Origin of the sequence: Xenorhabdus mauleonii (assembly GCF_900113945.1) — a bacterium.
Taxonomy (GTDB): Bacteria; Pseudomonadota; Gammaproteobacteria; order Enterobacterales; family Enterobacteriaceae; genus Xenorhabdus; species Xenorhabdus mauleonii.
On record NZ_FORG01000022.1, the window covers coordinates 1 to 57,671 of the forward strand.

Annotated in this window: 51 protein-coding genes and 2 pseudogenes (1 of these 53 running past the window's edge); 37 read left to right on the forward strand and 16 right to left on the reverse strand. The window is 42.8% G+C overall.

What is annotated here, in order from left to right; genetic code table 11:
• A partial coding sequence (locus BM100_RS17080; protein WP_092513142.1) for a primase-like DNA-binding domain-containing protein occupies window positions 1-1,960 on the forward strand: 1,960 nt, incomplete at its 5' end.
• Between the two features lie 350 nt (window positions 1,961-2,310).
• Here the strand turns inward: BM100_RS17080 and BM100_RS17085 are convergent.
• Together BM100_RS17085 and BM100_RS17090 are read right to left on the reverse strand one after the other, a co-directional pair.
• Window positions 2,311-3,023 (reverse strand): IS1 family transposase gene (locus BM100_RS17085; protein ID WP_211284515.1). Its coding sequence is split into 2 segments (ribosomal slippage): window positions 2,311-2,771 and window positions 2,771-3,023, totalling 714 coding nucleotides; the frame shifts between segments, so codons are not numbered across the junction.
• Window positions 3,024-3,092: 69 nt separating this feature from the next.
• On the reverse strand, window positions 3,093-3,992 hold the full coding sequence (locus BM100_RS17090; RefSeq protein ID WP_092513144.1) for a YopJ family acetyltransferase: 900 nt from the start codon (window positions 3,990-3,992) through the stop codon (window positions 3,093-3,095).
• Window positions 3,993-4,258: 266 nt separating this feature from the next.
• Here BM100_RS17090 and BM100_RS17095 point away from each other — a divergent pair, with 266 nt between their 5' ends.
• The 17 genes and pseudogenes from BM100_RS17095 to BM100_RS17180 all read left to right on the forward strand — a co-directional run bounded on the left by BM100_RS17095 (window position 4,259) and on the right by BM100_RS17180 (window position 20,110).
• Window positions 4,259-5,410 (forward strand): phage major capsid protein, encoded by a 1,152-nt coding sequence (locus BM100_RS17095; protein WP_092513146.1) that lies wholly within the window; start codon window positions 4,259-4,261, stop codon window positions 5,408-5,410.
• 44 nt (window positions 5,411-5,454) lie between these two features.
• Window positions 5,455-6,003 (forward strand): HK97 family phage prohead protease, encoded by a 549-nt coding sequence (locus tag BM100_RS17100; protein ID WP_092513148.1) that lies wholly within the window; start codon window positions 5,455-5,457, stop codon window positions 6,001-6,003.
• A gap of 2 nt (window positions 6,004-6,005) precedes the next feature.
• Window positions 6,006-7,223, forward strand: a pseudogene (locus BM100_RS17105) (phage portal protein).
• Window positions 7,220-7,558 carry a phage head closure protein gene (locus BM100_RS17110; protein ID WP_092513150.1) on the forward strand — a complete coding sequence of 113 codons (339 nt, stop codon included), beginning with the start codon at window positions 7,220-7,222 and terminating at the stop codon, window positions 7,556-7,558. Before BM100_RS17105 ends, BM100_RS17110 begins: the two are co-directional and overlap by 4 nt.
• Complete coding sequence (locus BM100_RS17115) at window positions 7,551-7,844, forward strand: head-tail connector protein (protein ID WP_092513152.1); 294 nt, start codon at window positions 7,551-7,553, stop codon at window positions 7,842-7,844. The genes BM100_RS17110 and BM100_RS17115 overlap by 8 nt, the downstream gene beginning before the upstream one ends.
• An 8-nt stretch (window positions 7,845-7,852) precedes the next feature.
• Window positions 7,853-8,287 (forward strand): HNH endonuclease, encoded by a 435-nt coding sequence (locus BM100_RS17120; protein ID WP_092513154.1) that lies wholly within the window; start codon window positions 7,853-7,855, stop codon window positions 8,285-8,287.
• A gap of 126 nt (window positions 8,288-8,413) precedes the next feature.
• Window positions 8,414-8,767 carry a phage terminase small subunit P27 family gene (locus BM100_RS17125; RefSeq protein ID WP_092513156.1) on the forward strand — a complete coding sequence of 118 codons (354 nt, stop codon included), beginning with the start codon at window positions 8,414-8,416 and terminating at the stop codon, window positions 8,765-8,767.
• Window positions 8,764-8,943, forward strand: a pseudogene (locus BM100_RS17130) (terminase large subunit); the annotation flags it as partial. The gene BM100_RS17125 and the pseudogene BM100_RS17130, both read left to right, overlap by 4 nt.
• A 405-nt stretch (window positions 8,944-9,348) precedes the next feature.
• The gene (locus tag BM100_RS17135) at window positions 9,349-10,188 is read left to right on the forward strand and encodes a phage tail protein (RefSeq protein WP_092513158.1); all 840 of its coding nucleotides are present in this window, start codon (window positions 9,349-9,351) and stop codon (window positions 10,186-10,188) included.
• Window positions 10,189-10,289: 101 nt separating this feature from the next.
• Entirely contained in the window at window positions 10,290-11,579 is a 1,290-nt protein-coding gene (locus tag BM100_RS22675; protein WP_139216985.1) for a phage tail fiber protein, read from the forward strand.
• Window positions 11,580-12,038: 459 nt separating this feature from the next.
• On the forward strand, window positions 12,039-12,302 hold the full coding sequence (locus BM100_RS17150) for a helix-turn-helix domain-containing protein (protein ID WP_092513232.1): 264 nt from the start codon (window positions 12,039-12,041) through the stop codon (window positions 12,300-12,302).
• 503 nt (window positions 12,303-12,805) lie between these two features.
• Window positions 12,806-14,215, forward strand: coding sequence for a replicative DNA helicase (gene dnaB, locus BM100_RS17155; RefSeq protein ID WP_092513160.1), 1,410 nt, complete (start codon window positions 12,806-12,808; stop codon window positions 14,213-14,215).
• A 109-nt stretch (window positions 14,216-14,324) separates the two neighbouring features.
• Window positions 14,325-15,404 (forward strand): alanine racemase, encoded by a 1,080-nt coding sequence (gene alr, locus BM100_RS17160; protein ID WP_092513162.1) that lies wholly within the window; start codon window positions 14,325-14,327, stop codon window positions 15,402-15,404.
• Window positions 15,405-15,605: 201 nt separating this feature from the next.
• On the forward strand, window positions 15,606-16,802 hold the full coding sequence (locus BM100_RS17165) for an amino acid aminotransferase (protein ID WP_092513164.1): 1,197 nt from the start codon (window positions 15,606-15,608) through the stop codon (window positions 16,800-16,802).
• Between the two features lie 333 nt (window positions 16,803-17,135).
• The gene (locus BM100_RS17170; protein ID WP_092513166.1) at window positions 17,136-17,885 is read left to right on the forward strand and encodes an RNA ligase family protein; all 750 of its coding nucleotides are present in this window, start codon (window positions 17,136-17,138) and stop codon (window positions 17,883-17,885) included.
• Complete coding sequence (locus BM100_RS17175) at window positions 17,882-19,009, forward strand: AAA family ATPase (protein WP_092513168.1); 1,128 nt, start codon at window positions 17,882-17,884, stop codon at window positions 19,007-19,009. The genes BM100_RS17170 and BM100_RS17175 overlap by 4 nt, the downstream gene beginning before the upstream one ends.
• Before the next feature lie 273 nt (window positions 19,010-19,282).
• The gene (locus tag BM100_RS17180) at window positions 19,283-20,110 is read left to right on the forward strand and encodes an aminoglycoside phosphotransferase family protein (protein WP_092513234.1); all 828 of its coding nucleotides are present in this window, start codon (window positions 19,283-19,285) and stop codon (window positions 20,108-20,110) included.
• 199 nt (window positions 20,111-20,309) lie between these two features.
• Here BM100_RS17180 and BM100_RS17185 read toward each other — a convergent pair whose 3' ends face one another.
• The 4 genes from BM100_RS17185 to uvrA form a co-directional block, all read right to left on the reverse strand.
• A complete protein-coding gene (locus BM100_RS17185; RefSeq protein ID WP_092513170.1) occupies window positions 20,310-20,999 on the reverse strand; it encodes a hypothetical protein in 690 nt (229 codons plus the stop codon).
• 930 nt (window positions 21,000-21,929) lie between these two features.
• Window positions 21,930-22,496 carry a disulfide bond formation protein B gene (locus tag BM100_RS17190; RefSeq protein WP_092513172.1) on the reverse strand — a complete coding sequence of 189 codons (567 nt, stop codon included), beginning with the start codon at window positions 22,494-22,496 and terminating at the stop codon, window positions 21,930-21,932.
• Between the two features lie 12 nt (window positions 22,497-22,508).
• Window positions 22,509-22,667, reverse strand: coding sequence for a DUF5993 family protein (locus BM100_RS23655; RefSeq protein ID WP_244590685.1), 159 nt, complete (start codon window positions 22,665-22,667; stop codon window positions 22,509-22,511).
• Window positions 22,668-22,984: 317 nt separating this feature from the next.
• Window positions 22,985-25,816, reverse strand: coding sequence for an excinuclease ABC subunit UvrA (gene uvrA, locus BM100_RS17195; protein ID WP_092513174.1), 2,832 nt, complete (start codon window positions 25,814-25,816; stop codon window positions 22,985-22,987).
• A gap of 293 nt (window positions 25,817-26,109) precedes the next feature.
• On the opposite strand from uvrA, the gene BM100_RS17200 reads away from it, so the two are divergent.
• Window positions 26,110-26,643, forward strand: a complete 534-nt coding sequence (locus BM100_RS17200; protein ID WP_092513176.1) for a single-stranded DNA-binding protein — start codon at window positions 26,110-26,112, stop codon at window positions 26,641-26,643.
• 67 nt (window positions 26,644-26,710) lie between these two features.
• Here the strand turns inward: BM100_RS17200 and BM100_RS24095 are convergent, their stop codons facing one another.
• The 5 genes from BM100_RS24095 to BM100_RS17215 form a co-directional block, all read right to left on the reverse strand.
• Entirely contained in the window at window positions 26,711-26,854 is a 144-nt protein-coding gene (locus tag BM100_RS24095) for an IS1 family transposase (protein WP_139216989.1), read from the reverse strand.
• A gap of 1,061 nt (window positions 26,855-27,915) precedes the next feature.
• Entirely contained in the window at window positions 27,916-28,530 is a 615-nt protein-coding gene (locus BM100_RS22690; RefSeq protein WP_139216986.1) for a hypothetical protein, read from the reverse strand.
• A gap of 27 nt (window positions 28,531-28,557) precedes the next feature.
• On the reverse strand, window positions 28,558-28,800 hold the full coding sequence (locus tag BM100_RS22695; protein WP_139216987.1) for a hypothetical protein: 243 nt from the start codon (window positions 28,798-28,800) through the stop codon (window positions 28,558-28,560).
• 258 nt (window positions 28,801-29,058) lie between these two features.
• Window positions 29,059-30,027 carry a glucokinase gene (gene glk / locus BM100_RS17210; protein WP_092513180.1) on the reverse strand — a complete coding sequence of 323 codons (969 nt, stop codon included), beginning with the start codon at window positions 30,025-30,027 and terminating at the stop codon, window positions 29,059-29,061.
• A gap of 372 nt (window positions 30,028-30,399) precedes the next feature.
• A complete protein-coding gene (locus BM100_RS17215) occupies window positions 30,400-31,968 on the reverse strand; it encodes an AbgT family transporter (RefSeq protein ID WP_092513182.1) in 1,569 nt (522 codons plus the stop codon).
• Between the two features lie 629 nt (window positions 31,969-32,597).
• Between BM100_RS17215 and BM100_RS17220 the strand changes: the two genes are divergently transcribed.
• Entirely contained in the window at window positions 32,598-33,944 is a 1,347-nt protein-coding gene (locus BM100_RS17220) for an NCS2 family permease (RefSeq protein WP_092513184.1), read from the forward strand.
• Between the two features lie 74 nt (window positions 33,945-34,018).
• Here the strand turns inward: BM100_RS17220 and BM100_RS17225 are convergent, their stop codons facing one another.
• Window positions 34,019-36,463: a penicillin acylase family protein gene (locus tag BM100_RS17225; RefSeq protein WP_092513186.1), complete on the reverse strand. Its 2,445-nt coding sequence runs from the start codon at window positions 36,461-36,463 to the stop codon at window positions 34,019-34,021.
• A 572-nt stretch (window positions 36,464-37,035) separates the two neighbouring features.
• Between BM100_RS17225 and BM100_RS17230 the strand changes: the two genes are divergently transcribed.
• Window positions 37,036-38,685, forward strand: a complete 1,650-nt coding sequence (locus BM100_RS17230; RefSeq protein ID WP_092513188.1) for a Na+/H+ antiporter — start codon at window positions 37,036-37,038, stop codon at window positions 38,683-38,685.
• A gap of 3 nt (window positions 38,686-38,688) precedes the next feature.
• Window positions 38,689-39,591, forward strand: coding sequence for a carboxylate/amino acid/amine transporter (locus tag BM100_RS17235; protein ID WP_139216988.1), 903 nt, complete (start codon window positions 38,689-38,691; stop codon window positions 39,589-39,591).
• Here BM100_RS17235 and metR read toward each other — a convergent pair.
• Complete coding sequence (gene metR, locus BM100_RS17240) at window positions 39,473-40,432, reverse strand: HTH-type transcriptional regulator MetR (protein WP_092513190.1); 960 nt, start codon at window positions 40,430-40,432, stop codon at window positions 39,473-39,475. The genes BM100_RS17235 and metR overlap by 119 nt on opposite strands.
• 108 nt (window positions 40,433-40,540) lie before the next feature.
• Between metR and metE the strand changes: the two genes are divergently transcribed.
• Window positions 40,541-42,820: a 5-methyltetrahydropteroyltriglutamate--homocysteine S-methyltransferase gene (gene metE / locus BM100_RS17245; RefSeq protein WP_092513192.1), complete on the forward strand. Its 2,280-nt coding sequence runs from the start codon at window positions 40,541-40,543 to the stop codon at window positions 42,818-42,820.
• A 72-nt stretch (window positions 42,821-42,892) separates the two neighbouring features.
• Here the strand turns inward: metE and BM100_RS17250 are convergent, their stop codons facing one another.
• Window positions 42,893-43,285: a YidB family protein gene (locus tag BM100_RS17250; RefSeq protein ID WP_092513194.1), complete on the reverse strand. Its 393-nt coding sequence runs from the start codon at window positions 43,283-43,285 to the stop codon at window positions 42,893-42,895.
• Between the two features lie 714 nt (window positions 43,286-43,999).
• Between BM100_RS17250 and BM100_RS17255 the strand changes: the two genes are divergently transcribed.
• The 12 genes from BM100_RS17255 to hemB all read left to right on the forward strand — a co-directional run bounded on the left by BM100_RS17255 (window position 44,000) and on the right by hemB (window position 55,765).
• Window positions 44,000-45,376 (forward strand): GntP family permease, encoded by a 1,377-nt coding sequence (locus tag BM100_RS17255; RefSeq protein ID WP_092513196.1) that lies wholly within the window; start codon window positions 44,000-44,002, stop codon window positions 45,374-45,376.
• 267 nt (window positions 45,377-45,643) lie between these two features.
• Window positions 45,644-46,399 carry a uridine phosphorylase gene (udp, locus tag BM100_RS17260; protein WP_092513198.1) on the forward strand — a complete coding sequence of 252 codons (756 nt, stop codon included), beginning with the start codon at window positions 45,644-45,646 and terminating at the stop codon, window positions 46,397-46,399.
• Between the two features lie 305 nt (window positions 46,400-46,704).
• The gene (locus BM100_RS17265) at window positions 46,705-47,487 is read left to right on the forward strand and encodes a tyrosine-protein phosphatase (RefSeq protein WP_092513200.1); all 783 of its coding nucleotides are present in this window, start codon (window positions 46,705-46,707) and stop codon (window positions 47,485-47,487) included.
• Window positions 47,488-47,562: 75 nt separating this feature from the next.
• Window positions 47,563-48,093: a DedA family protein gene (locus BM100_RS17270; RefSeq protein ID WP_092513202.1), complete on the forward strand. Its 531-nt coding sequence runs from the start codon at window positions 47,563-47,565 to the stop codon at window positions 48,091-48,093.
• Window positions 48,094-48,253: 160 nt separating this feature from the next.
• Window positions 48,254-49,564 (forward strand): DNA recombination protein RmuC, encoded by a 1,311-nt coding sequence (rmuC, locus tag BM100_RS17275; RefSeq protein ID WP_244590686.1) that lies wholly within the window; start codon window positions 48,254-48,256, stop codon window positions 49,562-49,564.
• 73 nt (window positions 49,565-49,637) lie between these two features.
• Window positions 49,638-50,393 carry a bifunctional demethylmenaquinone methyltransferase/2-methoxy-6-polyprenyl-1,4-benzoquinol methylase UbiE gene (gene ubiE / locus BM100_RS17280; RefSeq protein ID WP_092513236.1) on the forward strand — a complete coding sequence of 252 codons (756 nt, stop codon included), beginning with the start codon at window positions 49,638-49,640 and terminating at the stop codon, window positions 50,391-50,393.
• A 58-nt stretch (window positions 50,394-50,451) separates the two neighbouring features.
• Window positions 50,452-51,108 carry a ubiquinone biosynthesis accessory factor UbiJ gene (locus tag BM100_RS17285; RefSeq protein ID WP_092513238.1) on the forward strand — a complete coding sequence of 219 codons (657 nt, stop codon included), beginning with the start codon at window positions 50,452-50,454 and terminating at the stop codon, window positions 51,106-51,108.
• Entirely contained in the window at window positions 51,095-52,729 is a 1,635-nt protein-coding gene (ubiB, locus tag BM100_RS17290) for a ubiquinone biosynthesis regulatory protein kinase UbiB (RefSeq protein ID WP_092513206.1), read from the forward strand. Before BM100_RS17285 ends, ubiB begins: the two co-directional genes overlap by 14 nt.
• A 280-nt stretch (window positions 52,730-53,009) precedes the next feature.
• A complete protein-coding gene (tatE, locus tag BM100_RS17295; RefSeq protein ID WP_092513208.1) occupies window positions 53,010-53,279 on the forward strand; it encodes a twin-arginine translocase subunit TatE in 270 nt (89 codons plus the stop codon).
• A gap of 3 nt (window positions 53,280-53,282) precedes the next feature.
• Complete coding sequence (tatB, locus tag BM100_RS17300) at window positions 53,283-53,840, forward strand: Sec-independent protein translocase protein TatB (RefSeq protein ID WP_092513210.1); 558 nt, start codon at window positions 53,283-53,285, stop codon at window positions 53,838-53,840.
• A 3-nt stretch (window positions 53,841-53,843) separates the two neighbouring features.
• The gene (tatC, locus tag BM100_RS17305) at window positions 53,844-54,632 is read left to right on the forward strand and encodes a Sec-independent protein translocase subunit TatC (RefSeq protein ID WP_092513212.1); all 789 of its coding nucleotides are present in this window, start codon (window positions 53,844-53,846) and stop codon (window positions 54,630-54,632) included.
• Window positions 54,633-54,748: 116 nt separating this feature from the next.
• On the forward strand, window positions 54,749-55,765 hold the full coding sequence (gene hemB / locus BM100_RS17310) for a porphobilinogen synthase (protein ID WP_092513214.1): 1,017 nt from the start codon (window positions 54,749-54,751) through the stop codon (window positions 55,763-55,765).
• A gap of 44 nt (window positions 55,766-55,809) precedes the next feature.
• Here the strand turns inward: hemB and rfaH are convergent, their stop codons facing one another.
• Together rfaH and BM100_RS23175 are read right to left on the reverse strand one after the other, a co-directional pair.
• A complete protein-coding gene (rfaH, locus tag BM100_RS17315; RefSeq protein WP_092513216.1) occupies window positions 55,810-56,298 on the reverse strand; it encodes a transcription/translation regulatory transformer protein RfaH in 489 nt (162 codons plus the stop codon).
• 214 nt (window positions 56,299-56,512) lie between these two features.
• Window positions 56,513-56,776: a hypothetical protein gene (locus BM100_RS23175; RefSeq protein WP_169924751.1), complete on the reverse strand. Its 264-nt coding sequence runs from the start codon at window positions 56,774-56,776 to the stop codon at window positions 56,513-56,515.
• On the opposite strand from BM100_RS23175, the gene BM100_RS24100 reads away from it, so the two are divergent.
• Together BM100_RS24100 and ubiD are read left to right on the forward strand one after the other, a co-directional pair.
• A complete protein-coding gene (locus BM100_RS24100) occupies window positions 56,718-56,906 on the forward strand; it encodes a Type 1 glutamine amidotransferase-like domain-containing protein (RefSeq protein WP_420855330.1) in 189 nt (62 codons plus the stop codon). The genes BM100_RS23175 and BM100_RS24100 overlap by 59 nt on opposite strands.
• A 286-nt stretch (window positions 56,907-57,192) precedes the next feature.
• Window positions 57,193-57,671, forward strand: partial view of a 4-hydroxy-3-polyprenylbenzoate decarboxylase gene (gene ubiD, locus BM100_RS17325; protein WP_092513240.1) — the start only. Its footprint extends 994 nt past the window's final position; the window shows 479 of its 1,473 coding nt (coding positions 1-479); the start codon lies at window positions 57,193-57,195; its stop codon lies beyond the right edge, outside the window.

Consider the following 57,671-nt stretch of genomic DNA (forward strand, 5'->3'; position numbering starts at 1 on the left):
GCGGCTACTGCAAGATGGCTCTCTATTACTGGTGACTCAGACATTAGATGGCACTATTTCCGGCGCACAAATCATTAAGCCGAACAGTGATAAACACCTTGTTTCCGGCACGCAGAAGAAAGGGAGCTTTATTCAGGTATCTGAAATTACCGGAACGCCGGACACCATTATCATTACCGAAGGTTACGCGACAGCGCTGACTGTCAGCCAGTTACATAATGGTGTGGTACTGGCTGCCATTGATGAAAGTAATTTACTGAATGTTGCCGAATTGGTCAGAAAGCAATGGCCTGAATCGACAATCATTCTTGCGGCTGACAATGACTGGCACGAGCCGGAAGAACGGGATAAGAACAGAAAACTGAAAAAGAACGTGGGCAAAATAGCGGCAGAAAAGACCGCTAAAGCGATTAATGGCTGGGTAACGTTACCGCCAACGGAATATAAAGCCGACTGGGACGATTATCGTCAGCATCACGGCATAGAGGCAGCAAAGCAGGCATTTAGCAACGGGTTATATCAGGTCAGGGAGAAAGAGCCAGTGAACGCAGAAGCAACGGAGAACTACGAAATTAAACCCAAAAAAGCCAATAATAATCTGGCACAAATGGCAGCCAGTCAGCGCGGGACATTGTTGGTTGAACATTACCAAAAAATCGCAGTACATGCTGAAAGCGAAGCGGTTTATCACTATAACGGCACGACATGGGAAACCGTGTCAGATAATGAACTGCGTCGCGCAATGGTGGCAATCTTTGATCAGCACGACACCCCTTATAGCCCGAATGGTATCAATAACGCTATCTGCGCCATGAAATTACAAATTCCGGTTATTGGCGAACAACGGTCGGATTTAATCGGGTTCAACAATGGCGTGTATGCGTTATCGACACAACAATTTACCCCACACCAGCCGGAACACTGGCTAATGAATCATAACGGCATTGCATTCACGCTACCTGCTGTCGGTGAAAATTTGCCGGATCATGCTCCCGATTTTTATCGCTGGCTATCCCATGCGGCGGGGAAGAATGAAAACAAGATGGATCGTATCAAAGCGGCTCTGTTTATGATTTTGGCAAACCGTTATGACTGGCAGTTATTTATTGAAGTAACAGGCGAAGGCGGCAGCGGTAAAAGCGTATTTACGTATATTGCTACCTTACTGGCGGGAGAGCACAATACTGCCAGTGGCAATATGAGAGCGCTGGATGAAGCAAGAGGCCGCTATCAGTTTGTCGGCAAGAGCCTGATTACACTGCCCGATCAGGTTAAATATGTCGGTGAAGGTGCGGGAATTAAGGCCATTACAGGCGGCGACCTGATTGAAGTTGACGGAAAATACGAGAAGCAGTTTTCAATAATCATTAAAGCCGTGGTATTAGCCACCAATAACGAACCCATGAGTTTTACCGAACGTAACGGTGGCATTGCACGGCGGCGGGTGATATTCCCGTTTAATATTCCGGTCAAAGAATCCGAGAAAGATCCACAATTGCCGGAGAAAATCAGTCGGGAGCTGCCTGTAATTATTCGTCACTTGTTAAACGAATTTGCCGACCAGAATAAGGCTAAGAAACTACTACAGGCGCAACGCGACTCGAACGAAGCGTTAACGGTAAAGAGTCATTCCGATCCGCTGTATCGCTTTTGTGGTTATTTGGTGTCTGTCAATGATACAACTGGGATGAAGATGGGCAATAAGAACATCAGCCCACGCGCACCGAGAATGTATTTATATCATGCTTATCTTTCTTTTATGGAAGCGCACGGCTTTGAACGTCCGCTGACACTAACCAAATTTGGTGAGTCCATTCCCAAGATTATGCTGGAGTACCGAAAAGAGTACCGGAAAGTGCGAACCAAGAAAGGTTTTTCCTACAACGTTGAGTTATCGGAGGAGGCCGAAGAATGGCTGCCCTCTGTGCCTGAGTGTCGAGATTTTACATCACCTGTATAAAACTTTTAGCTTTAGGCCTACATTCTATACATAATTTCAAATATCTATCTGTATTTAAAAGAAAATAATAGATGTATAGTTATTTTTAAACTATACATCAACTCTACATTCTCTTCATTAATCTAAAAAATGGGTGAACAGGTGATACAGTCAGTGAATATCATGTTAATTGCATCAAACTCAGATGTAGCAAGGATTTCAGGGGATTGTGCAGAGGGTGCATAACTGAGAGGATGAAAAAGATTTTCAGGGGGGGTTGGCAAGTAAACGAAATCAGAGTAACTGGAAAAAGTAAATACAGAAGCGCAAGAAGCAACTAAAAAGATAAAAGGTTATCATTCTTATTTTTGTCATGACTCCAAAGCGTTATAATGATGTTTTTCAATATATGCGCCAATTAACTTTTCGTGGACTTCAATCGAACGTGAAAAACAAATTGTTCTTCTTGCCAATCGTTTGATGTGAATACGCAGATTGAGATTATGCCGCTCAATGCGTTGTGTAAAAATTTTCCCCACTAAATGTTTTTCAGGCTCAATTTCTCTGGCGTAACTCCCCCAATCATCCGTGGTGAAGAAACGAATGCTAAAAGGCATCAGTAAGTTGAGCAATTTGGGACAGGTCGCATCCGTTCGCGAACCGAATACATGTGCTATTACCTGTTTTCTCTTTGTATCAAACGCATACCAAAGCCAGTGGCGTTGCTTTTTGTTACCGACAAAAGACCATTGTTCATCTAATTCGCAGATAAGAGTCACATCTTCGTAGACGACCTGCCTCGCTGTTACTTGTTTTGGCGAGAGCTTTTTAAAGTGCGTATAACGGTATTAATGCCAACACCTAGAACACGACCGGTGTCTCTCACACCAGAACCATTCATCGCCATATCAACAATTTTCTCTTTCATGTCAGGCTTATGACCATTATAACGATAGTTAAGTTGAAAGGTTTTCTGGCAATTTTTGCAATAATAGCGAGGGAAACCGGCTTTACCTGTTCCGTGCTTACGTACTGGTTCCGTTTGACCGCAATATCGGCAAGCAACTTCTATCGTGACAGTCATATCGCGCTCCACTGAAAAAATGCAAGAATATCAAATTAACACTTTGGAGTCACGACCCTTATTTTTTATTCATGACTCATCGAGCCAGCGTAGCGCAGCCTCAGCAAGGTTAAGTCTTTTTTCTTCAATAGAGTTACTGTAGATTCGTTCTTTTTTGTCAATTGTGCGGGTTACTTCATGGCGCTTATATCTGTCTATTAATGTCTCTCTTCCTCCGGGCTGTTTATTCGCTTTCATATCCTTATTGATTTCACCCAAATGACTTTTGAAGTAATTATTATAAGTATTCATTAGCTTCATTGACTGTGCATGTTTAAAAAAATCAATAGGCAATAATTTTATTGCTTGATCGCAAAGCACTACTCTAGCCACCTTCAATAAGGCATCATCAAGTACTGGAGCGTAAGGAGCATGGTTTTCTCTAATAAATTCTATTTTATTGTTGAAAAGATCTTGATGAAGCTTTACAAAGTGATCACTATATTTATTCATTTTCTTCAAAAAATGAAGTGAAAAAAGCAAGCAATCTGCATCACTATTTTGTATTTGGTTGTAAATATAAAGGGTTTTTATGTTGGAAACATCATTAAGTTGATTAATCGTAAGATATAGTCTGGAAAAAATAAACTGATTTTTCCCGCGACTTGAATCAACAAAAATGATAGAAATATTATTATCCATATCTTTAAAAACATTAGCTGCGGCAAAATGTGTTCTATCATCACCAGCATTAATCACAAATCTCTTGTGCTCATTATTCTTCAATTTATTTAATTCATTTATAGAATTAGCAAAATCATTTATAGTCATAATAGTAGGGTGTGCATTCATACTGGATGTCGCATTTAAATGCTTTAATATTATTTGGCAATTAATACGATCCATTAGTATGTTATTGAATTGAACGTTGTTTATTTTATTTGTTCGGATTTTGTCTATGTACGATATTAACGAATCTTTATCAGGCATTTTAATACTCCAATTAGTTATCTGAAAAAACCATAGCGCTGATTGTTAATTTTTGACCTTGAGAGACACAAGGAATAATGACTGTGTTACTTATTGTATTTTACTCTACTTCATTTTTAACGAAAGTTCTTAATCTAATTTTTTATTAAACAACAAGCATTAAATTTTTTGTATATTCAAACAACATAGCTAGAGTTCTTTCTTATTATTTTTCATGATGTTAAAAAAATCACTTACTGAGAAAATAAATTAATTATGAAAATATCATGAAAGAATTACTTGAATTACGCCAACAAAAGGCTTCCCTTACCGAACAAATGCGCTCACTGCTTACCAAAGCGGAAAACGAAAAGCGCTCACTCAATACCAATGAAGCCAAACAGTTCGACGAACTGCGCAGCCAATCCGACACACTGAATACTGAAATTGCCCGTTATGAAGCATTGGCTGATGAAGAACGCAGTCAGGCAAAAAACCAACCGACCAGCAAAAAGCTCAGCAATGACGAATTACGCCACTATGTTCTGGCGGGTGAAACTCGCTCCCTATCCACGGGCGTTCCGTCTGAGGGCGGCTATACCGTTATTCCCGAACTGAACAAACAAATCATGCAACAACTGACTGATGAGCCAGTCATGCGCCGGATTTGTACGGTGAAAACTACACGCAGCAACGAATATAAGCAATTGGTTTCTGTCGGTGGTGCAGCTGTGGCACACGGCGAAGAAGGCAAGGTACGCACTGAGACTGCCACGCCGAAGATGGAAGAGGTCAGCATTAAACTATTTCCTATCTACGCCTACCCCAAGACAACCCAAAAGATTATCGATTTTAGCGATGTCGATATCTTAGGCTGGTTGACTGCTGAGATTGCCGACACTTTTGTCGATACCGAAGAAACCGATCTCGTGAGCGGTGACGGTAGCAAAAAAGCGAAAGGCTTCCTGTCTTATTCCCGTGATACCCAAGCTGACAAAGTACGTGCATTTGGCACATTGCAAAAATTGGAAATAACCGCGCTTTCAGCGGATAGCCTGATTGACCTGAAATTCTTACTCAAAAACAAATACCGTAAAAATGCTGTCTGGGTGATGAATTCCAATACAGCCGCTCAGGTGCAGAAACTAAAAAACGGCAATGGTGATTATATCTGGCGGGAACGTTTACAGGCGGGTGATCCGGATATGCTGCTGGGCTTGCCTGTCCATTACCTCGAATTTATGCCGGAGGGTGTGATCGGTCTGGGTGACTTCAAACGTGGCCATTTTATCGTTGACCATGAAACGGGCATTCGTACCCGTCCTGACAATATCACTGAGCCGGGATTTTATAAGGTACATACCGATAAATATCTGGGCGGCGGGCTGGTGGATTCCAACGCGATTAAGGTACTGGAAGTGAAAGCACCCAGCAACTAAGCAGAAGGGGTATCGCGCCCCTTTCCAAGTCTTGGAGTCTATCAATGAAGAATGATTTTGAAATCCGCACCGCTTCACTGTCTGCCACCAATAAGACGCTGACAGGTTATGTGATTAAGTGGAACAGCCGATCACATGTGCTATGGGATGAGTTTATTGAACAGTTCGCGCCGAATGCGTTTAATACCAGTTTAGCGACAAGAACTGACATCAGGGCATTGTACGAGCATGACCCGATGAACCTGTTAGGCCGAACCACGTCCGGTACGTTGCAGCTTGCCGAAGATGCCACCGGATTACGTTTCGAATTAACGCCGCCAGATACCCAATTGGGGCACGATGTATTAACACTGGTTGCACGCGGGGATATACAAGGCATGTCCTTTGGTTTTCGTGCCATTAAAGATCAGTGGGATACCCGTCAGACACCTTATATCAGAACGGTATTGGAAGCTGAATTGCGGGAAATTACGATTACGAGTATGCCCGCTTATCCTGAAAGTGGCGTAGAGATTGCCAAGCGTTCACTGAATGCCGCTAAGTTCTGCCCTGTGGATTTGCGTCATTACTGGCTGCAACTATCTGAGGTGTAACCATGTGGCCTTTTACGCGAAAAACGCCTGAAACCCGCAGCATGGGTATTGATGAGTTTCTTTCTCTGGCAGGCATGGCTAATACCAAATCAGGCGAACATGTTTCTTCGTCTACGGCAGAAGGCTTACCCGCTGTGATGAATGCCGTTACAGTGATTAGTGAAGCGGTAGCCTCCATGCCTTGTTATCTCTATCGAGTTCAGCACCAGAACGGCAAAGAATCCCGCGAATGGTTGAGCGATCACCCCGTTGATTACTTGCTGAATGAATGTCCGAATGACTGCCAGACACCGTACCAGTTTAAGCGAACCCTGATGCGTCATTGCTTATTGAGTGGTAATGCGTATGCGGTGATTGTCTAGGGGCGGGATGGTCAGCCACAGTCATTACACCCTTACCCGCCGTCAGCGGTTGTACCACAACGATTATCCGATCATCGGTTCGCGTATACCATCACCGAGCCTTATAGCGGCAAGGCCAAAACCTATCTACAGGAAGAAATCCTGCATTTGCGTTATGCCACCGAAGATGGTTTTCTTGGGCGATCACCTGTTACCGTTTGCCGTGAAACTCTGGGCTTGGGGCTGGCACAACAACGCCACGGCGCAAGCATTATGAAAGATGGCATGATGGCGGCGGGCGTGATTAAAGCGGCTGACTGGCTGGACGGGATCAAGGGAAGCAAGGCACTGGAAGCCCTCGAACGTTATAAAGGTGCGCGTAATGCCGGAAAAACGCCGATCCTTGAAGGTGGGATGGAATACCAGCAGTTAGGCATGAGTAACCAAGATGCCGAATGGCTGGCCTCCCGTCGCTTCACCATTGACGATATCGCCCGTATGTTCAACGTCAGTCCGATCTTTCTGCAAGAGTATTCGAACAGTACCTACAGCAACTTTAGCGAAGCCTCCCGCGCTTTTCTGACCATCACTATGCGCCCGTGGCTTGCCAATTTTGAACAACAAATCAAAGCGGCCTTGCTGATGACCTCGCCAAAACGGGGGATTCGTTATCAGGTGGAATTTGATACAGCCGATTTGCTGCGCGCCAATCCAAGGGAACGTTTCCAGAGCTATGAAACTGCTATTAAATCCGGTGTTATGTCACCGAATGAAGCCCGCGAACGCGAGGGATTATCGCCCCGTGAAGGTGGTGATGAATTTAGTCAGGCATGGAAGCAAACCGTAGAAGTGAAAAAGCAAACGGAGAACACGAAATGAGAGCAGGCAGATTGAGACACCGGATCACGCTTCAAAAAAACGAATCAAGCCGCTCGCCTATGGGTTCAGTGATAAACAAATGGGTGGATATTGCCGACGTTTGGGCAGAAGTTCAGCCGATAAGCGGGCGGGAGTTGGTCGCCTCTGGTGCCGTGTTATCAGAAGCCACGGTGCGTATCTGGCTGCGTTACCGTGATGATATCGCCACAACAAATCGCATTGTCTATCAAGGTGCCAGCACCCACGGCAAGAGTTTTGCCATCGTTGCCGTTATCCCTGATCCGAAACACACCCGCTTAGAGCTGCTTTGCAAGGGAGGAGTGAAATATGGCTGATATTGACATTCCACTGAATGAAATCAAACAACATTGCCGGATTGATGAAAGCGACGCCCTTGATGATGCGTTGCTTACCGCGTATGCCGAAGCCGCGCTGGAAGTCTGCCAGCAACATATTGGTAAACGGTTTGATACTGGTTTGGCCTTCACGCCCGCAATCAAGGTGGGCTGCCTGCTTTATATCGGCCTGTTATATGAAAATCGGGAAATGGCAACCGATATTGAGCTTAAAGAAGTCCCGTTCACCATTAAATCACTGTGGTCTGTCTATCGTGATGTGTGAGTTTACTGATGCCGTGGCAGCCTTTGAAACGCTGTAGCTACTCTAACTGCCGCGAACGTGTGAAGTCAGGCCGATGCACGCAACATCAACGGGAAGCCAGACGCCAGCAGGATAAGCAACGCGGCACCCGAACCCAGCGAGGTTACAGTAACCGATGGGGACGCTATCGGCTGTACTACCTGAAAGCCAATCCGTTATGTGCCCATTGCTTACAGCAAAATGTCTACACACCTGCAAGCATTGTGGATCATATCATTCCGATACAGGGTGACAGTGATGTGCTGTTCTGGCCTGCATCCAATCATCAAGCATTATGCCAGACCTGCCATAACCGTAAAACCGTACAGACAGACCCCATCACCAAAGCAAAGCGCAAGCAGGGGATTTATCAGCAACAGGAAACCGAAGCGGCAAGGTATCGAGACTGGTTATCAAAAGAATAATAACGAAATGAAATAACGGGGTGGGGTAGCAAAAATGACAAGTGTCCCTTTCAGCGGAACCGCCCCCTCCTTCAATTTTTACGCACGGCACTTTTTTTTGAAAATAAAACAACAAGGAAAAAAATCATGGCAAGAGCGCCAAAACCGCCAACTTACCTTAATGATATTGCCGCCAGTCAATGGAAGGCCAAAGGTAAAGTTTTAAGTGAGCGGGAAGACCTGACTGCCGCTGACTGGAACAACTTAGAACTGTACTGTGTTAATTACTCTATTTATCGAAAAGCCGTGGCAGACCTTGATATCAGGGGCTTTAGCATTATTAATAGCCAAGGCAGTGAGAGCCGAAATCCGTCATTGAGTGCTAAATCGGATGCCGAAAAAATCATGATAAAAATGTCATCGTTGCTGGGTTTTGACCCTGTATCACGGCGTAAAAATCCGGTGGAAACCGAGGAAGAAGACGAGCTGGATCGCCTATGAACGCATGGGAGCAGTACGCATTTGATATCGAAAATGGCAAAATTCCGGCCTGTAAACGGGTAAAACAGGCCGTGAAACGCTACTTTAACGACCTGAATAACCCGCTTTATGCGTTTGATTCTGAGGTTGTCACACGTTTTATTGCCTTTTCCCGTGTCTGTCCGCATGTCAAAGGCCACCTTGATGAGTTTTGGCACATGGCAAATTGAGCATGAAGAGTTTGTGTTCAACTTAAGCGAGGAACAGCAACAACGATTGAATAACTTTGAGGGGGTTAGCTAATTGATTGATTTTTAGTAACTATCCAACAAGATAAAAAACGATAAAATCAAAGCGTTAAAAGGTGAGCAATTTCGCCTTTATTCCACCAAGTTTTATCAGTCATCAGATAGATTTTATTAATTTACTGCCTGTCATTTTATGTCATCCTGCCACCAAAACATGCAACCTATCAAATATTAGTCAATCTGTACTCTCCAATATTGATGAACCCATTTTATTGATGTTCACAGGCGGAGTAGTATCCCACCGCCTTCATGTTATTTAGCAATGTGTATTGTTGATTAAATGGGGGAATTACCATGAGTATTCAAAACAGTAACAGTTCCGTAACCGTTCCAACAATGGACGATGTCAGAAAAGCCATTAAAGAAGCAATTGAAGAACACGCTGCAAGTCGTAATCATCCTTACGCAACGTTAGAAAATCAAGGTCTTGTCACTCTAAGTAATGACGTCGATAGCGATAGTGAAATGACTGTGGCAACATCCAAGGCCGTAAAGACAGCAAATGATAATGCTGACACTCGCTTGTCTAAGGGTCAGAACGGAGCTGATATCCCGAACAAAGAAGAATTTGTTAAAAACCTCGGGTTAGAACCAATAATGGAAGGATTAGCTTTACCTGTTGGTGTTCCTGTTCCTTGGCCGACAGAAGCACCACCCGAAGGCTGGCTGATATGTAATGGTGATTCATTTGATACAGAAAGATATCCTAAACTGGCTCTTGCCTATCCAAAAGGGGTATTACCTGATTTGAGAGGGGAATTTATTCGCGGATTAGATAATGGCCGCGGCATTGATCCTCACCGTACATTATTGTCTAAACAGCAAGCGACCATGTTGCCATCGGTCTATACCTATAAGGCCAAGGCGGGGTATAAATATAAGGATCCAACAACAGGAAGGGAATATGCAGGGATTCTTGTCTCACCGCCAATGAGTGCATATGAAACAGAAGGGACAGAGGGAGAACAGGGATTCGACTTCAGGCCTAGAGACTTTGATGAGCCAGTGAACGCTCAAACAGGAGACTCATATTTGGCCGTTCCACTAGATCCAGGTGGTGGTGGAGCATACTTAACTACATTCCGTGTTCGCCCACGTAACATAGCATTCAACTACATCGTCAGAGCAGCTTAATTCTGAACTAACAATTTAACCCACATCTTTCGGCGGAATAGTATCCCACCGCCTTCATGTTACTTAGCAATCTGTATTGTTGATTAAATGAGGGAATTACTATGCAAGATAAGAAGCCTGATGCACCTGTTTCAGAAGATAACAATCTGGTGACAGTTACTACGCCGGAATATGTCAAAGAGTCAATCAAAGCAGCCATTGCTCAACACGCTGCAAGTCGTAATCACCCCTATGCAACACTAACTGATAGAGGGTTTGTCACTCTCAGTAATGATGTGGATAGCGATAGTGAAATAACCGCCGCAACCTCTAAAGCTGTTAAGAAAGCCTATGATTTAGCGAATACTGCCAATCAAAACGCACTTAATAATAATTCCGATCTCTATTTAGAGAAGGCGCAAAACGGGGCGGATATACCGGATAAGGCGGCGTTTGTGAGTAACTTAGGATTAGACGAAACTGTCAGTCAAGCCCAAAATGCCTATCCTAAAACTGGAGGTACTATTCAGGGTGAAGTGACTGCAAATAGATACTGGACAAAAACCTCCTTGAATCTAGGTACAGGGGATTGGGGGAAGAAGCATGGCATCTTGAACTCTGGTAAAGATAGCGCTGGGTTTGAGGGTAATAATGTTGAGCTTTTCTCATGGAATGGGATTGGAATGAGGTCAACTCTCAACGACGAAACTAATATTTATTTTAATCCTCGCAATGGAGAGATTGGCACTCGCGGTGTTATCAATGCCAAACAGTTAATAACGCCTTCAGTGATAGTTGGTGGTGGTGGTTTTAATGCAGGTTCCGCTGACAATGCCAGTTTTGAAGGAAACAATGTAGAGATACGTTCATGGTTTGGTGTCGGTTTTAAACCAACATACAATAACCCTCAGGAGCTGGCTACAGTTTTCATCAATACTCGTACTGGTGATATATCAGCTCGAGGAATAATTCGAGCCGGTAATGGTGAGGTACTTTCTTTGGGACAAAATTGTCATCAAGATGGCAATGGATATATCAGACCGAGTTTCTCCGTCATCGAAATACACCCATCCGGTAACTTTACCACTAACGCTGAATCTGAAGGCGCTATTGTTCAACGTTTATCTGAAGGGATATATCTAATCCAAAATGTTATAGGGCTTGGCACTGATGGAACAATGAATAACATAGATATTCCATTATGCCAGAACAAACTACCATTGATTTGGATCAACCATGAAGTCCTCCCTAATGGCTCCATTAAATTAATGACTTACCACCGTGAACACTCAGATGCCCCTACTTTCGCCAGAAATATAAGAGAAGGCTACGTTGACGGTGATTTGATTGATATCCCCGAAGGCAGATTTGTTTCTATTCGAGTGCAAATGCCTTCTTCTAAGAGTGAATAATTGCAAGTTTAATTTTTCTGTGGATTGTTGTCGCTGATTCCAAATTGGATCTTTCTGCATGGACACGGACGTCAAATAACAAACTGTATTAGCCTACACCCTACATATAGTACCTCCGGTGAGCTTTGGCCTTTCTCTTGAGTAACCAACAGCAGAGACCTAAAGTGTCCTATGGGATATAACGCAAAAAGTTAAGCTGTTTTACTGGTTCACTTATTGAATTTGATAAACCAATTCATTAAAGTAGCCTCGCCATCGGCAAAATCCGGTGGTCAAGGTTTTGCAGCCTTGAATGTATCCCACTGGTAGGAAATTTCTACCAGTGTGTCTGCTATCGCCCTTTCAATGGCGGTTCAGGCAGGGGAGGCTTCTGCCTCACCGGTTGGATACATCCGGTCTGCAAACCCTGTCTTGAATCGCCACCATCAATTTTCTCGATTAATGGAAGGGGTAGCAAAGATGATTAATGCCAAACCAGATTGGCATCAAGCCGATATTATTGCTGCATTACGCAAGCGTGGTACAACCTTATCAGCTATTTCCCGTGAAGCGGGACTCAGCTCATCGACACTAGCAAATACACTTTCTCGTCCGTGGCCTAAAGGCGAGTGGATTATTGCCAATTATCTCGAGATACATCCCTCTGTAATATGGCCTAGCCGTTATTTAGATATGGACGGTAATTTTATTGATCGCAAACCCCGAGAAGAATCAAATCAATAATATTCTAATATCGCAATATCAGGGGAATAGTCACCTTGTCTAATCAGATGTATGATTCGCTTTGATAAGGTGGCACTAGCTGCAATGTTATGGAAAGATCAGGTGACAACCTCTACGGGGAAATCTTCTTACTGGTATAACTATCAGTTGTCTGTTACCACAACCTCTTATGCTACCAATGAAATGTGTCGCAACGCTCTATAGTTCAGTACATTTAATGTACTGCCTGATTTTTAATTATCTCAAATTCACTCTTAATTCTTTTCTTTCTTTTATATTGTTCTTATCTTATGTTTTGTTTATAGGTTTGTTCAGTGTTTTATGTATAAACAATTATATAAACAAATGAGGGAAATTTAGTTAAGAAATAAAGTTTGTTGATTTTATATCAAGTGATTATGTCTTATCTATAAGCCTAGACTATATATAATTACTCAAGGCTGTTCTCATGGCGTATACTGATGCGCTATTTCGTTCTTGTTTAGTGGATTGAAGCGGTATACATGGCTGGAAAAAAACCAACTAACAACAGTATGGCTGAACCAAAAGATCGCCAAGTGGAAGGGCTGAAACTTCCACCACACTCTTTGGAAGCAGAGCAATCCGTGTTGGGCGGTTTGATGCTGGATAACGAACGTTGGGATAATGTTTCCGAACGTGTCACCAGTAATGACTTTTTCAGCCGTCCCCACAGGCGTATTTTTTCTGAGATGCAACGTTTGCTCGAAATGAGTAAACCTATCGATTTGATTACGCTATCGGAATCTCTTGAGCAAAATGGTGAACTTGATAGTGTCGGGGGCTTTGCCTACCTGGCTGAATTATCAAAAAACACCCCTAGTGCCGCCAACATCAATGCTTATGCTGATATCGTTCGTGAACGCGCAGTCGTGCGTGACATGATTTCTGTGGCAAATGAAATTGCCGATGCAGGTTATGATCCACAGGGCCGCACGAGTGAAGAGCTTTTGGATTTGGCGGAGTCCAGAGTATTCCAGATTGCAGAAAATCGGGCGAATAAAGATGAAGGCCCGAAAGGCATTGAGCAGATCCTGGAAGAAACAGTTGAGAGGATTGAACAACTTTATCAACGTCCGCATGATGGTGTAACGGGAGTTTCGACAGGCTATCAGGATCTGGATAAAAAAACTGCCGGATTGCAAAAATCAGACTTAATTATCGTCGCTGCGCGCCCTTCAATGGGTAAAACGACTTTTGCGATGAACTTGTGTGAAAACGCTGCGATGATGCAGGATAAACCTGTTCTGATTTTCAGTCTTGAGATGCCCGGCAATCAGATCATGATGCGTATGCTGGCATCGCTTTCCCGTGTAGATCAAACACGTATCCGTACCGGTCAGCTCGATGATGAGGATTGGGCGCGTATCTCCAGCACTATGGGTATCCTGCTGGAAAAACGTAACATGTACATCGATGATTCATCCGGTCTGACGCCGACCGAAGTCCGCTCCCGTGCACGGCGGATTTTTCGCGAACATGGCGGACTCAGCTTGATTATGATCGACTACCTGCAATTAATGCGGGTCCCTTCTTTATCGGACAACCGAACCTTGGAAATTGCGGAAATATCTCGCTCACTGAAAGCATTGGCGAAAGAACTTCAAGTACCGGTTGTTGCACTCTCCCAGCTTAACCGTAGTTTGGAGCAGAGGGCGGATAAACGCCCAGTGAACTCCGACTTGCGTGAATCCGGCTCTATCGAACAGGATGCCGACTTAATCATGTTTATCTACCGTGATGAAGTTTATCACGACAACAGTGAGCTGAAAGGAGTGGCAGAAATTATCCTTGGTAAGCAACGTAACGGCCCTATCGGTACGGTAAGGTTAACGTTTAATGGCCAATGGTCACGGTTCGATAATTACGCAGGGCCAAGCTATAGCGACGAATAAATTTAGTGTCTATCGTTCATATTCAGCTGATTGATCATAATCAGTGCCCATGAGGATAGGCCCTTATTGACCAAACCTGACTGAGAAAGATCATAAAAAAGGGGACAAAATGAAAGCGGCAACTGCTGTTATCGACCGCCGCGCTCTGCGACACAATTTGCAACAAGTTAGGGCACAAGCTCCTGACAGTAAAGTGATTGCCGTTGTGAAAGCAAACGCCTATGGACATGGTTTATTAGAAACAGCGTATACAATGGAAGGTGCTGATTGTTTCGGTGTTGCTCGAATTGGAGAGGCTCTTGCCCTGCGTAGTGGTGGCGTCGTCAAACCCATTTTGCTATTGGAAGGTTTTTTTGAAGCGGCAGATTTACCTGTTCTGCTTGTTAATCATATTGAAACCGTGGTGCATAGCATTGAGCAACTTGAAGCATTGGAACAGGCGGATTTGTCCCATCCGATTAAAGTATGGATGAAGCTGGATACAGGCATGCACCGTTTGGGGGTGAGGATTGATGAAGCTGAAGATTTTTATCAACGCTTGAGTCGCTGCCGTAACGTTGAGCAGCCTGTCAACATCATTAGTCATTTTAGCCGAGCGGATGAACCTACCGTAGAAACAACACAGCAACAAATCGATTGTTTTATGTCATTTGTAACAGGTAAACCCGGTGAAAAATCCATAGCGGCATCGGGTGGGGTGTTACTGTGGCCACAAGCCCATTTGGATTGGGTTCGTCCTGGGATTATGGCATACGGAGCCTCGCCGATGGCGGACAGAACTGCCGCTGATTTCAATTTGATCCCAGCCATGACATTGAAATCTAATTTAATCGCTGTACGCAAACATAAAGCCGGTGAGTCAGTCGGATATGGCGGTACATGGTGTAGCGAACGTGACACCTGTCTTGGGGTTGTTGCTATGGGATATGGTGATGGTTATCCCCGCAGTGCTCCGGCGGGAACCCCTGTCTTTATTAATGGGCGGGAAGTTCCGCTGGTGGGCCGTGTTTCCATGGATATGATTACTGTGGATTTAGGGCCTGAATGTCAGGATAAAGTAGGGGATGAAGTGACGCTTTGGGGAAGTGTTCTGCCAGTTGAGAAAATTGCAGAACATTCAGGGTTAAGCGCTTATGAACTCATTACGAAACTGACTTCACGTGTTGTTATGGAATATTTAGACGAGTAACCCAGTAAATAATATTATTCCTTACTATCTGAATTTCTTGCTACTGTAACTTGCCATTTTATCATTCGCCCCGGTCACATCGTTGCCTAGATTTCCGGGGTTATTGGCTACTTTCTGTCGTGCTGTAACTTGGAGTCAATTGGGTATATATTGTCTGCCATCGCATTTTTTGTATAACCTAGTAGCAAGGGATATAACGTTATGTTCCAGAATGTTGACTCGTATGCAGGTGATCCTATTCTGTCGTTAATGGAAGCATTTAATAACGATCCTCGAACGGAAAAGGTCAATTTAAGTATCGGGCTTTACTACGATGATGAAGGTATAACTCCACAATTACAGACAGTGGCAACCGCTGAAAAACAACTAAATGCCCTGTCACAATCAGCGTCTCTTTACCTGCCAATGGAAGGGTTGCTTGCCTATCGGGTGGCAATTCAAGAGTTATTGTTTGGTAAAGAACATCCATTGTTGCAACAAAAACGCATTGCAACCATTCAAACGGTCGGTGGTTCAGGTGCATTGAAAGTTGGTGCTGACTTCTTACACCGATATTTCCCTGATTCTGAAGTATGGTGCAGTGATCCAACATGGGACAATCATGCCGCCATTTTTGCTGGGGCTGGCGTCAAGGTCAATTATTACCCTTATTTTGATGATAAAACCAAAGGGGTAAAATTTGATGAAATGCTGGAAACATTCAAGAAATTACCAGCAAAAAGCATTATTTTGATGCATCCATGTTGCCATAATCCAACCGGTTCTGACTTGACCCATGAGCAGTGGGATCAGGTGATTCAGGTTGCCAAAGAGCGAGAGTTAATCCCTTTCCTTGATATTGCTTATCAAGGCTTCTCTGAAGGGATGGAAGAAGATGCTTATGCTATCCGTGCAATGGCGGATGCAGAATTACCTTGTCTGGTCAGTAATTCGTTCTCGAAAATTTTCTCACTGTATGGCGAACGGGTGGGAGGATTGTCGGTTATCGGGGATGATGAGAAAGCGACTGAAAATATTTTAGGGCAACTAAAAGCGGGTGTACGGCGTATTTATTCCAGCCCACCAAATTTCGGTGCTCGAGTTGTATCTCAAATATTGAACAACCCGGAATTAAAAAAGCAATGGCTGGATGAAGTAGAGCAAATGCGGTTACGTATTCGGGAAATGCGGACAGTATTGGTAAATGCATTGCAAAAATCCTTGCCGGAAAAAGATTTCAGTCATTTTCTGAAACAACACGGTATGTTCAGTTATACCGGATTCAGCAAAGAGCAAGTTGATCGGCTGCGTGAAGAATTTGGTGTTTATTTGGTTGGTTCTGGCCGTGTTTGTATGGCGGGTGTGAATCATCACAATGTACAGCGGATTGCTGAGACGTTTGCTGCGGTGAGTCAGTAAGATTGACAAGTAGAAGAATTAAAATTCCCCTGTTCAGAAAATGACAGGGGAAGTATTACCAATGAGCGTCGCTTTTATATATAATCCCCTCTCAAATGCAAAAAACTTCTTCATATAGTCACTCTCTTTAATTTTTGTTGCCGTTATTTAATCTTAATAACAAATCTAATTGAATATTTAACTTAATTTTTTGGTATAAAAAATTAAAAAATGGAAATAAAGAAAATGTAATACCAACTCTTGAACTCTTTCATCAAATATGACGATGAACATTAATCTGTAAAAGCGTTATGGCGCTTTTATTGGGATAATTCTTAAAAGAGTTAAAGTATTATGGATATGCAATCAAGAAAGTATGGTAGAACATTTCATTACCCGTTCTCGCCAGGAACAACCAGTGACGATCGTATTAATCATCACTGGTGGCAAGACATACAAAAAATTAAGCAAATTATTCACACGGAAAAATTGGATGGTGAAAATAATTGTTTAAATCGCTATGGCGTATTTGCCCGCTCTCATGCTGCGCCAACACAATCCGCATGGACTCAGCAAATCCGCCAACGTTGGCAATTGCTCAAGGGTGATCTAGGGGATATCGAGATTTTCGGTGAGAATCTTTATGCTATTCACTCCATCGAATATCGCCATTTAGAAGAATATTTTTTCGTCTTTGCTATACGTGTTAAAGATAGTTGGCTCAGTTGGGATGAAGTCAAATTTTATGCTGCATTATTTGATTTTCCGACAGTACCAGAAATCAGTATTCCCGAAACGCAGAACGAATTCGAATTTAGCCAAAATATTGTTAAAACTGCCAAGCAGGAAAGTTATTTTTCTTCATGGGACACTCAGGCAAATCAGCCTTGTTCGATGGAGGGCATAGTTAGCCGAGATGCAGGAGAATATTTGGTGGCTGATTTTCCACATCATGTATTTAAATATGTACGAAAAAATCATGTCAAAACAGATATTCATTGGAAGCGTCATTGGCAAAGAGCTCCTCTTTATTTTGAAACTCTTTCTGATTTGAAGAGAACCGATGATCTGAAAAAATCTGGAGAAAAAGGAGAAAGGGAATGACTTGGAGCTTCTGCCATAATAAATCATGGGATTATTTATCTTCAGCTTTCTCTTTTGTTGCTGATATGAATGAGGTTCAACAAGATCCAATACATCATGCTGAAGGAGATGTTGCTGTTCATACTCAGATGGTACTGGCAGCTTTGGAGCAATTGCCGGAATACTCATTGCTAACAGCGGAAGAGCAGGAAATTCTTTGGACAGCAGCATTATTACATGATGTAGAAAAACGTAGCACAACGCGGGTAGATTGGGATGGACGGATTATTTCACCAGGGCATGCCCGTAAAGGGGAGCTATCGACCCGGCAAATCTTGTTCCAACAGGTACCGACACCGTTTGCAATCCGGGAAAAAATTGCTGCACTTGTACGTTTTCATGGATTGCCATTGTGGTTAATGGAAAAGCCTAGCCCACAAAAAGCGTTATTGGCTGCATCATTGCGTGTTGACATGCATTTGCTGGCTTTATTGGCAAAAGCTGATGTATTGGGGCGTACATGCCATGACGCTGAAGAACTACTGGGTCGCATTGAACTGTTTGAACTTTATTGTCGTGAACAGGGATGTTGGCGTGAACCCAAAAAATTCCCTTCCGGAGAAGCGCGCTTCCATTACTTTTCTACCGATAGCGAACAACCTGCTTATCAGCCTTATGATGATTATGGTAGTCAGGTAATTTTATTGTGCGGATTACCAGGGATGGGTAAAGATCATTTTATCCAGCAATACGGTCAGGGAAAATCGGTCATAAGTTTGGACGCTCTCCGTCGAGAACATAAAATTAGTCCGGAAGATAAAAATGCAAATGGCTGGGTGGTACAGCAGGCAAAACAGCTAGCCAGAGAAAAATTGCGTATCAGGCAAGACTTCATTTGGAATGCGACTAATTTAACAACACAAATGCGGCAGCAGTTGATCTCGTTATTTGTAAGTTATAACGCCAAAGTCAGAGTAGTTTACATTGAGCAAGATTACTCGCGCTGGCGACAGCAGAACCGTAACCGGCAATATGTTGTGCCAGATAAGGTGCTGGATAGGATGCTTACTAAATTGGAAGTCCCGGCACCGGAAGAAGCACATGAAGTTTGCTATTTTATTGATTCGGCCATGCTGACATATTGAATTGAGATATACGCGTCGTACTTCAAGGCGCACGTATTATCATCCCGCGACGCGGGATGATAATACGTTGCTTCCTGAAACTTGGAGTTAATAGGGTATATGCGCTTGGTAATTATTGGGCAAACAGTCCGTTCATGATTGGCATTAGAAAATGCAGCACTATCGGCAAGCATAAAACTGAGTATTCAGGAAACAGCTGAAGTTACGGGTGAGAGCCGCTCGCAGGTATGCTGCATTCAGCCCTTTATCGATAATGAAATAAAGAAAAATATTATGGACAAATGCGAGTTCAAGCCCTGGTTAAATCGCTGGAAGCTCATTCCAGATGGTACTCCGCTTATCACCCATACGTCACAGCTTCTCCCGGTTACAACAGAGACAGGGGGTATAAAAGCTATGCTCAAAATTACAGGTGACGCGGATGAACAAGCCGGCAATGCGCTTATGGCGTGGTGGGAAGGAAATGGAGCAGCTCATACAATTGCCCATGAAAATGAAGCAATTCTGCTCGCACGTGCAACAGGTTCAGCATCACTGTCTACGATGTCCCGCGAAGGTCAGGATGCTGAGGCTTGTCGTATTATGTGTCTTACAGCAAATTTGCTTCATACAGCCCGAGAACGGCCTTTACCACAGCTTACTCCTCTCCATGAGTGGTTTTACCCCTTAAAGCCAGCTGCCCGTAAGTATGGGGATATCCTGACTCGTAGCGCTGAAATATCAGAAGAACTGCTATCGACTTCACATGATGTGGTTGCATTACATGGCGACTTACATCATGAAAATGTTCTTGATTTTGGGGCATCAGGTTGGCTGGCAATTGATCCAAAAGGGTTAAAAGGTGAACGAGGTTTCGATTTTGCCAATATTTTCACCAATCCGGATCTTGTTAATCCATTGCCCCGGGTTGCTACTGTGCCGGATATATTTAAACAACGACTGAAGATCGTCACTGAGATTGCTGGACTGGACAGAGTGCGCCTTCTGAAGTGGATCATCGCATGGTGTGGACTATCAACAACATGGTCACTCGAAAGCAATGAGACAGTAACCATTGCCTTAGAAGTCGCTAAACTGGCAATTGCCGAACTGGACCAGTGAACAGAACGTTGGGGATAACCTTTATGGTTTAAATTTCGCCTTAGTGGGAAATCATTTCACAAACGTATGAAGAAATGTCGGACACAGAGTAATTGATGCGCCAACTTAATACATCTAAAACAAAAAACGCCCTTGACGTTATTGTCAGGGCGTTTTTTGTACGTCTTTTTCTATTGGCGCCTAAAAAATTTTTTTGACGTTAGAGACGCAATCCTTTTTCAATGTTCTCGGCAAGCATTCCTGGATCGCCGATTCCTTTAATTGCCTTCAAAAATGGAAGATTCATCTTATCTGCGATCTCATCAATATCGATTTCATCTTCCAGTGATTGCTCGTACGTCAGTTCCATGATCTGGTTCCATAACTTTCCTGCAAACCATGAGCAATTTGTTACAGGCGTGTATACACCATTTTTCAGGTCTTCAGAGGTAAGATTCATCAGTCGTGACAAAAGGTTACTCTCGTCGATTAATTTAGGAATAATTTTCGATTCGATTAGTTCAGGAGTTATCGTTTTTTCATCTACTTTTACACAGCGTTGAAGGTTAAATTTTCTCTTTGGCGTATCGTTGCTATGTTCTGAATTTTTTACGAATCCATAACCTGCATGGAAAGCATATGATGTATGATCACCTTCTTCAGGGCTATTGAAATAAATAATCCATGCATGGCCAAAACTACCGCCACCAAAGTCATTTCCCAATGCTTTGAACACTTCTTTGATAATGGTGTCTTTTTCACTCCAAGGATACTGTTTTCCAATTGCCATGGCTTTTTCGATGATTGGCTTCATATTCGTACGTTCAGCCGTTCGATTGGTTCGAATACAAATTTGTGGATAGCCGACGTTTTTATCTCCAACTGGCTGATATTTATCTGCCTTGATCATAATTACTTCCTTAATGTTTATATATACTGAAAAGGGTTCTTTTTATTCGAAAACAAAAAGAATTTGATTAAATAATATGGTGCATTGTCACCTGAATACTCAATATTTCCATTGCTGGAAGTTCACGTATTTATGAAGATGAGTAATGCTGTGAAATATAAAAAATGAATTGAAACGAAAAAATGTAATATATCCATTTGGTATAGATTACGTTTTTAATCTAATCAATTTTGTTTTTTATATATTTATTTTAAAACAGGATTACTTGGTGGTAATGCCTGTTCTGTTAGATAATATTATAGGTTTTATATTTTTTAATAAAACGACTACCCTTGTATGATACATATTACAATTCTCCCATAATATATTGCAGGATATGAGTGTATTTCGATCAATATTTGAATTTAGATTGTCAATATGGTTATTTTTTAATTTTATTTTACACCAATTATTAAATAATAACTTTTGTTATTAAATGAATTCTATAAAACACGGTCAAATTTCTGTATTAAAAATGATCGCATTAAGAATGAAATTAAAATAATTTTTTTATACTGTTTTTCCTATGCGATTTTTATTACGTCTATACCCTATTAACTCCAAGTTTCAGGAAGCAACGTATCATCATCCCGCGTCGCGGGATGATGATACATGCACCTTGAAGTACGACGGGTATATACAGTTGGTATGATGTCAAAATGTAAACTGAGAGATTTGGTGAGAAGAGAGCTACGGCTTTGAAGAATGCTGGCATAAAGGGATGTTGGATTGATAGTTAGCCGTTAATTGTTGTGTCGATTTCGATGGATGTTAATTTGATTTCTATAGATATTGATTAAAAGTGGAAGGCTACTGAAAATTCAGCCTTCCTGCCTTTATTTTACTTTCTTTAACTTTGACTTCTTTTAGTCTTTAGAAGAAGACAATACGTTATTTATTCAATAGCTGATAAAATGTTGGGTTATCATCGCATTGCCCGCTACCACATTCCAGAATGGTAGAAACCAGATTGGCTGCAATCAGTAGTGCGAACAGACCCATGGCAATTTTGCCTAATGCGGGTGGTGTATATTTCGCTGAATCTGTATTGCCAGCTTTTAATGGCATAATAATCGCGATGGCGATAATAGTCAGAATAGACAGAATTGCAGCCCAAGTATAAAAATGCAACCCGAAGAAAGTTGAACCATATCCTGTATCTCCCGGCAGGATATGAAGAGAAACCTGACGCATGGCAACAAAACCGGTCACAATACAACCCAAAATGGAAAGGCTGTAATGGGCGTTTTTTACACCAAAATAAATATTAAACAAAAAACCAAAGCCAATCATAATTATTCCTGCGCGTTGCAATAAGCACAATGGGCAGGGAAGTTCAAAACGAGCTAACTGATAATAAAATGCGACGATTAAGATAACACTTATACCAAACAAACCCAGAATGTTTAAGGTGGTAGCGAGGTTAGTATTGCGTTGTGCTGACAGTGTATTATTCATTATGGCCTCCGATTAGAAAGAAAGGTTTAAGGCATCAGTGGCATGATATTTAAACCAAAATATCGTGATAATGAACAAAGCAAACCAAAGTGTGTATGTCAGCTTTTTCTTGCCCATAATAACTGTGGCAATGATAACCAAAGCGATTAGGAATGGTAAAAACATATACATATTCAATCTCCGTTATAAACTTAAAGCATATGTTATGCCATTATGGCATTAATGACTGAAAAATGTGATCAGTAATTAATATTAGTCCAACAATACTATAGTCCAACAATACTATAGTCCAACAATACGATGCTGATTCAGGACGGGGTAACTAACTTGAATTGATTAAAAAAAACTTTTCAGTATGAGTGGAAATGAATTTTGAACAGTATTTGGTTAACAAATGGTGAAAGCCATCCTGAATAATTTCCCCACAGTTACCCTTCATTATGAGGAAACTATGGGGGATAGTAGGCTAATTTAGTAACTAAAGTAAACTAATTGCGTTCAAGTATTGACTTCAAGAAACGAGCAGTGTGTGATTTATCACATTGAGCAACTTCTTCTGGCGTTCCTGATATCAATATTTCTCCACCGCCGCTACCACCTTCAGGGCCGAGATCGACAATCCAGTCAGCCGTTTTGATCACATCCAGGTTATGCTCAATGACAACAATGGTATTTCCCTGATCCCGAAGTTGATGCAAAACTGACAGTAACTGTTGTATATCCGCGAAATGTAAGCCGGTTGTGGGTTCATCAAGAATATACAGTGTCTGGCCTGTACCTCGTTTAGATAATTCCCGCGCCAGTTTTACCCTCTGGGCTTCACCACCCGAAAGTGTCGTTGCGGATTGACCAAGACGGATGTAAGAAAGGCCAACATCAATCAGCGTTTGTAGCTTACGGGAAAGAGCTGGCACGGCATCAAAGAACTCACGGGCTTCTTCGATGGTCATATTCAGCACTTCATTAATATTCTTGCCCTTATATTTGATTTCCAGTGTTTCACGGTTATAACGCTTACCTTTACATTGATCGCAAGGCACATATACGTCAGGCAGAAAATGCATTTCAACTTTGATTACGCCATCACCCTGACACGCTTCGCAGCGCCCGCCTTTGACGTTGAAACTGAAACGGCCCGGTGTGTAGCCACGGGCGCGTGATTCAGGCACGCCTGAAAATAATTCCCTTACAGGGGTAAACACGCCTGTATAAGTGGCAGGGTTAGAACGGGGGGTTCGGCCTATGGGGCTTTGGTCAATATCAATGACTTTGTCAAAGTGCTCCAGCCCTTGGATATCGATATAAGGCGCGGGATTAATATTTGTCGCGCCATTTAGCTGACGTTGCGCGATAGGGAATAATGTATCGTTGATCAACGTGGATTTACCTGAGCCGGAAACCCCGGTGATACAGGTGAACAGACCGACAGGCAGCTTTAATGTTACCTTTTTCAGGTTGTTTCCTTTCGCCCCAATCAGCTTCAGCATTTTTTCTGGATTGGCCGGTATCCGTTGTTCAGGGATTTCAATTTTGCATTCACCACTCAAAAATTTCCCTGTGAGCGATTTTTCACTATTAATGATATCGGTAAGAGCCCCTTCGGCAACGATTTCACCACCATGTACACCCGCCCCAGGCCCGATATCAATAATATGGTCAGCCGCACGAATGGCATCTTCATCATGTTCGACCACAATAACGGTATTGCCTAAATTGCGCAGATGCAGCAATGTTTCCAGCAAACGTTCATTATCGCGTTGATGAAGGCCAATTGAAGGTTCATCCAGCACATACATTACACCGACAAGACCCGCACCAATCTGGCTGGCCAGACGGATGCGTTGGGCTTCACCACCTGAAAGGGTTTCTGCTGAACGGGAAAGTGTCAGGTAATTCAAGCCGACGTTAACCAGGAATTTCAGGCGATCGCTAATCTCTTTCAGGACTTTTTCGGCAATTTTGGCGCGTTGTCCGCTAAGTTTCATATTTTGGAAAAACGCCATCGCATGACCGATACTGAAATCGGAAATCTGCGGCAGGGTTGTATTTTCAATAAACACGTAACGCGCTTCTTTGCGCAATCGGGTTCCATCACAAGAAATACAGGAGCGATTGCTGATATATTTTGACAATTCTTCCCGCACTGCGGTGGATTCCGTCTCTTTATAGCGACGTTCCATATTGTGCAGGACACCTTCAAACGGGTGATTTTTTACCGTTACATCACCACGATCATTGGTATATTTGAATTCAACGGATTCTTTGCCTGAGCCGTACAAAACGGCTTTTTTGATGGCAGGGCTTAACTCATTGAATGGGGTTTCTATATCGAACTTGTAGTGCTCAGCCAGTGATCTCAACATCTGAAAGTAGTAGAAATTACGGCGATCCCAGCCACGAATTGCCCCGCCGGCAAGGGAAATATCACCATTCTGGACAATACGCTCTGGATCAAAAAATTGTTGAACGCCCAAGCCATCGCAAGTTGGGCAGGCACCTGCGGGATTGTTGAAAGAAAATAGGCGTGGTTCCAGCTCACTCATACTATAACCACAAACTGAACAGGCAAAATTGGCGGAGAAAACCAACTCTTCAGCCTGAGTATCGTCCATATTGGCAATGACGGCAGTACCGCCAGAAAGCTCCAATGCGGTTTCAAATGATTCAGCCAGCCGCTGGGCAAGATCAGCGCGTACTTTGAAACGATCAACAATCACTTCAATAGTGTGTTTTTTCTGTAGTTCGAGCTTCGGGGGGTCGGACAGATCGCATACTTCGCCATCAATTCGCGCTCGGATATAGCCTTGTGCGGCCAGATTATCCAGCAACTTGGTATGCTCGCCTTTGCGCTCTTTGACCACCGGAGCCAGTAGCATCAGCCTTTGGCCTTCTGGCAGTACCAATACATTATCCACCATTTGGCTGACGGTTTGCGCAGCCAGCGGGATATCGTGCTCAGGGCAACGTGGTTCTCCCACACGGGCAAACAACAGGCGGAGATAATCATGGATCTCAGTAATTGTCCCGACGGTGGAGCGCGGGTTATGGGAAGTGGATTTTTGCTCAATGGAAATGGCGGGAGACAGACCTTCAATATGGTCGACATCCGGTTTTTCCATCAGTGACAAAAACTGGCGGGCATACGCAGAGAGTGATTCGACATAACGACGTTGCCCTTCTGCATAAAGTGTATCGAACGCCAAGGATGACTTACCGGAACCGGACAGGCCGGTAATGACAATCAGCTTGTCACGGGGAATTACTAAATTGATATTCTTGAGATTATGGGTGCGGGCGCCCCGAACTTCGATGTTATCCATATACCACTTCCCAGATTATTGATAGAGCAAAACTCGTAAACGCGTTATTATTGCACAAACATTGCTGAATGGATATACAGTATTTAATCAAGCATTATGCTGTCATCATCACAATGGTAGATAGTAGTAGATAGAGAATAGCAGCATAAAATGCGATAGAAAGTACGATGCACTTCGCAAAGTATAATATAACGGGTTTATGTTTAAACTTAGTCCTCGCATGGTAAACTACTTCGCTTATAATTAGAGAAGTTCATTTTTTAGCAAAATTCATTTCATCAGGAGTATTCTCAATGGCCAGCAGAGGCGTAAACAAAGTTATTTTAGTGGGTAATTTGGGGCAGGACCCGGAAGTTCGCTATATGCCGAACGGTGGGGCAGTTGCCAACATTACTCTGGCAACGTCTGAGAGCTGGCGTGATAAGCAAACCGGTGAGATGAGAGAGAAAACCGAGTGGCACCGTGTCGTATTGTTCGGCAAATTGGCTGAAGTTGCGGGTGAATACCTGCGCAAAGGTTCTCAGGTTTATATCGAAGGTGCTTTGCAGACCCGCAAGTGGCAAGATCAGAGCGGCCAAGACCGTTACACCACTGAAATCGTGGTCAACGTTGGCGGCACCATGCAGATGCTGGGTGGCCGTGGCGGTGCAGCAGGGCAAGATGCACCAGCACAAGGCGGTTGGGGACAACCACAGCAGCCACAAGCATCCCAGCAATTCAGCGGCGGCGGCGCACCATCCCGTCCGGCACAGTCTCCTGCGCCACAGTCTTCTGCAACACAAGGCAATGAACCCCCAATGGATTTCGATGACGATATTCCATTCTAAAGCTTACCTCAGGCTTAATTGTCAATAAATTAGCTATCAGCCTCCGATTTATCGGAGGTTTTTTATTTCAGATGTGAAGAATTGTTTTTATTACCCATCGTTTGATATGAATGCACAGATTGAAATTATACCGCTCAATGTGTTGAGTAAAAATTTTCCCACTAAAAAAGCGATTTACATGGCCTGAATAAGAACAACAAACCTCCCTCAGCTTTACTTTTTATTAAAGCTGAATTTGAAACCTCCTTTTTCATTTCTCCCCCGTAACATATTATATACCCTTCGTCTTTCAAGTTGCCTCTTTGTTGGCTGCACTCATTCACCCCGGTCACATAGTTATCTATGCTCCCGGGGATTCATTCCCTTGCCGCCGCGATGCAACTTGAAATCCATTGCGTATATTTCCCGGATGCAAAAACATTCCGTGAAACACTCCGTCATTTTTTTCGTGTCACGTTGCCATAAAAATCACATGAACTCATTACCCGGCTAACTGATAATTTCCCGATCCTAAAATCGGCATCTTCAAGTTAATTGCGTATAGATCATTGATTATAAATATTATGTATTTTAATGTTTTTATGCTTAGGTGATCATAACCGTGCTAAGATTTATTTGGCGCAATTGTTTCAGAGAATTGTCTCCGGATCTATCCTAATTCCCGTTTTTCGGGGCATATTAATATGGCTTTAGCCAATTTAAGTAGCGTCAGCTTCTTAAACATAAAACCACCCGCTATGCGGGTGGTTCTGATTTATACAGAATTATTTTTTATGTGAAATAACCCGATACAAAGAAAAATAAGTGTCACATCCTGTTATAATATTTTTTTGAAATTTAAAAATATACTGTCTTTTTTTACTCTAAATGCAGATTGAATAGGTGAATCCAAGGTTGTTTACTATTAATCTTTTCAATTAAACAGTTAACCTGCCGTTTAAAATAAATCACAACAGTATTTTTTTTTTTTTTTGAAATTATAAAAAATATATTTTTACATGATATTGCATTTCCAACTGGATGATTTAGACTTTATATCCTTACAAAGTTCCTGAAAATAATTGTTGCAAATGTTTATAATATTTTCTTTTTCACTAGAATTAGGTATTATGAAATCTGTTCCATTTGGAGTAGGGCTTATAGCAAGTTTTGGATAAGATCGAACGCTGCCGGGGGCGTTATTTACTTGTATAAATTTTACTTTTGCTTCCTCCATTATTTCGGTTAGTGATTCTGTAATTTTTTGATCTAGTTCAAATTTTTTTTGTTTATCTAGAGTGAATTTTTTTTGTAACAACATGAAATAAAAAGAAAAATGAGGGCGGTGACGAGAGCTATAAAGGCAAATACTCCAACAATTACCGCTGTCGTAGAAATAGAAGGCATAGATTCAGTTCTATCTGAAAGAGGAATATTGCATCTTTCATATAAATAAGGGCTATTCCTTCTGGTGTTATTTGTATAGCTATTCAAATCAGAAAGAGTATTGTTAAGAGTGGAAGATGTTGTATAAAGTGTATTTTTTAAACCAGCAAGAGTACTATTAATAATAGAAGAGGGCGTTGTTAAACCAGCATTACTACTATTAGAGATTGAAGGAGTGGTAATAGAAGAAGAGGAAAAAGTCGTATTATTTATGTTATTTTTAGCCCAAAATTTAGGAATTAAGACGCAAAAATCTGATGAGTAAAACAATGAAGCGGATATTGCACCACTCGCGAGTGATACAATGCCTGATATAGCTTCTTTAAAATGAGTCCAATTATAAAACCTTTCCAAGAGATTTCCCGGTATATATTTGTGGCCAAATGATTTAGTGTTGAATATTTCTTTTATCTTTTCGTCATTATCCAATTCATTTAATTCTAATATCTTATCTACGATCATTGCTATATACTTTTTATCTGGAAGTTCTCAGCTTCCTAAAAAGGTGTTTTTATATATCTCTTTTATTCTTTCGTATGTCAATTCTACAGCATCATTTGTTGGATTATAATTTATATTATTAAGCATTGGTTCTTTATTTCCCGATGGTATATTTATAACGGAATGGCTGTTCCTATTACTATTATTTGCCCCTCTATTTGTTGAAGATGTACTTGCAGTACTGCCAGATTGAGTACTATTAAGTTGGCTAGAGTTTCTGTTGTCACCCATAATATCACCTCGTAATATTCATATATTAAAAATAACTTAATAAATATTATATAAGGCAATAGATAAATATTTTTAAACATACTTATAACGAAATGGATATAAGCAGTATGGCTAAAAGATTAAGCTTTTAAATCAATAAAATAATGATATGTCGATAAGTTGTGATATATACTGCCCATACTAAACACAACTTAAATATTTACTGTTTTTTTAATAATAACAATAGCATGAGCAGATATAGAGATTCGATGGATTTATTTACTCAATAGCCTTACCCAATAATTGGCGGATATAAGTCCCTGCACCTAATAGCCCTGTTTTATCATAAGTAATTAAATAAACAGGAATGTCCTGCAAATAAGGTGTGAATCGACCTTTGTTTTCAAAACCTTGCCGGAATTCTGACTTTTGGAAAAAATCGAGGAAGCGGGGAACAATTCCTCCTGCAATATAAACACCGCCAAATGCGCCAATATTCAGCGCCAAGTTTCCGCCAAAACGCCCTAATGCCTTACAGAAAAGTGCTAATGCTTGTTTGCAGATTGGGCAATTTCCGTTTAAGGCGCTATCTGAAATATCACTGGGAGTCACTTCTTCTATTGGCTGGCTGTTCAGTGTCATCAGGGAACGATAAATATTGACTAATCCGGGGCCAGAAAGAACACGTTCGGCAGAAACATGGCCGTATTCTGCCCGTAACATGCTTAGAATATGATCTTCTTCTACACTGTCCGGTGCAAAATCTACATGGCCACCTTCACCGGGCAGGCTCAGCCACTGGTTGCCTGTGTGAATAAGATGCGCGACACCTAATCCGGTTCCGGCGCCATAAACAGCAATTGGGTGCTTGGGCTGAGGCTGTTTTCCGCCAATTTGAATAACATCATTTTCACCCAAGACCGGGGTAGCAAGAGAAACCGCGGTAAAATCGTTAATAACGTCAAAACGCTCCCATCCCAACGATGCTTTCATCTGGCTGATGGAAAAACGCCAACTGTGGTTGGTCATGCTGATAACGTCATCGGTGACAGGGCAGGCAATGGCAATACAGCCATATTTAATTTCTGCGTCAGTCTGCTGTAGATAATGGCGGATAACAATTTCCAGCGATGCATATTGTGCACAAGGGTAGAATTCGACAGCACTCAGTTGCCCAGTATCTACATCACATAATGCCAGACGTGCATTGGTACCACCGATATCACCTACAAGGGCATAAGTTGCCATGGGTTATCTCCTTATGAACGGATCAAAAATCGAATTGGAGGGATTTTACATAAGGTTTGGTATAAAGGCCGCATAAAAATGTATCTATATTCTGGTAAAAAATGCACTGATGAAAAATGCCGTGAACCCGAATGCTATTTCAAGTTTTTTGGCGATAATCGTCGGGAAAAACAGTGGAGGTAAATGTGGCGGGGATAAAAGGGGTCTTCATGGCAGATCCTGCTTGTCAGATTGCCCGGCAGCTATATCACGCTAATCATTCATGGATTGAATAGCCCATAAATTGCAAGATGCAGCCGATAAGGCTGCAACTTGCAAGCAAAAGGCATAAGCCGTACAGGGCATAAAAACATTCTTTTAGCTTGTAGGCCGTTAATTCGCTGGGCTGTAATAAATAGGTGAACCAGGACCGACAGGCAAACCCAGAATAAAGACCCAAATGCAGAAAAACAGTGACCAACCCACCAAAAATATCAGGGAATAAGGCAACATCATGGAAACGAGCGTTCCGATCCCGGCATCTTTTTTATATTTCACAACAATGGCCACGATAAGGCCGAAATAACTCATCATTGGCGTAATGAGATTGGTAACTGAATCCCCGATGCGATAGGCCGCCTGAATAGTTTCCGGGGCGTAGCCTGCCAGCATTAACATAGGGACAAAAATAGGTGCAGTAACCGCCCATTGCGCAGAGGCTGAACCAATCATCAGGTTGATAAAGGCACAAATCAGAATAAAGCTGATAAATAGCAGGCCACCATTTAAATTGATGGTATTGAGGAAATTAGCTCCTTTTACCGCAATAATCTGACCGATATTTGTCCAGCCAAAGAAAGCCACAAATTGAGAGGCAAAGAAAATAATAACCAGATACAGGCCTAACGTACTCATGGCCTGTGCCATTGCATCCACTACATCTTTGCTGGATTTCATTGTCTTGGCGACAAACCCATATACCATGCCAGGAATGGCAAAAAAGAGGAAAATAAAGATAACAACGGATTTCAAGAAGGGAGAATTACTGACCAGCCCTGTTTCCTGATTTCGCAGAATACCATTTTCGGGTACAACACTTAACGATAAAAGTACAGCCAATACAAGCAATGTCAGTGATGCAGCGGCGAGTGCTTTTTTCTCCAGAGCCGTGACCTCTGCTGAATGCATTAGTGCACTTTCATTTTCATCCAATTCACTTTTATAGGGGCCAAGCTGAGGCTCAACAATTTTTTCAGTGACATAGTAGCCAAGAATAGAAATCAGGAAAGTACTGGCAAACATGAAATACCAGTTAGCTTCGGCACCAACGATATAGCTAGGATCAATAATCCGGGCCGCTTGTTGGGTGATGCCTGCAAGCAGCGGATCGATCGTCCCCAATAATAAGTTGGCGGAATATCCCCCCGATACGCCAGCAAATGCGGCTGCCAGCCCTGCCAGTGGGTGGCGGCCCAGCGAATGGAAAATAATTGCAGCTAATGGAATTAACACGACATAGCCCAATTCTGCTGCCATATTGGACATAATACCGGCAAATACAATGGCTAATGTTGTGAGTTTACGCGGGGCTTTCATCACGACTAAACGCATCAGTGCGGAAAGCAGGCCGGCTCGTTCTGCAATACCAACACCCAGAAAAGCAACCAGTACGGTACCCAATGGTGCAAAGCTTGTAAAATTAGTCACCAGATTGGATAAAATCCTGCGTATACCTTCTGCATCCAGTAAACTTACGATATGAATTAATCCATCCGCCGCCCGTCCTTTTGTATTTTCTGGACGAGGATCAACGACTGAAATATCAAAATATTGTCCGATTGCTGAAGAGATCAATAAGATGGTAATAAGAATGACAAAAAGAACAACGGGATGGGGTAACGCATTTCCTAACCATTCCACCGTTCGTAAGAAGCGACTACTATTTTGTTTTTTAGTTAACATGTATATTTCCTTGTTAGACATAAAAATTGAAGTCAATGATGTCCTTACTTTTGATTAAAGCAGCTTTTAAAAAACGATCCTAAGTGATGCTGTTTATTGATAGATTGTTATCGATTCAATAACAATCTATATAATGGTTTTGTCGTTTAGTTAAGAACTAATGTCTGAATATATTTATTTTTCAGTATAATGATTTGTTATTTTGTCTATTTTAATATTCTTTTTGACCTTCATTTTTCTTAAAAATAAGCACATAACTGCTTAAATTTAATTGTTATTCCTTTTTTATTATTCCATTTGCTCTATGTGTTTATGTATTAGTACCGGAAGGTCATCAATAACCGCATTTGATTGCTATTAAATAAACCTCATTTTCCATAAGAAAATGCATCATAAAATTTGCGATTATCGCTTGATTCTTATCCCAGATTCACTGGATAATCACCCACTTCAAAATTTTCTCACCATTCCGTTTTAAAAGCCAAACGATTGCGCACATGGATGACTGGAACAATATTTACAGCATCAACTTTTTGTTAACTTGCCACGTAATCGTTTTCGTCAGGAAGAATAGTAGAAAATTGTGGTAGATTTCGCAGCGCAACACTCAACAAAAGCAGGGGAAAAACATGTCTGGCATGCAGGCACCAACTCAATGCAAACTCGATAAGTATTTTAAGATTACTGAACGCGGATCGACGGTACGTCAGGAAGTTCTCGCTGGGTTAACCACATTTCTGGCGATGGTTTATTCCGTTATTGTTGTGCCGGGTATGCTTGGACAGGCCGGATTTCCTCATACCGCGGTGTTTATTGCTGTCTGTCTGGTAACGGGTCTTGGCTCATTATTGATGGGATTGTGGGTGAACTTGCCGATGGCTATTGGCTGTGCACTTTCATTGTGTACATTTACCGCATTCAGTCTGGTATTGGGGCAGCATGTCAGTATCCCTGTCGCGCTTGGCGCGGTTTTCCTGATGGGATGTATATTTACATTGATTTCAGTGACGGGCGTGCGGGCATGGATTTTACGCAATATTCCCATGGACATAGCACATGGGGCTGGTATTGGCATTGGATTGTTTCTATTGCTGATTGCCGCTAATGGTGTTGGGCTGGTCATTAATAATCCAAACGAAGGTTTGCCCGTTGCATTTGGTGCGTTGAATTCTTTCCCTGTGATTATGACGTTAGTGGGCTTGGCGGGAATCATCGGGCTTGAACGCAGGAAAGTGCCCGGTGGCATTGTGTTGGTCATTATCGCTATTTCAATTATGGGTTTGATTTTTGATCCGGCCGTGAAGTATCAAGGGTTTTTCAAAGTGCCGACTGTGGGAGAAGATGGTTTATCCCTGATGTTCAGCATGGATATTATGGGTGCCTTGCAGCCAGCGGTGTTACCGAGTCTGCTGGCATTGGTCATGACTGCGATATTTGATGCAACGGGAACCATTCAGGCAGTGGCAAGTCAGGCCAATTTATTGGACAAGAGAGGGCAAATTATCAATGGCGGTAAAGCGTTGACCGCGGATTCTGCCTGTAGCATTTTCGCTGGGGCTATCGGTTCTTCCCCGGCTGGTGTTTACATTGAATCTGCCGCTGGAACGGCGGTTGGAGGGAAAACCGGTTTAACGGCTTCTGTGGTTGGTATTTTGTTCCTGTTGATTTTATTCCTGTCCCCGCTTTCGTATTTAGTACCTGCCTATGCAACGGCGCCGGCCTTGATGTATGTCGGGCTATTGATGTTGAGCAATGTGCGCAAGCTCAACTTTAATGATTTTGTCAGTGCGATGGCTGGCTTACTGTGCGCAGTGTTCATTGTGCTGACTTGCAATATTGTGACCGGAATTATGCTGGGTTTCAGCGCCTTGGTTGCGGGCCGTATTTTTTCTGGCGAATGGCGTAAGTTGAATCTCGGTACGGTTATTCTTGCTATCGTATTAGTTGTCTTTTATGCGGGCAATTGGGCTATCTGATTAAACGTCCATGTACAAATATAAAGGGGTTTTTGATAAACCCCTTTGCTGTTTTTACGAATAAATACCTAATATTAATCTGCCAGAATCAAAGATTGATAGCCTGGATCTGCGATAATTTCAGATTCCTTGAATGGCAAACGCAGCCATTGCTTTGCACTATACCTCCAAGTGGAATCACTATAATGTAGCGAAGCAGGATCATCCGATAGTGAAGTTAATAATGAGGTATAAGCCTCGACATTATTATTTGGGAAACTAATCAGTTGCGTATAACTATTGCCATAGTCATATTTATTTCTCACATCCGTGTTTTCCACATCAATCGCGTCTACACAAGCAATAGTGAAATAGCCGATATTGCTACAACCACCATATAACGGAACATGTTTATCCCCGCGCACCAAATATACATAATCACCCCGTTGTGCATTCAGAGGCAATCCACGGTGTGCTAAATCTAGTACAGTGGCGCCGAGTGCCTGTCGGAGTGTTTCTTTATCAGCATGTAATTTACGTGGCGTATTTAAAGGATCATTTTTGTCAAAGGGAATGGCAAACAAAACAGACTCCGGCAGACCTTGCAGCCGATTCCAAATCCCATCCCAAATATGGGCTCCCCGCGCGGAAATATTACCGCTATTATCCCAATCCTTTAATATATGACAGGCTTCGGTAACATCAACGCGCTGTGGTGAAGGGAAGGTCGTATCATTTAGAACATCACGCTGTACATCAACCAGCGGCGAATGGCAGGCTTTTTCCAACAATTCGGATTTGAACAATTCAGCAGTCAGGGCACGGCTGTTCAAGACCATTTCCTGCATGGTTTCATTATTGATAGCGTTCTCTGAATATCGATCATGACCTTGCAAACGTTCTTGCACCATGATGTGACCCAGACGAGTACGCATACTGATGGGTTTACTGCCTGCAGAACCAAAGGCCGCAGGGTAACCCGTCAAGGGGGATTGAGGGTTGGTGAGCCAATAACTGTCATTCATATTGGCAACGTAATCGGCGCGCAGTAAATTGGGCATGCGGGATGAGCCTACGGCGCCATTTTGAACGGAATCGGGGTCGTTTTGCCAGTCACATTCACTGCGTGAACCATCAAAAAATGGGATATCCGGTGTTAATTGAGCCGCCAGCACTTGGCGGGAGGTCATGGTACAACTTTTTGTTTGTTCAGGGGAAACGTTAGGAACAGGCCCCATATCTGCATACCAAGCTTCATTGCTGCCACGACCAATGGCGATGGTATTTACCCAAGGCATGGCTGATTCTTGTTTCTGGATAGTGATGAACTCTTCAAGAGAACGGGCTTGATTGAATCGTAACCAGTTTCGAAACGCACGAAAGTTTTCTTGGTTGATATCGCGGACTGCAAATGCTTTTTTTGTATCCCACTGTAATGGCGAAAGATTTACCAGAGGCCCATATTCAGATTTATACAACGTCCGGGTAACGGGAACCACAGAGCCGGCGTCTTGCTTAACTTGGACAGTAATTGTATTGGCTTCCATTTTGACTTTCTTGCCATCCCGGAGGTAACTCAATGGATCATCAGGCGCTAAACTCAGTTCGTAAAACCCCATGCGGGATGCGGTTGAGACAGTGTGGCTCCAGGCGATATTTTCGTTAAAGCCAATTTGGATAACAGGAATACCCAAGAACGATACGCCACTGACATTGATTTCTCCGGGAATGGTGAGTTGCGCTTGGTAGAACAGATCCGGGCCGAACCAATACCAATGAGGGTTGCCAACCAACAAGGGAGAATCCGAACGGGTGGCTTGTGTACCAAATCCATAGGCGTTACTGCCGACCCCTTTGCTTTCCAGATTATTCAGGTGAAATGAAGCGGTTGACGCAGGCGATCCTGAAATATCCGTTGTTGGTAAGATGCCGGGGGGCTGGGCGTTAACAATATTGGTTAACATCACATTGTATCCCTTGGCGAATAAAGCGGCATACATGCGTCGGTAAATATCCAGTTCATCAATAGGCTGGACCCATTCCTGATTGCGGCAGGCTTGGTGAGCTTTAGCATGAAGAGGTAATTCGCGAAGGTATTGGTTATAGCCAGCAGTAAAACCTGAAACAAGCTGTTTAATTTCTTTTGATTGAGATTGGATCATGCGGTTTAGCATTTCTTCAGCAAGAATATGCCGATGATAAAAGTCAGAGTCCAGATTCTGCACTTTCCCGATTATTCCATCATAAACCAGTGTGGCTTGCCCGCCAAAGTGCAGAGAACGTTCACCACGGTAAGTCAAAAAAGAATCCGCCATAGTACAAAGATTGTCTTGTACTTGAGCATAACCATAGCCATAACCCAATCCAAACCAATTTTCAGCTTTGATATGTGGAATACCAAAACTAGTACGGCGTATTTCTGCATAGGTGTTGGTTTTATTGATAGGTGTAGTGTTAAAACAAGCACTTAATAGGCTCGAACTGACAATTAGGATAAATATTCTGAAATAAGATTTTATTTTTATTCTTTCAAATACCATGTTTTATTTTCCTCTATAATTATTCGCGTTCAGTCAATAAGCTCTCTTTTGGGTTTCAGTTATGTTTGATTTGAATGCCTCATTGGTTTGATGGCATTGCCTCTATCTTGTTGGTTAGTGGAGTGTTTCGCTCTATCTTTTATGCTAACTGCCATAATAAAAAATAATCACCTCTTTATTTTTTTAATTAATCAATTGAAATAAAAGTAATTTTTTATGGGGTGGAAAGGCAGGGAAGAATTCATCGGGTGGCTGTTTTTTCGTGCTCTCCTTCAATCCCATCATCGCAGGCAGAAAAACGCATTTTAAGATCTTAACCATCCATTCTCTGAGTGTTTAGTAAAGCATCTCTTCGTTAGGTTGATGCATTACAAAATGTGCTAATTTTTCAACATTTCCCTGCTGATATGTATAAAATAGATAAATGGGTTGCTGTTCCTTGATTCTCAATGTGATTGTTTTTTGATTTTCTTTAATAACTGTAATAATTGTGGTTATTAGCGCTGTTATTAAAGGTAAAAAAGAGTCACAATCTTTTCACCGACGGATTTTTGGCAATTTGTAAGGGTAACATGGAAATATTCTTTACTATCTTGATCTTGATTTTGGTGGTGTCAGTTTCTGGTGTTCTTACTAAAATGATCCCGTTCCGTGTCCCCTTGCCGATAGTGCAAATAGCAATGGGGGCGTTGCTGGCCTGGCCTCATTTTGGTTTACACGTTACTTTCGATCCTGAATTATTCCTCGTTTTACTTATCCCTCCTTTGTTGTTTGTTGATGGTTGGAAAACACCGACCAGAGAATTTTTTCAGCATGGGCGTGAAATTTTCATCCTCGTTTTAGTATTAGTATTGGTGACGGTTGTCGGTATTGGTTATTTAATATACTGGATGATGCCGAGCATTCCGCTCATTGGGGCTTTTGCTCTGGCGGCAGTGTTATCTCCAACCGATGCGGTTGCGTTGTCATCAATTGTTGGGAAAGGGCGCATTCCTAAAAATATGATGAGCGTACTGGAAGGTGAGGCATTGATGAACGATGCTTCTGGTCTGGTAGCGCTGAAATTTGCCGTGGCAATTGCCATGGGAACGATGGTCTTTACTGTCACTGGTGCAACCGTGGAGTTTTTCAAAGTTGCAATTGGTGGCTTGTTATCTGGTATTGCCGTTACATGGTTGTACAGTAAATCATTGCGATTGATGAGCCGTTGGAGCGGGGACGATCCTGCGACTCAGATCATGTTCATGATGCTATTGCCATTCGCTTCTTACATGATTGCTGAACATATTGGAGTGTCCGGTATTTTGGCCGCAGTGGCTGCGGGCATGACCATCAGTAAAGCGGGAGTGATCCGCAACGCGCCGCTGGATATGCGTCTGCGTGCTGATAATGTCTGGGGAATGCTGGCCTTTGTTTTCAACGGCCTGGTATTCATCATGCTGGGGCTGCAATTGCCGGGTATCTGGGAAACGTCTGTAGCTCAGGCTGAACTTGATCCGGAAGTTGAAACTTGGATGCTGTTCGCGGCTGTAGGCATTATTTACGGAGCGCTGGTATTGCTTCGATTCCTCTGGTTATGGCTGATGAAAAATATCAGCAAAGTATTCATGAAGAAAAAACCACTGGAATTTACATCCTATACAACCCGTGAATTATGGCTGGCTTCGTTTGCGGGTGTCCGTGGGGCAATTACGCTGGCGGGTGCGCTTTCTGTACCACTATTCTTGCCGGATGGCGCGGCATTCCCGGCACGTTATCAGTTGATTTTTATCTCAGCAGGCGTAATTCTACTCTCTCTGTTTGTGGGTGTTATTGCCCTGCCGTTGTTGCTGCGTGGCATGAAAGTCGGCGATAAGCTGGAAGATCTGAATGAGATCAGAATGGCGAAATCAGCAATGGCGGAAGTGGCAATTGTCAGTATGAATAAGATGGAGGAGCGTTTGTCCGCCAGCACAGAAGAAAAGCTGGATGCTGAGGTCATTAGCGAAATCGCCTCCCGTGTCACCGGATATTTGCGGCGTCGTACTGCGGGGGCGGACGAAATCGAGCATAACCTTATGGTCGAGGATTTAGAGCGCCGTTTCCGTTTGACGGCATTAAGAGCGGAGCGAGGAGAGCTGTATCACTTGCGTGCAACCCGTAAAATCAGCAATGAAACGTTGCAAACGTTGTTGCACGATCTTGATTTGCTTGAAGCACTGTTGGCGGGTAAAAATCAATAAATTATGTGGCTGTTAACTATCACAACTTTTTTGTGGGCCGCTTCTTTCAGCCTGATCGGTGTTTATCTTGCCGGTCAGGTTGATAGTTGGTTCTCTGTTCTTGTCAGGGTTGCTTTGGCTGCTTTGGTATTTTTGCCATTCCTGCGCTGGCGTGGCTTATCATTGAAAGTCATCCTGCTGTACATGGCTGTCGGTGCTTGTCAGCTTGGTGTGATGTATTTGTTCGTATTTCATGCTTATCACTATCTGACTGTGGCAGAGTTTTTGCTGTTTACCATTATGACACCGCTCTATGTCACCTTGATTTATGACTTGATGGGGCGTCAGCGTTTGCGTTGGGGCTACGCATTAAGCTCTTTGCTGGCAGTAGCGGGGGCGGCAATCATCCGTTACGATCGGTTGAGTGAATCCTTTTGGATTGGCTTGATATTGGTGCAATTGGCAAATATTTTCTTTGCGGTAGGTCAGGTCGGTTACAAGCGTCTGATGGAACTCCACCCAATCCCGCAGCGTATGGCATTTTCATGGTTTTATCTGGGAGCCTGCATTGTTGCCCTGCTCGGTTGGCTGATGTTTGGCGATCCGCAAAAAATGCCGACAACACAAGTACAGTGGGGAGTCCTGATTTGGTTAGGAGTAGGGGCTTCAGGCATTGGTTATTTTATGTGGAATTATGGCGCAACCCAAGTAGACACCGGAACACTGGCAATTATGAATAATATGCTGGTTCCGGCGGGGTTGCTGGTCAATTTTGCGATTTGGCAACAGCATCCTGCTTGGTTGAGCTTCAGCATTGGAAGCAGCCTGATTGTTGCATCACTTTGGGTGCACCACCGTTGGATATTGAGGAAACCCGCTTCACAAAAGGCAAGTTATCCACCGCGTGTTGACGGGCAGAACAAATAAACGCATCAATGGCAGGTTGGCGCTGTTCTCCTTCCCGGCAGGCGGCGTACAATCTGCTCCACAATCCCTCTCCCAGCGTTTGAGTTACTACCAATCCTTGCCTTTCAAATGTCTCTACCGCCCAATGAGGCAATGCTGCAATGCCCAGACGCGCTGCCACCATTTGGATCAACAGCAGAGTATTATCGACCGTTTTCAATGTCGGGATCACATTCGCAGGCTGGAGAAAACGTCGCCAAATATCAAAACGTTGCTTCTGAACAGGGTAAATAAGCAAAGTTTCGGCAGCCAGATCTTGTGGGTAAATATCCCGTTTATTTGCCAATGGATGATCCGGCGCAATGACTAGCTTCACTTCGTAATCAAACAGAGGCGTATAGTGAAGATTGCTGTCTGAAATAATGTCTGATGTCAGCACAATATCTAATTCCCGTTGTTGCAGCTCAGGTTGAGGATCAAACGTCACGCCAGATTTAAAATCCACGTTAACCTGGGGCCACCTGTCACGGAAATTTTTAAGGGCAGGGGTTAGCCATTGGATACAGCTATGGCATTCAATGGCAATACGTAAATTCGTCTCTTCAGGTTCATTGCATTCACGCAAAGAGGCAGTAATCAGAGGCAATACTTGATTCGCCAGCTTTAATAATATTTCACCTTGAGAAGTTAACCGCAGGGGCTGACTTTTACGAATAAATAGCTTAAATCCCAGCCGATGTTCCAACTCACTGAATTGATGGGAAAGGGCGGATTGCGTTTGATGCAGGTAATTTGCTGCCGCTGCTAATGAGCCGCAATGATTCAATGCCTGTAGTGTTTTTAAGTGTTTTATTTCGATCATGAAAAACCTTCAAGATGATTATGAATAATTTGCGCTTGTGGTTTATACACTACATGCAGATTATAGAAGTGTAAACATCTAGACGGCTAAAATTTCACGGGTGACGACATGACAGTTTTGAATCATACATTGGGTTTTCCACGTATTGGCTTGAAAAGAGAGCTAAAAAAGGCGCAAGAAAATTATTGGGCAAGCAAAATTTCTCAACAGGAATTGCTGGAAACAGGCCGTGAATTACGCGCCCGTCACTGGCAACAACAAAAAGAAGCGGGCGTTGATTTAGTCCCCGTTGGTGATTTTGCATGGTATGACCAAGTATTGACCACAAGTTTGTTATTGGGCAACGTTCCTCCGCGCCACCAAAATGAAGATGGCAATATCGATCTGGATACTCTATTTCGTATTGCCCGTGGCAGAGCACCAACAGGCACACCAGCTGCTGCTTCGGAAATGACCAAATGGTTCAACACGAATTATCACTATATCGTGCCTGAATTTCAGGAAGGGCAGGTATTTAAACTGGGTTGGACTCAGTTGCTGGATGAAGTGGACGAAGCGCTGGCGTTGGGACATAAAATAAAGCCAGTGCTTTTAGGGCCAGTGACTTATTTGTGGCTGGGCAAAGTAAAAGGTAAGGCTTTTGATCGCCTGTCCTTATTGGCGGATATTCTCCCGGTTTATCAGCAAATATTGGCTGAATTGGCAAAACGGGGCATTGAATGGGTGCAGATAGATGAACCTGCTTTGGTGCTGGAATTACCAGAAGAGTGGCTTGCCGCTTTCCCAACGGCTTATCAGGCCCTTGAAGGACAGGTGAAATTGCTGCTGACAACCTATTTCGACAGCATCGGCCATAATCTAGATACAATCAAATCATTGCCGGTACAGGGATTACATGTTGATTTGGTCGCAGGGCAGGACTCTCTTGATAGTTTGAATAAATTACTGCCAGAAAATTGGTTGCTTTCACTGGGAGTCATTAATGGCCGCAACGTTTGGCGAGCGGATTTGAGTGAGAAATACCAACTTATCGCACCACTGGTAAATAAGAGGGAAATATGGGTCGGCTCTTCCTGTTCACTGCTGCATAGCCCGATCGATCTGAATGATGAAAGCGAACTGGATGAAGAAGTGAAAAGCTGGTTTGCATTCGCATTGCAGAAATGTTCGGAACTCTCTCTGCTATCACAAGCACTGAATGCGGAAGAAGGCAGCAAACAGGCAGAGCTTGATGCCTATAGTGCTCCAATTCGTGCTCGTCGTAGCTCAAGCAGGGTTAATAATCCGACAGTTGCAGAACGAATTGCCGCAATTAAGCCACAAGACAGTGAGCGTAATCAGAAATATCCTGAACGAGCCAAACTTCAGCGTCAGCGTTACAACTTGCCATTGTGGCCGACAACAACGATTGGCTCATTCCCGCAAACAACAGAAATTCGTGGCCTACGCCTCGATTTCAAGAAAGGCCGTGTAGACAGTACGAATTACCGTACCAATATCAGCGAGCATATCAAGCAGGCTATCCAAGAACAGGAACATTTAGGGTTGGATGTCTTGGTACATGGCGAAGCTGAACGCAATGACATGGTGGAATATTTTGGTGAGCATTTTGATGGCTATGTTTTCACTCAAAATGGCTGGGTACAAAGCTACGGTTCCCGTTGCGTGAAACCACCTGTGATTATTGGTGATATCAGCCGTCCGGAAGCGATTACCGTAAATTGGGCAACATATGCACAATCTCTGACGGAAAAACCAGTGAAAGGAATGTTGACAGGGCCTGTTACTATTCTCTGTTGGTCATTCCCAAGGGAAGACGTCAGCCGCGAAACCATAGCGAAACAAATTGCACTGGCCTTGCGTGATGAAGTTGATGATTTGCAAAAAGCAGGCATTGGCATCATTCAGATTGATGAACCGGCATTGCGTGAAGGATTGCCACTGCGCAGAGAAGAGTGGCAAGCATATCTGGATTGGGCTGTGGACGCGTTTAAACTCAGTGCAGCAATAGCGGATGACGACACACAGATTCACACCCATATGTGTTATTGCGAGTTCAATGACATCATGCCGTCCATTGCAGCGTTGGATGCGGACGTGATAACCATTGAAACTTCTCGCTCGGATATGGAATTGCTGGATTCATTTGAAAACTTCTCCTATCCGAATGAAATTGGGCCGGGAGTATATGATATCCACTCACCAAACGTGCCGAGTGTTGAATGGATTGAAGCATTACTGCGTAAAGCGTCAGATCGCATTCCCGTTGAACGCTTGTGGGTAAACCCGGATTGTGGCCTGAAGACACGTGGCTGGGTAGAAACCCGACAATCACTGGCGAACATGGTAGAAGCAGCAAAACGCCTGCGTTCCTCAGTGAATAACTAGCGCGGAACCGGATAAGTAAGAAAGAGTGCCCGTCACAACCATGAAATGTGGCAATGTGGCGGGCAAAATAGATTATTTCCCCAGCAGCTTATTCTTCAGCAAATTCATGCCAACGGATTTTAAATCCAGATTTTCTGGAACTTCACCATCTGGCGTGACTTTATCAACTAAATTAGGTAAATGCTGGGAAATTAAGGATGAGACTTCATTGGGGTCAATGCCGATTTTTTCTGCTAATTGTTGGATAGTAGAAGAACCGAAAATAGAAGAGATCTGATCTGCATGAATTGGTAAATTTTCACCAGAGCCAATCCACGAATGGATCGTACCATCCAGACCTTGTTGGGAAAATTTTTCAACTAACCCACTTATTCCTCCCTGACCTTCAACCCAATCCATCAGGTGCTGAAGCTGTTGATTTTTTCCTCCGCTCAGCATATTGGTGATTTGATCAAAAAAGCCCATCGTAACGTCCCCCTCTTGTTGAGGTTTTATCGACCTGACCAGATAAAACACTTATTTAGGTATATTTACAGGAATAAAGTAGTAGAAGTGCTATGAAATAAATATGAATAACAGATTTATTTATTACAGTAGCACAATATTTTAAATGTGCCTGATTTTGGGTAATGAAGGAATTTTCAGGTTAAGTAATTTTTCTTATGCCATCACACTGATGTGTGAAATTCTTTTCTCATCATTAATGTTGAAAGTTTATTTAATTCAATAAATTAAGTTTATTTATTTTCATGGGATATAAATCTTGAATGTGATATTCATCGTTTTTTTGTGAAGTTATCTATGTGAAGATCAAAAAGGTAACAAATAGTCAGATCTTTCCCAAAAATACTCATTCCCTTCAACTGATTATTCCTTTCTTTCATTCATCTGGTTACGATTTTGTCGTTTTGCACGATTGCAAATCTAAATAGCATTGTATGTAGTGAAAATTGCGATTACCAGAGCAATAACTGAAATAATTCCTTTTTAAACAATGCATTGAAAGTGTTTTTTAAAACAAAGAGCAAATTCTTATTTGCAAAAATAGTTTCAAGAAGTTATGAAAGGAAACTTCGGCGAAAATTGTCATCATTCATGGTTTTTTTAGCCATCAGTTATTCATTCAACGATGCTGTTCGTGCATTTATCGCTTAATACAGATTGAAATAGGGTTTTATGATGGAGTTTTACATTCCAATAATTGGATTGGGCGTGGCGGTATTTACGCTGATTTTTCTGGTCTTACGCACTCGTGTTCATGTACTGCTTGCCATGCTGATTGCTGCGATAATTGCTGGAACCTCTGGAGGATTAACACTGAGCAACACCGTTGAGGTTATCTCCAAAGGGTTTGGTTCGACATTGGGCAGTATTGGCATCGTGATTGGATTGGGGAGCATGATGGGACGAATACTGGAGGTTTCCGGCGCAACTGAAAAAATCGCCTATAGCTTGATAAAGTGGCTGGGTAAAAGGCGTGAAGAATGGGCCTTGGCGATTACCGGTTATATTGTCAGTATTCCCATATTCGTGAATTCTGCTTTTGTGATCCTCTATCCTTTGGTAAAGGCTCTGGCAAAGAAAGGCAAGCGTAGTGTCTTGACTTTGGGAGTGTCGCTGGCAGGAGGGTTGGTCGTTACTCACCACATTGTTCCTCCCACTCCGGGGCCGCTGGGCGTTGCCGGGATATTCGGCGTCAATATAGGCTCAATGATGCTGGTGGGTATGGTATTAGCCATTCCGTGTGTTATTGGCATGACCCTTTATGCAAAATGGCTGGAGACTAAATATCCTGAATATCAACTTATTGATACAGAAGAAAACTTACAGCAAATTCATCAGCGTTATATGGAAGAAAAAGCCAGCAAGCCATTGCCGAGCCTGTTTATGTCTTTCTTGCCGATTGTTGTGCCAATTGCTCTAATTTTTATTAATGTTATCAACGGAATGCTGTTGAAAACCGAAGGGTTTGCAGGACAGGAAAATAATTTCTACTTCCAGAGCTTTAATTTCCTTGGATCGCCGATTATTGCTTTATCAATCAGCGTATTACTGGCGGTGTATACTTTAATGCCGAAAGTAAGCAAACAGGAAGTGACTGAACATCTGGAAGAGGGGTTAAAAACCGTAGGCATTATTCTGCTGGTGTCAGGGGCCGGAGGAGCGTTGGGCGCGGTGTTAAACGAAAGCGGGACGGGGATGATATTGGCGCAATATATCGCTGGTTTGCCTATAACACCTGTGCTAATCCCTTTTATTATTGCGACATTAATACGGATCATCCAAGGTTCCGGCACAGTAGCGATGATTACTGCCGCTTCAATTTCAGCGCCCATTATCAAGCAAATACCGGATATTAATATGTTGGTAGCGGCTCAGGCCGCGGTGATGGGAACTTTGTTTTTCAGCTACTTCAATGATTGTTTTTTCTGGGTAGTTAACCGAATGATGGGCATTAAAAATGTAAGGCAACAGATCATCGTTTGGTCAATTCCGACAACAATTGCGTGGGGAATTGGGTTGTGTGGCGTATTGCTGCTCAATCTTATTATGTAATTTATCCTACCTCACAGATGATGGAAAAGCGCTCTGGAAAAGGGCGCTTTTTCGTTTATGGTCTTTGTGACATCTATTGGCATATTCTTTTTGTTTTAATTTTATACTTAGTACATTGTTTTCATTTGCATATGTGATTCAAATCACAAATATATGTAAGTGTTTCTTTATTTGGTTAATTAAGAGTGATTTTGATCACTTAAAAGTGTCAGAGTATTCACTAAATTTAAGTATATATTTTGAATCATGTTCGTTGAGGAGTCCGATATGTCTGATGTATTTCATTTAGGTATCACAAAAAGTGACCTGCAAGGCGCAACTCTAGCAATTGTACCTGGTGATCCTAATCGTGTTGCAAAAATTGCTAGATTGATGGATAACCCTGTACATCTGGCTTCCCACCGTGAATTTACAACATGGCGTGCTGAGATTGATGGAAAAGCGGTCATCGTTTGTTCCACAGGTATTGGCGGCCCCTCAACGTCGATTGCCGTGGAAGAGCTGGCACAGCTGGGAATTCGTACTTTCCTGCGAATTGGTACAACCGGGGCAATCCAGCCGCACATTAATGTGGGTGATGTACTGGTTACTACAGCCGCAGTTCGCTTGGATGGCGCCAGTTTGCACTTTGCCCCAATGGAATTCCCGGCAGTTGCTGACTTTGAATGTACTAATGCACTCTATGAAGCGGCGAAAGCATCCGGTTCAACCACGCATGTTGGTGTGACAGCATCTTCTGATACCTTCTACCCAGGACAAGAGCGCTACGACACTTATTCCGGACGTGTTGTCCGCCGTTTCCAAGGATCGATGAAAGAGTGGCAGGAAATGGGGGTGTTGAACTTCGAAATGGAATCAGCAACATTGCTGACGATGTGTTCAAGCCAAGGACTGCGCAGTGGTATGGTCGCTGGCGTCATTGTGAACCGTACCCAACAAGAAATCCCGGATACTGAATTGCTGAAGAAAACAGAAAATAATGTATTGGGCATTGTTGTTGAGGCTGCCCGCCGCCTGCTGTAATACCTTTCTTCAAGGGCCAGAAATATCTGGCCCTGCTGCTTGTTTATGATATCTCCTCTTCCTTTCATTTTAAAATCTGATAATGTCATAACGTTATGTGCTAATAGTTATTTGTAATAACAAATTTTTATATAACAGCAAGTCGCGATAGCAACGAGTTAGCACACACAACTATCAATTGAGTTTTTGAATATCTATTAACCATTTGTTTTAATTCACTAATATACTGATAAATCCTAATTTATTGCCAATGAAGTCAGCAAGTTGAAAGGTAAAAGTATATTTTAATCGCAACAAGAGTAACTATGACCACAACACTTCTATCTCATCCTTCATTACTTCCTTTGAATGGAGGCATTAATTTCCGTGACTTAGGTAATAAGAGACTAAGCAACGGCGCCAAAATTAAGTCAGGGCTACTGTTTCGTTCCGGATCTTTGGACAAGCTGACAAAAGATGATCAATCATTTTTGGCGGAACAAAATCTTTTCCAGATCATTGATTATCGTGATAGTTGTGAAATCATGGATAAACCCGATCAGATCTGGCACGGCGCACATTATCATCATGCGCCGGCGAATCCGCTCTCCAAAGAAGTCAATGCTAATTTGGATCAATTAGACAAGGAAATCTTGGAGCAATTTGATGCCAAAGTGTTTATGGCACGCCTATATGACTTACTGCCAATTAATAATGATGCATATAAGACATTAGCCAACTTGTTGTTGCAGCCAGAAAAAGGCGGAATTGTACAACATTGTGCGGTGGGTAAAGACAGAACGGGAGTCGGCTCAGCTTTGGTTTTGTTGGCATTGGGCGCTGATTTCGACATGGTGATGGAAGACTATTTACTGACCAATGTCACGTTGGCCCCACACCGAGATTACTTACTGAATGAATATGCAAAGACCATGAGTGACAGTGTGGTTGAAAAATTTGCGTATGTTTACTCAGTCCGGGAAGAATTCCTGTTGACCGCCATGAACAGCATTAACCAGCATTATGGCAGCGTGGATATCTGGCTGGAAAAAGATATCGGGCTTGATATTGCTGCGCGTGAAAAACTACAGGCATATTTTCTTGAATAAAAATATTCAGTTAGCTTTGATTTATCCACCCGGCGCTAACCTATAGCAAACACCGACAATACAGGAAATACTAATTTGAGCCTGCATGAAATCAACGAACTGGTGACCAATTTCGTAAAAAACCATGAAGTCTGGGCGATCCCTATTATTTTCTTACTGGCTTTTGGTGAATCTCTGGCTTTTATCTCTCTGTTGCTGCCTGCGACAATTATTTTATTGGGATTGGGGGCATTGATTGGTGAAAGCGGTCTGAATTTCTGGCCAATATGGATAGCCGCTGCTGCAGGAGCCTTTTTTGGTGATTGGTTGTCTTACTGGTTTGGTTTTCACTACAAAGAAAATGTCGGCAAGATGTGGCCTCTTTCCCGTCATCCCCAAACTTTGGTTCGCGGCCATCGGTTTTTTGAGCGTTGGGGGATCTGGGGCGTTTTCATTGGGCGCTTTTTTGGCCCACTGAGAGCCGCAGTCCCGTTGGTGGCCGGCATTTGCGCCATGCCCAAACGCCATTTTCAGCTCGCCAATGCTACCTCTGCGCTAATTTGGGCATTTGGCATTTTAGCCCCGGGGGCGTTTGGCTTGCGTTGGTTGGCAGAATGGATCGGGTAATTGCGAGCAGCTTTGCAAACTGAAAGAAACACATTAAATACTCTGGACATCTATACAGCATCTATTTAACTTACATTGAGGCTGATGAATCAAAAAAGTTAACGAGGGTGTGTTGGTGGATATCCAGTGGTTATATATGCTGATTGGCAGTTTAAGTGGAATGCTGGGCGGGGGGATCTTCGTCTGGCTTTTTATTCATCAGAGGATCCAACAAAAAGAACAGGAGCTGCGGGAGTTGCACAGTCAACTGGCTGTCAGCCATGAAAAATTGGAACAAGCGCATTATTGGCGCAACGAATGTGAGCAATTAAACCAAGAACTATTGGCTCAGCGCGAGGTCAATGGCATACAAGAAGTTGAGCTGCGGGAACTGAGCACCCGGCTTGAAGAAAGCCGATTGGCGGCAGAGGAAAAGCAACGTTTATTAGTTAACAGCGAACAGCGCCTGAATACGCAATTTGAAAATCTCGCCAACCGTATTTTCGAGCAGAATCTACGTCGTACCGACGAATATAGCCGCCAGAGTCTCAACCATCTTCTGACACCATTCCGTGAACAACTGGAAGGGTTCCGTCGTCAAGTGCAAGATAGCTTTGGGCAAGAAGCCCGCGAGCGTCACACCCTCACCCATGAAATTCGCAATCTGCAACAACTTAATGCACAGATGGCAAAAGAGGCGTTTAATCTGACAAAGGCCCTGAAAGGCGATAATAAAATGCAGGGGAATTGGGGGGAGATGGTATTGGCTCGCGTACTGGAAGCATCCGGTTTACGAGAAGGGTATGAATTCCAGACACAGGTGAATATTAAAACGGAAAACAATGAGCGTTTCCAGCCCGATGTGATTGTGCATTTGCCACAGGGAAAAGATGTCATTATTGATGCAAAAATGTCATTGGTTGCTTATGAACGTTATTTCAACAGCGATGATGAACATCAACAAATACAGGCATTACAGGAGCACATCAATTCGATTAAAAGGCATATTCGAGAATTGAGTCGGAAAGATTATCAGCAACTACCCGGCTTGAGATCGTTGGATTACGTATTAATGTTTATTCCTGTGGAGCCGGCTTATTTGGTGGCGCTCAATCAAGCGCCTGAATTGCTGGATGAAGCTCTGAAACACAATATTATGCTTGTGAGCCCTTCAACGTTGCTGGTGGCTGTGCGCACTATCAATAATCTCTGGCGTTATGAATATCAAAGTCAAAATGCGAGTTTGATTGCAGAGAAAGCTGCCAGAATGTATGACAAAATGCGATTGTTTGTGGATGATATGCAAGGGTTGGGGCAAAGCCTCAATAAAGCACAGGCGAGTTATCATTTTGCAATGAAGAAATTGGTTGAGGGGCGAGGCAACCTGATTAGCCAGGCCGAAGGTTTTCGCGATTTGGGGGTAGATGTAAAGCGCCCCATTGACTCGCAATTAGTTGATAAATCTTTCCAATCATTGCAGGTGAATGAGTGAAGTCTGGATAGGGTTTTACTATAAAGACTGGTACACTTGCTATAAATTTTTGAATAAAAAGCGGACAAGTAACATGGCAGATCAATCAAAAGAAACCACTGATTTTGGTTTCCGCACCGTATCCAAAGAGTCAAAAAAAGACATGGTGGCAGAGGTATTCCACTCTGTCGCTGCAAAATATGACCTGATGAATGATCTGATGTCATTCGGTATTCATCGTATCTGGAAACGTTTTACTATTGAGGCAAGTGGTGTCCGTCGTGGTCATAAAGTACTTGATCTGGCTGGTGGAACGGGTGACTTGACCGCAAAATTTTCCCGTATTGTCGGTGAGAACGGGCAAGTTGTTCTGGCTGATATTAACGATTCCATGCTGAAAGTCGGGCGCGAAAAATTACGTGATATCGGCATCGTGGGCAATGTTAGCTATATTCAAGCCAATGCAGAAGAACTGCCTTTCCCGGATAACTATTTTGACTGCATTACTATCTCTTTTGGCCTGCGTAATGTTACGGATAAAGAAAAAGCCTTGCGTTCCATGTGTCGGGTACTTAAACCCGGTGGACGTTTGTTGGTGCTGGAGTTTTCTAAACCGATGTTGGCTCCATTGAGCAAGGTTTATGACGCGTATTCGTTCCATATACTTCCCCGTATTGGTCAGATGGTTGTCAAAGATGCGGACAGTTATCGTTATCTGACTGAATCCATTCGTATGCACCCAGATCAAGAAACTTTAAAAAGCATGATGGAAGCTGCGGGTTTTGACCAGGTCTCTTACAGCAATATGACCGGGGGAATTGTTGCATTGCATAAAGGATTCAAATTCTGAAATGGAAACGTCTTTATCCAACCAGCCTTTATCCAGCCATCCCTTAACTAATCATGGCATGGAGCCAGCGGTATCAGATTCAGTGACATTAAATCACAAGGTATTGTTTCCGATTTTGGCGGCTTTTCTGGAAACGACCTTGAATCATTTGCTGTACCGTGAACCTGTATTAAAACCTGCCCGCTTAAGATTGGCGGGCAAAACACTCTCAATCGAACTAAAAGAAATTAAAACACCACTCGTATTGTTTTTCAGCGAGAGGCAAGTCGATGTTTTAAGCCAATATGCAGAGCCTGCCAATTGTTCGATGAAAACAACATTGCCCGCATTGCTTAAGTTGCGGGATCGCCAATGTCTTTCAACATTGATTAACAGTGGCGAAATTGTCATTGAAGGGGATATGCAGGTCATTCAGCAATGGTCAGCTTTGCTGGATATGTCGGAATGGGATCCTGCTTACTATCTCTCTCCTTATATTGGTGACATTGCTGCAGAAAGCATCAGTCGGATGATGAAGAAAGGCATTAAGTTCGCCAGCAATACCATTGCGAGGAAGAAAAATGACTTCTTTGAGTCATTGACCGAAGAATGGAAAATGGCTCCTGGTGCGTTGGAAGGGGCTCATTTCAGCGAAGAAGTCGATGCCATTGCCAATGATGTTACTCAAATGGACAAACGTCTGGCAGCACTGGAGGGGAAATATGACTCCCAGTGAAATAAAACGACTTTATTTTATCATCCGGGTATTTCTTTCTTATGGGCTGGATGAGCTGATTCCGAACATCCGCTTAACATGGCCATTGCGTTTTGGGCGCTATTTTCTGTTCTGGATGCCCAATCGCCATAAGGATAAACCTCTTGGTGAACGCCTGCGTTTGGCGCTGCAAGAGCTCGGCCCAGTTTGGATCAAGTTTGGCCAAATGCTTTCCACTCGTCGAGATCTGTTCCCGCCTGCAATAGCGGATCAGCTCTCCATGTTGCAAGATCGAGTTGTATCCTTTGATGGTGAAGTGGCACGGAAATCGATCGAAAAAGCATTGGAAGGGCCGCTGGAAACGTGGTTTGAAGATTTTGATTTACAGCCTCTGGCTTCCGCTTCTATTGCGCAGGTACATACAGCCCGCTTGAAGGAGAATGGCAAAGAAGTTGTTCTGAAAGTCATTCGCCCAGATATCTTGCCGGTTATCAAAGCAGATGTACGGTTAATGTATCGTCTGGCAAATTTGGTGCCTTTGCTGCCGGATGGCCGTCGCCTGCGCCCGCGTGAAGTGGTGCATGAGTATGAGAAGACTTTGCTTGATGAGCTGAATTTATTGCGGGAAACCGCAAATGCCATTCAATTGCGGAGAAATTTCGAAAACAGCCAGATGCTTTATGTACCGGAAGTTTATCCCAGTTATTGCCGGGAAAATGTACTGGTCATGGAGCGCATTCATGGCATTCCAGTGTCTGATATTTCAGCTTTGGAAGCTCAGGGCACTAACATGAAACTGTTGGCCGAACGTGGTGTTCAGGTATTTTTCACCCAAGTTTTCCGTGATAGTTTTTTCCATGCAGATATGCACCCCGGTAATATTTTTGTCAGTTATGAAAAGCCGGAAGATCCAACCTATATCGGCATTGATTACGGTATTGTCGGTTCTCTGAATAAAGAGGATAAACGTTATCTGGCTGAAAACTTCATTGCGTTCTTCAATCGTGATTATCGTCGAGTAGCTGAACTACATGTCGATTCTGGCTGGGTTCCTGCAGATACCAATGTAGAAGATTTCGAATTTGCCATTCGTACGGTTTGTGAACCTATTTTCGAAAAGCCGCTGGCTGAAATTTCATTTGGGCATGTTCTGCTGAATCTTTTTAATACCGCCCGTCGTTTTAATATGACTGTTCAACCTCAGTTGGTTCTGCTGCAAAAAACATTATTGTACGTGGAAGGGTTGGGGCGCCAGCTTTATCCGCAGCTTGATTTGTGGAAAACAGCAAAACCATTTTTGGAAGATTGGCTGCATGATCAGGTTGGGTTGCCCGCCATTGTGCGTGCTTTCAAAGAAAAAGCGCCCTATTGGGCTGAAAAATTACCGGAGCTTCCTGAACTGGTATATGGCACACTTCAACAGCACCGACGGTTGCAAGCCAGTATTGACCAAATATCACAGCAATTCAAAGAACAGCAGGTTCGGCAACGTAAATCTCTTTATTTACTCGGAGTCGGCGCAACGCTGTTTATCTGTGGCAGCCTGTTTTTTATCATAGGGCAGAATCCTCTGTCATATGGCTTAATGGGCGGCGGAATTGTATCGTGGGTATTGGGTTGGCGTAATTTAAGTAAACGCTGACGGGAAGCGAGTAGAAGTAGTAGTAAGTAGAAGTAAGTAGCAGTAAGTAGCAGTAAGTAGAAATGAAAGTAAGTAGGAATGAAAGCAAATAGAAGTGCTTGAACGTCATTACAACAGTTGGCGTTAACTGCATTTAAACGCAGTTAACGATCAAATGTTACAAATAAGCAGAGATTCGTTCTATTGTGGTGTTGGTGATGATTGCATTATTTTCGAACATCAAGTTAGTGTCTTATAATGGAATCATTAGTGATATTTTTATGAATAGAGGTAGGTCAGTATGGGTGGTATAAGTATTTGGCAATTACTCATTATTGCTGTCATTGTTGTATTGCTGTTTGGTACAAATAAACTGCGTACCTTGGGTTCAGATTTGGGAGCATCAATCAAAGGCTTCAAAAAGGCAATGAATGATGATGAAAAAGCGGAGAAATCAGATCTGGCGGAAAAAAATAGCCATGATGCCGATTTCGAAACCCCAAATATTGCTGAAAAACCCACAGTTGAGCAGCCTGAAAAACCAGAGAGCAAAAACAAAGAGCAGGTATAAACCGTGTTTGACATTGGTTTTAGTGAACTGTTGTTGGTAATGGTTATTGGCTTGGTTGTTCTTGGGCCGGAACGTTTACCTATTGCCGTAAAAACGGTAGCGGGATGGATACGGGCATTACGCTCGCTGGCCGCTAATGTCCAAAATGAACTTGCTCAGGAGTTGAAATTGCAAGAGTTGCAGGACAGCCTAAAAAAAATGGAAGAAAAGGCGGGCATGCAATCATTGTCTCCAGAGCTGAAGGCATCGATGGAAGAGTTGAAAGAAGCGGCTGAGTCGTTGAAAAACACCTATCAACTGAAACCTGATGAAATGGGGGAACTGGAAGAAGATGAAGCTAATTTTCATTCTGCTGTATCCCAATCGTCAGTAAATCATCCGCATTCAGAACAGGAAGCGTCTGAGCAATCGGTTTCAAATTCATTATCCTCCAATCAGTCCACTTCAGGTAAATCAACTCAGAATCAATCTGCTCAAGTACAGGCAGCCCAAGTACAAGAAACTCCGAAGCAAGGGCAGAAAAAACAGCAATCTCCTGAACAAGCAAATGGCGAACACTAAAACATGTCTGTGGATAATACCCAACCTCTAATCAGTCATCTGATTGAGCTGCGTAAGCGGATTTTAAATAGCTTAATTACTGTGTTGGTGGTTTTTTTGGCATTGGTCTATTTTTCCAATGACATTTACCGACTGATTGCTGCACCTTTAATGGAACAATTGCCAAAAGGTGCAAATATGATTGCAACAGATGTCGCCTCTCCTTTCTTCACACCGATAAAATTGACCATCATGGTGTCTATCTTTGCATCAGTACCCATGATCCTCTATCAGGTATGGGCATTTATTGCACCAGCACTGTATAGGCATGAACGCCGCTTGATTATGCCTTTACTGTTTTCCAGCAGTATCTTGTTTTATTTGGGGATGGCATTTGCATATTTTGTGGCTTTTCCCATCGCATTTGGCTTCTTCGTCAATACCGTACCCGAAGGTGTTGTGATTTCGACAGATATCAGCAATTACCTAAGTTTCGTCATGGCGCTATTCATGGCTTTCGGTATTTCATTCGAAGTACCTATTGCCATTATTTTGCTGTGTTGGGGCGGTGTGGTCAGCCCAGAATCACTGAAAAGAAAACGCCCGTATATTTTGGTCGGGGCATTTGTGGTTGGAATGCTACTCACGCCGCCTGATGTGTTTTCACAAACGTTGCTGGCTGTTCCCATGTATTTGTTATTTGAGTTGGGGATCTTGCTAGCCCAGTTCTACATTGGAAAATCGGGTAAACGTAAATCAGGTGATCCGGATAATGAATCAAATCGTGATGCTGATGACAGTTTTGATAAATGATCTGTTCTAAATTATTCGTTCCAATTATAACTAATTGATATTATTGGCTAAAACAGAACAAAATGATGGCTATTTAACCCAGTGCTTGTCACTGGGTTTTACATAAGGAGAGCAGTATGAGCTATGTATTTCCGGGAACAGTTCCCGGCCGTCGTATGCGCCGTGTGCGCCGCCATGATTTTTCCCGCCGTTTATTTATGGAAAATCAACTGACTGTTAATGACCTTATCTATCCAGTGTTTGTGATGGAAGGGACTAATCAGCGCCAGGAAGTCCCTTCAATGCCGGGAGTGTATCGTCTGACAATCGATCTTTTGCTGAAAGAAGCGGAAGAGATTGCCCGACTGGGTATTCCTGTTTTGTCTCTGTTTCCAGTTATTGAAGCAGCAAAAAAATCCTTGGATGCAAAAGAAGCCTATAACCCCGATGGGTTGATTCAACGCTCGGTTCGTGCGCTGAAAGATGCTGTGCCTGAATTAGGTCTTTTGACGGATGTGGCTCTCGATCCTTTCACTGTTCATGGGCAGGATGGTGTTATTGATGAAGATGGCTATGTTATCAATGACATTACTAGAGATATTTTGGTCAAGCAGGCATTATCCCATGCTGAGGCAGGGGCTGAGATTGTCGCTCCAAGTGATATGATGGATGGTCGTATAGGCGCTATTCGTGAGCAGCTCGAAAATGATGGTCACATTAATACTCAAATTATGTCTTACGCGGCGAAATATGCGTCTTGTTATTATGGCCCATTCAGAGATGCAATCGGCTCCAGCGGCAATTTGAAAGGCGGCAATAAGATGACCTATCAAATGGATCCTGCCAACAGTGATGAAGCATTGCAGGAAGTTGCACAGGATCTGCAAGAAGGTGCCGATAGCGTCATGGTGAAACCGGGTATGCCATACTTGGATGTGATTCGCAGAGTAAAAGATACTTTCGGTGTGCCGACATTCGCCTATCAGGTTTCTGGTGAGTACGCCATGCACATGGCCGCGATTCAAAATGGTTGGTTAAAAGAGCAACCAGCGATTATGGAATCACTGTTATGCTTCAAACGAGCAGGGGCAGATGGTGTATTGACTTATTTTGCCAAGCGCGTAGCTCAGTGGTTGAAAGAGCAACAATATTGATTGTCTTGATTTAGGGGAAACGGGCAAAATTGCCCGTTTCTCGATTAAACTTTGATGAATTGCTTGTTATCCAATATCTTAGAAACTTCTTTATTGAGAATATTCAGTAAAATAATGGAACGAGTTTCACCATCAGGTTCGTTGTAAATTGCCCTAATTCCTTCAAAAATTCCCTCAGTGATCAATACTGTATCACCAGAAACTGGCGTTTCTGGCGCAACGTATTCTTGTTCGGTAAGAGACATCAACTCGTCAATTAAAGTTTGCGGAACAATCGCAGGATAAGTACTGAACCGAATAAAATAATTTACACCACGCGTTGAATTAACGGTGGTTGTGTGAATAACTTCAGGATCAAAATTTACAAAAAGATAATTGGGAAACAGTGGTTCAGTAACGGTGGTTCTCTTACCCCGAATAACTTTTTCAATTTTGGCTGTAGGTGTCAGACAAATCACATCTTGTCTTTCCAAGTTCTCTATTGCCCGAGATATTTGTCCGCGTTTACAGTAAAGAAGATACCAATTTCCCATAATATTCCAACTCCATTATCTAGAATGTTTAGCATAGCAAAACCAGTACGGACGGGTCATCAATAAAGCTAAAAAGTTATGTGAGGTCATAGATTATGTTTTTATAACCATGGTATTTATTTTAAACAACCATTTATGTATTACTCTGTGGTGAAAACTTTATGGTGAAAATAGAACAAAAATACATAAAACAAGGTAGTAATTATAATTTTATCTAATAATTCATAAAGGAAAAGCCAGACGGAAATATTTTTGTTGAGTAACGATAAGCTCCATCGATGATAAGCCATTGCTGGCAGATGCCAAAGGGCACCTGAAAATTATGCTTGCAGGACGCAGCATCCGCTCTGTGGTATTTATTGGCTATGTTGTTATTCGGGCTTTCCACCGCGAACGGGCAGAAATGAGCAGGCTGTAATGTGGCGACTCCAAGTATCAGGACAACTAATGGTACGCCTGTCAGTAATGCTGAGAACATGCCGGCTTTAGCATTATTTTCTGCCCAGATTAATCCTCATTATATTGATGGCCAGATTAGTGGGTATACGGGGAAGCTTATGAGGAGAAGGTTGCAGAATTTTGTGCTATTAACTCAGAATAAATTGTGATTGGGTTACGTGAAGGAAGCAGTTTTTATATTAAAGAGAATGAATTGCATTATTTTAGCAGCAGAAATGAAGGATCTAAGATCTTCCAGCATAATAAAATTTTCCCTGAGCAGTTCAATGCACAAGTATTGGATGGTTGGCTGCCATTCCACTGTAACTGAGGAACTTAATCCACAAGATTACACTAATTCCATTGATTTTTAGTGGGTTATCAGTTTACCTTGTAACCCTCATGGGAGGACTTATAATGTTCTTCCTTCCTTACATATCGGCACAAATGAATAATATGAAATACCGCGATCTAAGAGACTTTCTTTCCTTATTAGAAGAATCTGGTGAATTAAAACGAATTCGCATGGAAGTTGATCCTTATTTGGAGATGACGGAGATCGCGGATCGTACTCTTCGTGCCGGTGGCCCAGCTTTATTGTTTGAAAATCCTAAAGGATATTCAATGCCTGTGCTGTGCAACTTATTTGGCACACCCAAGCGAGTTGCCATGGGAATGGGGCAAGATGATGTCAAAGCCTTGCATGATGTGGGTAAATTATTGGCCTTCCTGAAAGAGCCAGAACCACCAAAAGGGTTTCGTGACCTGGTCGATAAGCTGCCGAAATTCAAACAAGTTTTGAATATGCCGACCAAACGCCTTAATTCTGCACCTTGCCAGGAAAATATTTGGTCAGGGGAAGAGGTGGATCTGACTCGCATTCCTGTTATGCATTGTTGGCCAGAAGATGCCGCGCCACTTATCACGTGGGGATT

Bases quoted from the DNA above. Each gene is read 5' to 3' on its own strand.
- BM100_RS23655 (WP_244590685.1), bottom strand. From the start codon at position 22,667: ATGTATATGTTTTTACCATTCCTAATCGCTTTGGTTATCATTGCCACA.
- ubiB (WP_092513206.1), top strand. From the start codon at position 51,095: ATGACTCCCAGTGAAATAAAACGACTTTATTTTATCATCCGGGTATTT.
- BM100_RS17255 (WP_092513196.1), top strand. From the start codon at position 44,000: ATGGAGTTTTACATTCCAATAATTGGATTGGGCGTGGCGGTATTTACG.
- BM100_RS17185 (WP_092513170.1), bottom strand. From the start codon at position 20,999: ATGATCAAGGCAGATAAATATCAGCCAGTTGGAGATAAAAACGTCGGC.
- BM100_RS17135 (WP_092513158.1), top strand. From the start codon at position 9,349: ATGAGTATTCAAAACAGTAACAGTTCCGTAACCGTTCCAACAATGGAC.
- rmuC (WP_244590686.1), top strand. From the start codon at position 48,254: ATGCTGGGCGGGGGGATCTTCGTCTGGCTTTTTATTCATCAGAGGATC.
- BM100_RS17230 (WP_092513188.1), top strand. From the start codon at position 37,036: ATGGAAATATTCTTTACTATCTTGATCTTGATTTTGGTGGTGTCAGTT.
- glk (WP_092513180.1), bottom strand. From the start codon at position 30,027: ATGGCAACTTATGCCCTTGTAGGTGATATCGGTGGTACCAATGCACGT.
- hemB (WP_092513214.1), top strand. From the start codon at position 54,749: ATGAGCTATGTATTTCCGGGAACAGTTCCCGGCCGTCGTATGCGCCGT.
- BM100_RS17175 (WP_092513168.1), top strand. From the start codon at position 17,882: ATGACTTGGAGCTTCTGCCATAATAAATCATGGGATTATTTATCTTCA.
- alr (WP_092513162.1), top strand. From the start codon at position 14,325: ATGAAAGCGGCAACTGCTGTTATCGACCGCCGCGCTCTGCGACACAAT.
- BM100_RS17150 (WP_092513232.1), top strand. From the start codon at position 12,039: ATGATTAATGCCAAACCAGATTGGCATCAAGCCGATATTATTGCTGCA.
- BM100_RS22695 (WP_139216987.1), bottom strand. From the start codon at position 28,800: ATGGGTGACAACAGAAACTCTAGCCAACTTAATAGTACTCAATCTGGC.
- BM100_RS17215 (WP_092513182.1), bottom strand. From the start codon at position 31,968: ATGTTAACTAAAAAACAAAATAGTAGTCGCTTCTTACGAACGGTGGAA.
- metE (WP_092513192.1), top strand. From the start codon at position 40,541: ATGACAGTTTTGAATCATACATTGGGTTTTCCACGTATTGGCTTGAAA.
- BM100_RS17285 (WP_092513238.1), top strand. From the start codon at position 50,452: ATGGAGCCAGCGGTATCAGATTCAGTGACATTAAATCACAAGGTATTG.
- tatC (WP_092513212.1), top strand. From the start codon at position 53,844: ATGTCTGTGGATAATACCCAACCTCTAATCAGTCATCTGATTGAGCTG.
- BM100_RS17190 (WP_092513172.1), bottom strand. From the start codon at position 22,496: ATGAATAATACACTGTCAGCACAACGCAATACTAACCTCGCTACCACC.
- BM100_RS17220 (WP_092513184.1), top strand. From the start codon at position 32,598: ATGTCTGGCATGCAGGCACCAACTCAATGCAAACTCGATAAGTATTTT.
- tatE (WP_092513208.1), top strand. From the start codon at position 53,010: ATGGGTGGTATAAGTATTTGGCAATTACTCATTATTGCTGTCATTGTT.
- udp (WP_092513198.1), top strand. From the start codon at position 45,644: ATGTCTGATGTATTTCATTTAGGTATCACAAAAAGTGACCTGCAAGGC.
- BM100_RS22690 (WP_139216986.1), bottom strand. From the start codon at position 28,530: ATGATCGTAGATAAGATATTAGAATTAAATGAATTGGATAATGACGAA.
- dnaB (WP_092513160.1), top strand. From the start codon at position 12,806: ATGGCTGGAAAAAAACCAACTAACAACAGTATGGCTGAACCAAAAGAT.
- BM100_RS17225 (WP_092513186.1), bottom strand. From the start codon at position 36,463: ATGGTATTTGAAAGAATAAAAATAAAATCTTATTTCAGAATATTTATC.
- BM100_RS23175 (WP_169924751.1), bottom strand. From the start codon at position 56,776: ATGTTCTCAGCATTACTGACAGGCGTACCATTAGTTGTCCTGATACTT.
- metR (WP_092513190.1), bottom strand. From the start codon at position 40,432: ATGATCGAAATAAAACACTTAAAAACACTACAGGCATTGAATCATTGC.
- BM100_RS17115 (WP_092513152.1), top strand. From the start codon at position 7,551: ATGGCTGATATTGACATTCCACTGAATGAAATCAAACAACATTGCCGG.
- BM100_RS17200 (WP_092513176.1), top strand. From the start codon at position 26,110: ATGGCCAGCAGAGGCGTAAACAAAGTTATTTTAGTGGGTAATTTGGGG.
- BM100_RS17180 (WP_092513234.1), top strand. From the start codon at position 19,283: ATGGACAAATGCGAGTTCAAGCCCTGGTTAAATCGCTGGAAGCTCATT.
- BM100_RS17095 (WP_092513146.1), top strand. From the start codon at position 4,259: ATGAAAGAATTACTTGAATTACGCCAACAAAAGGCTTCCCTTACCGAA.
- BM100_RS17170 (WP_092513166.1), top strand. From the start codon at position 17,136: ATGGATATGCAATCAAGAAAGTATGGTAGAACATTTCATTACCCGTTC.
- BM100_RS17090 (WP_092513144.1), bottom strand. From the start codon at position 3,992: ATGCCTGATAAAGATTCGTTAATATCGTACATAGACAAAATCCGAACA.
- BM100_RS17120 (WP_092513154.1), top strand. From the start codon at position 7,853: ATGCCGTGGCAGCCTTTGAAACGCTGTAGCTACTCTAACTGCCGCGAA.
- BM100_RS17165 (WP_092513164.1), top strand. From the start codon at position 15,606: ATGTTCCAGAATGTTGACTCGTATGCAGGTGATCCTATTCTGTCGTTA.
- rfaH (WP_092513216.1), bottom strand. From the start codon at position 56,298: ATGGGAAATTGGTATCTTCTTTACTGTAAACGCGGACAAATATCTCGG.
- BM100_RS17250 (WP_092513194.1), bottom strand. From the start codon at position 43,285: ATGGGCTTTTTTGATCAAATCACCAATATGCTGAGCGGAGGAAAAAAT.
- uvrA (WP_092513174.1), bottom strand. From the start codon at position 25,816: ATGGATAACATCGAAGTTCGGGGCGCCCGCACCCATAATCTCAAGAAT.
- BM100_RS17110 (WP_092513150.1), top strand. From the start codon at position 7,220: ATGAGAGCAGGCAGATTGAGACACCGGATCACGCTTCAAAAAAACGAA.
- BM100_RS17235 (WP_139216988.1), top strand. From the start codon at position 38,689: ATGTGGCTGTTAACTATCACAACTTTTTTGTGGGCCGCTTCTTTCAGC.
- BM100_RS17125 (WP_092513156.1), top strand. From the start codon at position 8,414: ATGGCAAGAGCGCCAAAACCGCCAACTTACCTTAATGATATTGCCGCC.
- BM100_RS22675 (WP_139216985.1), top strand. From the start codon at position 10,290: ATGCAAGATAAGAAGCCTGATGCACCTGTTTCAGAAGATAACAATCTG.
- BM100_RS17265 (WP_092513200.1), top strand. From the start codon at position 46,705: ATGACCACAACACTTCTATCTCATCCTTCATTACTTCCTTTGAATGGA.
- BM100_RS17100 (WP_092513148.1), top strand. From the start codon at position 5,455: ATGAAGAATGATTTTGAAATCCGCACCGCTTCACTGTCTGCCACCAAT.
- ubiE (WP_092513236.1), top strand. From the start codon at position 49,638: ATGGCAGATCAATCAAAAGAAACCACTGATTTTGGTTTCCGCACCGTA.